The following is a 56,211-nucleotide window of genomic DNA, read 5'->3' as shown; positions in this document are numbered from 1 at the left end:
CACCGCGCGCCTGGCCTCGGCGGACGCCGGCGGGCTCACCCTGGAGACCGAGTTCACCGTGGACCGCGACCAGTTCGGCATGGGCTGGAACCAGATGGGGATGATGCGCGGCCTGACCACGGTGACGGCCGCGCTGCGCTTCACGCGCGCGGGTTCCTGAGCCGGACGGCCCGACCGGGCGGTCGGGCCGGGGCCTGCGGGCGTCAGCCGGTCAGGCCCAGCTCCGACCCCTGCACGTCCTCGGTGGAGAGCGTCTGCGGGGTGGCCGTGAAGGCGCGCAGCCGGAAGTGGGTGCTCTTGCTCGTGGGCAGCGGGTAGCCGCCGTCGGGCGCCCGCAGGACCACGGTCGCCGTGCCGTGCGCGGGGATCGTGGCGGGGCCGTGTGCCAGCGACCAGTACTTGCCCATGCCCTGGCCCGTCGTGAGCATGTAGTGCGGGGTGAGCGGGTCGCTCCCGGTGTTGGTGACCTTCACGGTCAGCGTGGACAGCGCGCCCGCCGGGGCGTGCCGGGCCTTCGTGATGTCCATGCGCAGCGGCGGCCCGCCGGTCGCCGCCACGGTCACGCTCAGCAGCGCGGGCAGCACGAGCAGCACCACGGCTCCGGTCAGCGCGGGCCTGCGGCGCCGGGCCGTCAGCCACGCCGGCCGCGGCTGCCACGCGCGCGTGAACTCCGACAGGGGCGTGGTGATCGCCGCCGCGAGCCACAGCGGCGTCATCATCAGGTAGTAGCCGTCCTGCGAGCGGGTCGCCAGGTAGAAGACGCACCAGGGCAGCACGGTCGCCGCCGGACCGAGGCGCCGGACGAACAGCACGAACAGCCCCAGCAGGGCCGCGGCGAGCAGCATGCTCGCGTGGCTGTACCAGTCGAGCCGGTCGCTGCCGTGGGTGAAGTACAGCGAGATGTCCACCAGGCCCTGGCCGTGCACCACCGCGCCCTGGGTCAGCGGCAGGACGATGCCCCGGATCCAGGGGCCGGGCTCGGTCACCACGAAGTAGGCGTTGATCACGAACCAGGTGAGCACCGCGATGCCCGTGACCCGCAGCACCACGCGCGCCGCCGCCCGCCCGTCCAGCTCGCCGCGGCGCACGGCGTAGATCCCGGCCAGCAGGAACGGCGCGAGGAACCACGGGAGTTGCTGTGCCGCGCACGCGGCCCCGAGGCACGCGGCACGCGCGATCCCGGCCGCGCCCAGCCGCCCCCCGGCACCCAGCCGGGTCCAGCCCGCCACCACCGGCATCAGCAGGACCAGGGCGACGATCGCCGGGTAGCCCTGGCGGGCGTACATCGGCAGGAAGCTGAAGCCCAGGCAGATCATCGTGGCCGCCGAGCGCCACGGCGCCGGCAGCCGCTGCCACAGCACGACCGTGCCCACGATCAGGACGACCGTCACCGCCGCGGTGGCCGGCGCGCCGTTGTGGCCGAGCCCCAGGAACGGCAGCGTGAGCAGCGGCGTCAGCGGCGGGTAGCCGTACGTGAAGTCGTAGCCGCCGGTCGTCGTCGGCGTCAGGGCGACGCCGGGGAGGTGGAACAGCCACGGCCACGGGTGGTCGTAGACCTGGTGCCCGCCGAGGATCTCCCTCGCCGCCTGGGTGGTCAGGACCGCCTCGTCGCCGCCGGCGTGGTTGAGCGCCCACGTGCACAGGGTGAGGGCGATGGCCGTGACGAGCACCACCAGGTCCAGGCGGGCCAGCGAGCGCGCCCGGCGGACCGTGAGCGCGAGGATGCCGGTCACCAGGATCGCGGCGTAACAGAGGGAGATGACCGCGGCGAGGGTCAGCCGGTGCGTCGCCGCCTGGGTCCACACCGTGCGGGCGCCGATGAACAGGCTGACGTCGGCCAGCAGCGTCAGGACGCGATGCCACTGCGCGGGCGCCTCGGGGGCGGACTCCAGGTGGGTTCCCGGAACGGCGGACACCGCCGACTGCGTCCGCCGGCCGGGTGTCACCTGCGGTGTTTCTGCCAAGTGCACGGCACGGGAAGCTACTGACGGCAAATGACCGCGACATGGCCGCTTGTGAAGAGTCCGGTGTGAGAGAGGTAAGAAGCGGACTTAACCGTACATGTGCCCTGTGTCACGCCGGAGTCGGGGCATCGGATCGGTCGCGCACCGTGTCGTTGTTGGGCCGAACGGGTGACTTGGCGTAAGAATTGGCCGGTGCAGGCATTGAGTGTGAGTCAGGTCGGGGGGAGCCGGTGAGCCGTTACGACGTCACCGATGAACAGTGGGAAGGGCTCGCCCAGGTCGTGCCGTTGCGGGGCCGGGACGCGTGGCCGTCCGCGGTGAACCACCGCGCGCTGCCGGACGCCGAGACCGAGACCCGGCGCCGGTTCGTGGTTTTGCGCGTCAACGTCTTCGCGGACGCGCGGGAGGTCGCCGAGACCCTGATGGCCGGGGTGCCGGTACTGCTCGACCTGTCCAGCGCCGAGACGGAGGTCGCCAAGCGCGTCCTCGACTTCAGTACGGGCGTGGTCTTCGGACTCGGCAGCGGGATGCACCGCGTCGACCGGAACGTGTTCCTCCTCACCCCGCCCGGGACCGAGGTCAGCGGGCTGATGGAGGGGGCGGGGATGTCGGGGGGCTGAGCCCCTGTCCGCGGGGCCGCCGGCGCACCGACGGCCCCACGGGCATCCCTCGTTCGTAGGAAGGTCCCGAGGGCAAACGGTTCGGCGGGGCGGCGGAGTTCTACCGTCCGGGCATGGCCGTGCCTTCCGTGTCCACCGAGCCCGCGGCGGCCGCCGCGCCCGGCGGGACCGTACCTGCGCAGTCCCGCGTGCCCGGGGACGCCCCGGGAACCCCCGAACTCTCCGAACTCTTCGGAGCCCTCGAACCGGCCGCACCCGCCGGTGCGGCCGGAGCCGCCCGGTGCCCCGACGTACGCGCTCGGATCACCGAGCTGCGGCTGTCGGCCTTCGCCGGGCACCGGCGGGCCTCGATTCCGCTCGGCCCGGTCACGGTGCTCGCGGGGCCCAGCGGCGCGGGCAAGACGACCGCGCTCATGGCGTACGAGGCGCTCGCCCGGCTCGCCGCAGGTGTCGCGCTCCGGGAGGCGTTCCCGGACCCGCCCGCCTGTGTGCCGCAGCGGGCGCGCCCCGACGCGGGCGGACGGCGCGGCTTCCGGATCGGGTGTACGGCCGACGGTGCCGAGGGTCCCGTCCGGCTCGACGTCGCCGTCCAGGCCGAACCCGTTCTGCGGATCGCGGGGGAGCGGCTGACCGCGGGCGGCGTCGTGCTGCTGGAGACCGCGCTGCGCGACCCGTCCCGCCGCGCCGTCCAGGCCGCCTGGCACACCGCGGGCTCCGCCCCGGTCACCCGCGCCCCGCTCCCCGACGACCGGCTCGGCACCGCCCTGCTGCCGTTGCGCGTGGCCGGCAAGACGGACGGGCAGCGGCAGGTGCTCGCCGCGGCCGAGCAGATGGTGGTCGCCCTGCGCTCCGTCTTCCCGTGCGACCCCCACCCCGCGTCCATGCGCACGCCCGTCCCCGCGGGCTCCGGACGGCTGCTGCCCGGCTGCGACAACCTCGCCGACGTGTTGTGGCGCACCCGCGCCGAGTGCGCCCGCCGGCACGCTCTGCTGGTCGAGGCGCTGCGCGCGGGCTGCGCCGGGCCCGTGACCGACCTGGTCGCCGAGCCGCTGGCGGACGGCACGGTACGGGCGCTGCTCGACCGCGGCGACGGCCTGCGCACCGAGCTGGCCCGGCTCGGGGACGGCGAACTCCGTTATCTGGCACTGGCGCTGGTGCTGCTGACCGGGCCCGGTGTCCTCGCCGTGGACACCCCCGGCGAGGTGCCGGACGCGCTGTGCAGCCTGACCGTCCTGGCCGACGGCCTCGACCGCGGCCTCGACCCCGCCCAGCGCCGCGCACTGCTGTGGCTGGCGGCCCGGATGGGCGAGCGCGGGCACATCCGGTGGCTGGGCGCGGTGAGCGACGGCTCCTGGGCCACCGGGGTCCGGGGTGTCACGGTGGTACACCTGGACCGTGACGGAACCTCTTGACCTGGCCCGACTCCAGCGCCGGCTCGCCGAGTTCGCGGCCGCGCGGAACTGGCAGCCCTACCACACGCCCAAGAACCTCGCCGCCGCTCTGTCGGTGGAGGCCTCCGAACTGGTGGAGATCTTCCAGTGGTTGACCCCGGAGGAGTCCGCGCGGGTGATGGCCGACGCCGGCACCGCGCACCGCGTCGAGGACGAGGTCGCCGATGTCCTCGCCTACCTCCTCCAGTTCTGCGGCACCCTCGGCATCGACCCGCTGGCCGCGCTGGCCGCCAAGATCGACCGAAATGAGCGTCGTTTTCCGGTCGCGGGGGACAGGGACGGGGACGAACCGGGTCAACTGCCGGACTCCTGAACTCCATTATTACGTTCCGTAGCGAAATCGCCTGTCGAATCCGAATTGTTGTCCACAAATTTCCGCCCACCTCTGGCTTTTCGACTCAGGCGCCCTCACTCTGGGTAGTGGACTAGGTAGCGAGAAGAGAGTTCCGGCGGACGTGCGAGAAGGCATGTGGAGGGACGGGGGCGACCTATGGATGCGATACGGCTCATCCTCGCGAGCAGGCGAGCCCTGGCGAACGGCGCGAACGCAGGCGAAATCCTGGCGGAGGTCTGGCAGGCGCAGGCCCTGGCCCAGGCGATCGGCAGTCGGCTCGCGGTCTCCGGCCCGCCGGAGCTGCGCGGCGAGGCACTGGGCCTGACGGAGCTGGCGGGCCGGGGCTGCGGCGTCCTGGACCCGCCCGAACTGGACCCCGGCGATCTGCGCGCCGCCCAGCTCACCGAGTTGGAGGACGCCCGCGAGACGCTGCTCTGCCTCGGGGGTCTGCTCGGCGAGGTCGGCATCGCCCTGGTCGGCATGGCGAGCGCCGCCGCCGACGAGACGACGTACTGGCAGTGCATGGAGGCCATCGACGCGGCCGACGAGTCCCGCGACCGCGTCCGCGAGATGCTGCGCAAACTGGCAGCGCGCGAGGAGGTCTTACCGGAGCGCGAATTCGGCTGACCCACCCGGAGCCGCCCTCGATGACGCCGCCGCTCATGCCGACCGGGCGTCGTCCCCGTCGACCGGTGCCGCTCGTTCGGCCTGTGTCCCGCGCGTCGGCTCGACGTCGTCATGCCGACCGATGCTGCTCACATCGGCTCGACGTGGCTCGGCCGACGGGTGCCGCTCACTTCGGCCCGGAGCCGCGCACCTCGGACGATGCCGCTCCCGCCAACCGGGCTCCCGCCAACCGGAGCCGCTCCCCGAGCCGGTGCCGCTCAACTGCCGCTGCTCCCCGCAGCCGGTGTCGCTCAAGCGCCGCCGTTCGCCTCGGCCCGTTCTCGCTCGTCCCCGCCGGAGACGTCCCCGGTGACGACGCCTCTCGTCAGCCGGCGTCGCTTCGGTCAACCGGCGTCGCGCCGGTCAGTCGGCACTGCCCCGGTCGGTCGGTGCCGCCTTCGTCCGCTTGAGCCGGAGCCGTTCCCGTGGCGTGCAGATCGGCCAGTTCCGACAGATCCGCGTTCAGCGCCGCCATCAGCTCTTCCATCTGCTCCAGCAGCCCCTTCGGCTGCCCGGCGGAGCCCAGCTCTTCGGACATCACGGCCTCCTCGGCCCCCGGCCCGGCGGGGCCGGCGCGGGTGCCGGACGGTCCGGCACCGTCGTCCCAACGATCATCACCGGGGCCGGTCACTGGCCCGCACGGCGCCCCTGGCACCCCGCCCCCGATTTTCACCCGACCGGGGATCAGCGCACCCGGCGGTACCGGCGAGGTTGACGCGGGCCGCGGCGTGCAGGATAGGTGTATGGACCTTCGAATCTTCACCGAGCCCCAGCAGGGGGCCACCTACGACACCTTGCTCACCGTGGCGAAGGCCGCCGAGGACCTCGGCTTCGACGCCTTCTTCCGTTCCGACCACTACCTCAGCATGGGCGGCACGGACGGCCTGCCCGGCCCCACGGACGCCTGGATCACCCTGGCCGGCCTCGCCCGCGAGACCAAGCGCATCCGCCTCGGCACGCTGATGACCGCCGGCACCTTCCGGCTGCCCGGTGTGCTCGCCATCCAGGTCGCCCAGGTCGACCAGATGTCCGGCGGCCGCGTGGAGCTGGGCCTCGGCGCCGGCTGGTTCGAGGAGGAGCACAAGGCGTACGGCATCCCCTTCCCGAAGGAGAAGTTCGCCCGGCTGGAGGAGCAGCTCGCGATCGTCACCGGGCTGTGGGCGACCGAGCCCGGCAAGACCTTCGACTTCCACGGCACCCACTACGACCTCACCGAGTCGCCCGCGCTGCCCAAGCCCGCCCAGGGCAAGGTTCCCGTGCTCATCGGCGGCCACGGCGCGACCCGTACGCCGCGGCTGGCCGCGAAGTACGCCGACGAGTTCAACATCCCGTTCGCCTCGGTCGAGGACAGCGAGCGGCAGTTCGGCCGGGTCCGGGCCGCCGCCGAGGAGGCCGGCCGCGGCGCGGACGACCTGACGTACTCCAACGCGCTCGTGGTCTGTGTCGGCCGGGACGACCAGGAGGTCGCCCGGCGCGCCGCGGCGATCGGCCGTGAGGTGGACGAGCTGAAGGCCAACGGCCTGGCCGGCTCCCCGGCCGAGGTCGTCGACAAGATCGGCCGGTACGCCGCGATCGGCTCCCGTCGCGTCTACCTCCAGGTGCTCGACCTCGACGACCTGGACCACCTGGAGCTGATCTCCGCCCAGGTGCAGTCGCAGCTGTCGTAGGACGGACGGCTCACGGCCACGTCCTTCCCCGCTCGGCCGGGCGGGCCGGGAAGGACGTCGCCGTTCGGCGCGGTCGAGGAGCCCGCGGCGCCGTGGTGACCCGCCCAGACCTGAAGTGCCGCCTCCACCACGGCCGTTGGGAGCGGTGCCCGTGTGGGCGGTCACGCCTGTCATCCCCGGGGAGAGGTGCGCCCCGCCGTCCGGGTCGCCCGCCCGGGCCCGGGGGATGCCGGGGTGGTGCAGGTATGTGATGGAGTAGGGACCATGGGGTCCGGCATCTACGTCCATGCGTTCCGTGACGGCGACGTCGTGCCGATGGACGCCGCCGCCGTGCGTGAGGTGCTGGTGCCGTACGCCCCGTACGACGTGCCCGACGGCGAGCCGGTCGAGTGGGTGCGGGCCGCCGACGGCACTGACGCCGACGTGTATCTGCACCTCGGGGTGTCGTTCGACCGGCCGGGCCCCGGTGTTCTGGACATCGTCGCCGAGCTGGCCCGCCGCACCGGCGCGGCGATCGTGCTGCTCGGGGATCCGACGGTGATCGTGACCAGCGAGGACGACGTGCGGCAGCTGCCGGAGGACCTGCGGGCACGGGCGGTCGTGGTGCCGCCCGCCGCGCTGACCGGGCAGGCGATCGAACAGGTCGTCAATCCGCGCCCGGAGCCCCGCCGCCGCCCGCTGCTGCCGCCGTTCCCGTACCACCCGGATCCGGTCGCCACCGGCTCGGTGAGGGCAGCCGACGAGCTGTGCGCGTGCTGCGGACACGACCAGGGCTGGATCTACACCGGCCCGGTCCACGGCGAGGACGTGCCGGACGGACGGCTGTGCCCCTACTGCATCGCGTACGGCACGGCGGCCAGGCGCCTCGGCGTGTTCTTCAACGACGTGGACGCCGGGCGGATGCCGGACGGGACGGCCCGGCAGATCTGCGAGCGCACCCCCGGCTTCGCCACCTGGCAGGACTGGGGCTGGCCGGAGCATTGCCGCGACGGCGCGGTGTTCCTCGGCGCGGCCGGCGTGCGCGAACTGCGGCCTTATCCCGATGCGTTGGACCACCTGCGCCGGGAGTGCGCCGCGTGGGGCTGGGCGGACGGCACGGCCGAGGAGTTCCTCGCGGCGCTCGACAAGGACGGACAGCCGACCGCGTACCTCTTCCGCTGCCGCGTCTGCGGGACGCATCTCGCGCGGGCCGACTTCAGCTGAGACCCCGCGCGACGTGGGCCGGTCCGAGCCGGGACCCGGTGATTGTGAACCAGTTGTGATCTCCGCGTGCCGGAATTGTGGGCTCCGTCACGGCGTCCATGATCGCGGCCTGATCGGATGACCCCGTGCGCAAAGTCCTGCCTCTCGCTCTCGCCGCCCTCTTCGCCCTGTCGGCCTGCCAGTTCACCGACCGCCTCAGCGGCGACGACGACTCCGCGGGTGAGGCCCGCCGTCTCAACGCCGTCTCGGCGTTCCCGCTGTACGCGTACGACATCGACCCCTCCGCGGCCGACAACCAGGCCGTCGACCGGGCGCAGTGGATCCTCGCCAAGCGGTGCATGGTCCGGCTCGGCTTCTCGGGCTTCGCGGTGCTGGACACCAAGTCGGTCGAGTCGACCTACCCGGTCCGGCAGGGCACGCTCGACCTCAGCAGTTCCGTCGGCGACGACCGGCCGTACGGCGTGGACGACCCCGACCTGGCGTCCGAGCACGGCTACCACAACCAGGACCCGGCCGCCGGCACCCAGCACCTGGAGTGGCCCACCGACCAGTTCCTGGCCCTCACCGCCGAGTTCGGGACCGGCGACAGCCACTTCGCGCACGGACACCGCATACCCGAGGGCGGTTGCCTGGGGCAGGCACGACAGAAGATCACCGGCCCCACGCCCGCCACGAAGGTCGACGGCATACGGCTCACCGGCACCACCTCGATCGCCATGCGCCTGTGGATCCAGTCCGGCAAGGAGGCCCGCAAGGACCCGGCCTGGAAGAAGGCCGAGCGTGCCTGGTCGGACTGCATGAAGAAGCGCGGCTTCCACTACACCGACCCGGACGCGGCAGCCCTGGACATGGCCTGGTTCCGCACCGAGAAGCCCACCGGCAAGGAGCGCAAGACGGCCGCCGCCGACGCGACGTGCAAGCTCGACACCGGATACATCCAGTCCGTCCACGCCGTCCAGGCGCGCGCCCAGAAGAGCGCCATCAGCCGGAACAAGCAGGAGCTGGAGGACCAGCGCGCGGCGCAGCAGCGGGCCGTGCGCAACGCCCGCGCCATCGTCGCCGCGGGGTCGTGACGAGGGGAGAAGAGGAGAGCGGCCGGGAAAACGGGTGGTCACCGGGGGCGGGGCCCGGAAGAATCGCTGAGGTGTTCCTGACGATCTCGACGCGCGGCGACGCCGCCCACCCGGCCACCGACCTGGGGTACCTGCTGCACAAGCACCCCGGCAAGGCGCAGAAGTTCTCCACGTCCCATGGCACCGCCCACGTCTTCTACCCCGAGGCGGACGAGCAGCGCTGCACGGCCGCGCTGCTCCTGGAGATCGACACGGTCGCGCTGGTCCGGCGGGGCAAGGGCAAGGGCCGCGGCGGCGCTCCGGACGCGGCGCTCGCGCAGTACGTCAACGACCGCCCCTACGCGGCCTCCTCGCTGCTCGCGGTCGCGCTGAGCGGCGTCTTCTCCAGCGCCCTGCGCGGGGTGTGCGCCGCCCGCCCGGAACTGCCGGAGCGGGCGCGGCCGTTGCGTGTCGAGGTGCCCGCGCTGCCCGCGCGCGGCGGCCCCGGCCTCGTCCACCGCCTCTTCGAGCCGCTCGGCTGGACGGTCACGGCCGAACCGGTCGCGCTCGACACCGAGTTCCCCGCGTGGGGCGACTCCCGCTACGTCCGGCTCGTCCTGGAGTCCGACACCCTGACGCTCGCCGAGGCCCTGCGCCACCTGTACGTGCTGCTGCCCGTCCTCGACGACGCCAAGCACTACTGGGTCTCCTCCGACGAGGTCGACAAGCTGCTGCGCGCGGGCGAGGGCTGGCTGCCCGGGCACCCCGAGCAGAAGCTCATCACCAGCCGGTACCTCTCCCGTCGCTGGTCGCTGACCCGGCAGGCGACGGAGCGGCTGGAGCTGGTCCGGCTCGCCGAGGCCGACGACAGCGAGGTCGAGGAGATCGACAACGCGGTCGCCGAGGAGACGGAGGCCGAGGAGAGGCCGACCCCGCTGGCCGTGCTGCGCCGGGAGGCGATCCTCGCCGCGCTCCGGGCGTCCGGCGCCGCCCGGGTGCTCGATCTCGGCTGCGGACAGGGGCAGTTGGTGCAGGAACTGCTGAAGGACACGCGGTTCACGGAGATCGTGGGGCTCGACGTGTCGGCGCGGGCGCTCACCATCGCCGCGCGGCGGCTGAAGCTGGACCGCATGGGAGAGCGCCAGGCGTCCCGGGTCCGGCTCCTCCAGGGCTCGCTCGCCTACACCGACAAGCGCCTGAAGGGCTACGACGCCGCCGTGCTCAGCGAGGTGATCGAGCACCTCGACCTGCCCCGGCTGCCCGCCCTGGAGTACGCGGTGTTCGGCGCCGCCCGCCCGCGCACGGTCGTCGTGACGACCCCGAACGTCGAGTACAACGTCCGCTGGGAGACCCTGCCCGCGGGGCACGTCCGGCACGGCGACCACCGCTTCGAGTGGACCCGTGAGGAGTTCCGCGCCTGGGCCGCCCGGATCGCCGGACTCCACGGCTACGACGTCGAGTTCACCCCCATAGGCCCCGACGACCCCGAGGTCGGCCCGCCCACCCAGATGGCCCTGTTCCACCGCGACGACACCGAGAAGGAGGCGAAGGCGGCATGACCGAGACGCAGCACACGGGACGGGTCCTGCCCGTCACCGACCTCTCCCTCGTCGTCCTCGTCGGCGCCTCCGGCTCCGGCAAGTCCACCTTCGCCCGGCGGCACTTCAGGCCCACCGAGGTGATCTCCTCCGACTTCTGCCGCGGCCTCGTCAGCGACGACGAGAACGACCAGAGCGCGACCCGGGACGCCTTCGACGTCCTGCACTACATCGCCGGCAAACGCCTCGCCGCCGGCCGCCGCACGGTGGTGGACGCCACCAGCGTGCAGCAGGACAGCCGGCGCCAGCTGATCGAACTGGCGAAGAAGTACGACGTGCTGCCCATCGCCGTCGTCCTCGACGTGCCCGAGGAGGTGTGCGCCGAGCGCAACGCGGCCCGCACTGACCGCGCCGACATGCCCCGCCGGGTCATCCAGCGCCACATCCGCGAACTGCGCCGCTCCCTGCGGCACCTGGAGCGCGAGGGCTTCCGCAAGGTGCACGTGCTGCGCGGGGTCGAGGAGATCGACGGCGCCACCGTCGTCACCGAGAAGCGCTTCAACGACCTGACCCACCTCACCGGCCCCTTCGACATCATCGGCGACATCCACGGCTGCTCGGCCGAACTGGAGTTGCTGCTGGCCAAGTTGGGCTATGCGGACGGCGTGCACCCCGCGGGCCGTACCGCCGTCTTCGTCGGCGACCTGGTCGACCGCGGCCCGGACTCGCCGGGCGTGCTGCGCCGGGTGATGTCGATGGTCGGGTCCGGCAACGCGCTGTGCGTGCCGGGCAACCACGAGAACAAGTACGGCCGCTACCTCAAGGGCCGCAAGGTCCAGCACACCCACGGGCTCGCCGAGACCATCGCCCAGATGGAGGGCGAGAGCGAGGAGTTCCGGGCCGAGGTACGCCGCTTCCTGGACGGCCTCGTCAGCCACTACGTCCTCGACGGCGGCAGGCTGGTCGTCTGCCACGCCGGTCTGCCCGAGAAGTACCACGGCCGCACCTCCGGCCGGGTCCGCTCGCACGCCCTGTACGGCGACACCACCGGCGAGACCGACGAGTTCGGGCTGCCGGTGCGCTACCCGTGGGCGGAGGACTACCGGGGCCGCGCGGCCGTCGTCTACGGGCACACCCCGGTCCCGGAGGCGTCCTGGCTCAACAACACCATCTGCCTGGACACCGGCGCCGTCTTCGGCGGCAAGCTGACCGCGCTGCGCTGGCCGGAGCGCGAGCTGGTCGACGTACCGGCCGAGCGGGTCTGGTACGAGCCGGCCCGCCCCCTGCGCGCCGAGGCGCCCGGCGGGCAGGACGGCCGGCCGCTGGACCTGGCCGACGTGCACGGCCGCCGGGCCGTCGAGACCCGGCACGCGGGCATGGTCGCGGTGCGCGAGGAGAACGCGGCGGCGGCCCTGGAGGTCATGAGCCGCTTCGCGATCGACCCGCGCCTGCTGCCGTACCTCCCGCCGACCATGGCGCCGACGGCGACGTCACAGGTGGATGGCTACCTGGAGCACCCCGAGGAGGCCTTCGCACAGTACGCGCGCGACGGCGTCGGGCGGGTCGTGTGCGAGGAGAAGCACATGGGCTCGCGGGCCGTGGCCCTGGTGTGCCGCGACGCGGCGGCGGCCGCGAGGCGCTTCGGCGTGCAGGGCCCGACCGGGTCCCTCTACACCCGCACCGGGCGCCCCTTCTTCGACGACGAGACGGTGACCGAGGAGATCCTCGCCCGGCTGCGCTCGGCGGTGACGGACGCCGGACTGTGGGACGAACTGGCCACCGACTGGCTGCTGTTGGACGCCGAGCTGATGCCCTGGTCGCTGAAGGCCTCGGGTCTGCTGCGCGGCCAGTACGCGGCCGTGGGCGCCGCGTCGGGCGCGGTCTTCCCGGGTGCGCTCGGCGCGCTGGAGGCCGCCGCCGCGCGGGGCGTGGACGTCGGCGGGCTGCTGGAGCACCAGCGCGAACGGGCGGCCGACGCGGCCGCGTTCACCGCCGCCTACCGCCGCTACTGCTGGACCACGGACGGCCTGGACGGCGTCCGCCTGGCCCCGTTCCAGCTGCTCGCCGTCCAGGGCCGCAGCCTCGCCGCGCTGCCGCACGACGAGCAACTGGCCCTGCTCGACCGGCTGGTGGAGCACGACGGCACCGGGCTGCTGCGGACGACCAGAAGGCTGTACGTCGACACCGGTGACCCGCAGTCGGTGCGCGCCGGTGTCGACTGGTGGCTGGAGATGACCGGCCGCGGCGGCGAGGGCATGGTGGTCAAGCCGGTCGGCGCGGTGGTCCGGAACCCGGAGGGGCGGCTGGTGCAGCCCGGCATCAAGTGCCGGGGGCGGGAGTACCTGCGGATCGTCTACGGGCCCGAGTACACCCGGCCGGACAACCTGGCCCGGCTGCGGCAGCGGTTCCTGAACCACAAGCGGTCCCTGGCGCTGCGCGAGTACGCCCTCGGCCTGGAGGCCCTGGACCGGCTCGCGGAGGGCGAGCCGCTGTGGCGGGTGCACGAGGCCGTGTTCGGGGTGCTGGCCCTGGAGTCGGAGCCCGTCGACCCCCGTCTGTAGGGCCTGAGGGCGTACGACCTGGTCAGCCGACCAGCCGCAGCCGCCGCTCGCACACACCGAAGCGGACCGTCCGGCCCCGGGCCGGACGGTCCGCTTCGGTGCCGGTCCCACCAGCACGCAGTCCCAGGCGGTATGGGTGTCGTCGGCGACGGCCTGCACACCGGGGTTGCTGCCGGGGGCACGGCGATCCGCTCGCGCACCGCCGTGACCCCGTCGGCCGTGACCCCGTCGGCCGGGGCCGCCGACGGCGCCCCGCTCAGCGGCCGGAACCAGAAGCCGGGGCCGTCGCCGGGTTGCGCTTCTCGTCAATGAGACGAGAACAGGAAGTGGCAGAAACGGGCGACAGGGGCGTGAAGACGGTCGCGTGCGGCCAGGATGGAGGCATGACCTACCGTGTCGACTCCGAGGCCGGTCGGCTGCGCCGCGTGATCCTGCACCGGCCCGACCTGGAGCTCAAAAGGCTCACCCCCAGCAACAAGGACGCCCTCCTCTTCGACGACGTGCTGTGGGTGCGCCGGGCGCGCGCCGAGCACGACGGATTCGCCGACGTCCTGCGCGACCGCGGTGTCGCCGTGCACCTCTTCGGCGACCTGCTCACCGAGACCCTCGAACTCCCCGCGGCCCGCGACCTCGTCCTCGACCGGGTCTTCCACGAGAAGGAGTACGGCCCGCTCGCCGCCGACCATCTGCGCGCCGCCTTCGCGGCCCTGCCCGCGCGGGAACTGGCCGAGGCGCTCGTGGGCGGCATGACCAAGCGGGAGTTCCTCCAGGCGCACGCGGAGCCGACGTCCGTCCGCTTCCATGTGATGGACCTCGACGACTTCCTCCTCGGCCCCCTGCCCAACCACCTGTTCACCCGCGACACCTCCGCCTGGATCTACGACGGGGTCGCCATCAACGCCATGCGGCTGCCCGCCCGGCAGCGCGAGACCGTCCACTTCGAGGCGATCTACCGGCACCACCCGCTCTTCCGCGACGAGACGTTCCGGGTCTGGTCGCAGGGGCAGGCCGACCATCCGTCCACCATCGAGGGCGGCGACGTGCTGGTGATCGGCAACGGCGCCGTGCTGATCGGCATGAGCGAGCGCACCACCCCGCAGGCCGTGGAGATGCTGGCCTACCAGCTGTTCGCGGCCGGCTCCGCGCGCACGATCGTCGCGCTCGACATGCCCAAGCGGCGCGCCTTCATGCACCTCGACACCGTGATGACCATGGTCGACGGCGACATCTTCACCCAGTACGCGGGCCTCGGCATGCTGCGCTCGTACACCATCGAACCCGGCGTCGGCGACCGGGAGCTGAAGGTCACCGACCATCCACCGGAGCACATGCACCGCGCCATCGCCGCCGCCCTCGGCCTCGGTGAGATCCGGGTGCTGACCGCCACCCAGGACGTGCACGCCGCCGAGCGCGAGCAGTGGGACGACGGCTGCAACGTGCTCGCGGTCGAGCCCGGCGTCGTCGTCGCCTACGAGCGCAACGCGACCACCAACACCCACCTGCGCAAGCAGGGCATCGAGGTGATCGAGATCCCGGGCAGCGAGCTGGGCCGGGGCCGGGGCGGCCCGCGCTGCATGAGCTGCCCGGTGCAGCGCGACCCCGTCTGACCGCTGGGCCCGAGGGGACTGACGGGCGTGCCGGGGCGGTATCCCCGGCCGGTGTGATGAAGTGGACCCCGAGGAGGCTGTATAGAAATTCAGGGCGTCGTATAGAATTCCAAAGTCCTGTCCCTCACGTACCTCCGGAGCGCCCCCATGGCGACAGTCCCGACCGCCCTTGCCGGCCGCCACTTCCTCAAGGAGCTGGACTTCACCGAGCAGGAGTTCCGCGGCCTGGTCGAGCTGGCGGCCGAGCTGAAGGCCGCCAAGCGGGCCGGGGCCGAGCCGCAGTACCTGAAGGGCAGGAACATCGCGCTGGTCTTCGAGAAGACCTCGACGCGCACCCGCTGCGCGTTCGAGGTCGCCGCCGCCGACCAGGGCGCCCACACGACCTACCTCGACCCGGCCGGCTCCCAGATCGGGCACAAGGAGTCCGTGAAGGACACCGCGCGCGTGCTCGGCCGCATGTTCGACGCGATCGAGTACCGGGGCCACGGCCAGGGTGTCGTCGAGGAGCTGGCCGCCCATGCCGGCGTCCCCGTCTACAACGGCCTCACCGACGAGTGGCACCCCACCCAGATGCTCGCCGACGTGCTCACCATGACCGAGCACACCGACAAGCCGCTGGACCAGGTCACCTTCGCCTACCTCGGCGACGCCCGCTACAACATGGGCAACTCCTACCTCGTCACCGGCGCCCTGCTCGGCATGGACGTGCGGATCGTCGCGCCCAGGGTGCTGTGGCCGGACGAGACGATCGTCGCGGTCGCCCGGCAACTCGCCACCGCCTCCGGCGCCCGGGTCACGCTCACCGAGGACGTGCCGGAGGGCGTGCGCGGCGCCGACTTCATCGCGACCGACGTCTGGGTGTCCATGGGCGAGCCCAAGGAGGTCTGGGACGAGCGCATCGCGCTGCTCGGCCCGTACGCCGTGACCATGGACGTCCTCGCCGCCACCGGGAACCCTGACGTGAAGTTCCTGCACTGTCTGCCGGCCTTCCACGACCTCGGCACCAAGGTCGGCCTGGAGATCCACGAGCGGCACGGACTGACCGAGCTGGAGGTCACCGACGAGGTCTTCGAGTCCGAGCACTCCGTCGTCTTCGACGAGGCGGAGAACCGGATGCACACGATCAAGGCGGTCCTCGTGGCCACCCTCGCCCGATCCGCGTCACACAGCCTTGCCTGACCGGCCTCACCAGGCCTTATCCTGACCGGCGGCCCGAAAACACCCCTTTCGGTGCCGTCGGCGCGGTCCCACGGCGACCGCGCGTGCCGCCACGACGACCCCACGACGGTCGTCCGCACCACCGAGAAACGAGCACCACCCGCATGCCCGCTCCCCGCATCAAGTCCCCGCAAGCGCTGGTCGCCGAATCCGGCGCCGACCGCGAGGGACACGGCCTGAAGCGCACGATGGGCCTCTTCCAGCTCATCTGCTTCGGCGTCGGCGCCATCGTCGGCACCGGCATCTTCGTCGGCCTCTCCGACTCCGTCGCCCAGGCCGGTCCGGCCGTCGTCGTCTCCTACGTGCTCGCCGCGATCACCTGCGTCTTCACCGCCTTCTCCTTCGCGGAGCTGGGCGGCGCGATCCCGGTCTCCGGCTCCTCGTACTCCTTCGCCTACGCCGGTCTCGGCGAGTCCACCGCCTTCCTGGTCGGCTGGTGCCTGCTGCTGGAGTACGGCGTCTCGATCTCGGCCGTGGCCGTCGGCTGGAGTCAGTACGTCAACGAACTGCTGCACAGCCTCACCGGAGTCCAGCTCCCCGCCGCGCTGTCGGCCGGCCCCGGCGACGGCGGGATCGTCAACCTGCCCGCCGTGATCGTCATCGCCATGGCCTCGGTGCTGCTGGTGCGCGGCGTGCGCGAGAGCGCCCGGGCGACGGCGGCCATGGCCGCCGTCAAGCTCGTCATCCTGCTGGCCTTCTGCGTCATCGGCTACAGCGCCTTCAAGCACGGCAACCTCACCCCGTTCTCGCCGGCCGGCCTCGGCGGCATCGGCGCGGGCACCACCGCCGCGTTCTTCTCGTACATCGGCTTCGACGCGATCACCACCGCCGGCGAGGAGGCCAAGAACCCGCGCCGGGACATCCCCGTGGCGATCATGGTCTGCATGGGCATCGTGACCGTGCTGTACTGCGCGGTCGCGCTCGCCGCGATCGGCGCCGTCGGCGGCAGGCAGGTCGCCGGCCGCCCCGCGGCCCTGTCCTACGTCGTCAACGAGGTCACGGGCTCGACCGTCGGCGGCGGCGTGATCGCCTTCGGCGCGGTCGTCGCCATCGCCTCCGTCGTCCTCGCGGTGATGTACGGCCAGACCCGCATCCTGATGTCGATGTCCCGGGACGGCCTGATCCCGCGCGTCTTCGAGAAGGTGAACCCGAAGACCGCCACCCCGGTCGCCGGCACCCTGATCGTCGCCGTGGTCTTCGCGCTCCCGGCGGCCTTCGCCTCGCTGGACGCGGTGATGAACCTGTGCACCATCGGCACGCTCGCGATCATGGCCGTCGTCAACATCGCGGTGCTGGCCCTGCGCCGCCGCGAACCGGGCCTCACCCGCAGCTTCCGCGTCCCGCTCTACCCGGTGGGCCCGCTGCTCGGCATCGGCTTCTGCCTGTACCTGATGTACGAGACCGGCTGGCGGACCTGGATCCAGTTCGCCGTGTTCCTCGCGGTCGGCCTCGCGATCTACGCCGCCTACGGCCGCCGGCACTCCACCCTGGCCACCGCGGCCCCCGAGGTCACAGCGAGCGCCGCCGCTGAGCGGGAACCACAGGCAGTGTGAACCACACCGCCTTGCCCGACGGGGTGGGGCGGTGCCCGCAGGACGAGCTGAGGGCACGGATGAGCAGCAGCCCGCGCCCGTCCTCCTGCCAGGGGTCCGGCACCTCGATCACCGGCCGGGTCAGATGGCCGGGGGGCGCCGGGTCCGCGTCGTGCACCTCGACCTGGCAGCCGGTCGGCAGCAGCCGCACCACCAGCTCTATCGGGCCGCGCCCGGCGGTGTGCTCCACCGCGTTGGCCACCAGCTCGGCGGTGAGCAGCTCCGCGGTGTCGCTGTCGGCCGTGTGCTCCACCTCGGCGAGAGCCGTGCGCACCAGGGCCCGCGCCACAGGCACCGCCGCGGCGGTGTGCGGCAGCGCGATGCGCCAGGAGGCCGATTCGGTGGGGCGTTCGTGCAAGGCGAGTCCGTTCATGGAGCAGGCTGTCCTGCTTTCGACTGTAGGAATGGTACGGGCCCCGGCCACGGGGACGGCCTGGGGGCTTCGCCCGGGACCCCGGCCCTGTCGGCCCGGACCCCGGTACCAGGCGGCTTACCCAGGCGAACGCCCCGCGTCCCCCACCCGTCCCCGCTGTTACGGCCCTGTCGCCGATCGGTGACACAGGCATGTCGCGTCCTCGTGACGACAGTCAGAAACAGGTGATAACTTCGAGGGATACAGCGCCACGTACGGACCCCAGCCAAGGAGGCCGCACGTCATGAGTCCCTTCACCGGCTCCGCCGCCCGCACCTCCGACTGGGAGCACCTGCGGGTCTCTCTCGCCGACGGGGTGGCCACCGTCACCCTCGCCCGCCCCGACAGACTCAACGCCCTCACCTTCGGCGGATACGCCGACCTGCGCGATCTGCTCGCCGAGCTCTCCCGGGAGCGTGCCGTGCGCGCCCTGGTGCTGGCCGGCGAGGGCCGCGGCTTCTGCTCCGGCGGCGACGTGGACGAGATCATCGGCGCCACGCTCGCCATGGACACCGCCCAGCTGCTCGACTTCAACCGGATGACCGGCCAGGTCGTGCGGGCGATCCGTGAATGCCCGTTCCCGGTGATCGCCGCCGTGCACGGGGTGGCGGCGGGCGCGGGCGCGGTCCTCGCCCTGGCCGCCGACTTCCGCGTCGCGGACCCCTCGGCCCGCTTCGCCTTCCTCTTCACCCGCGTCGGCCTGTCCGGCGGCGACATGGGCGCGGCCTATCTGCTGCCCCGGGTCGTCGGCCTCGGCCACGCCACCCGCCTGCTCATGCTGGGCGAGCCGGTCCGCGCCCCCGAGGCGGAGCGCATCGGCCTGATCAGCGAGCTGACGGACGAGGGCCACGCCGACGAGGCGGCTCAGGCCCTCGCCCGCCGCCTCGCCGACGGCCCGGCCCTGGCCCACGCCCAGACGAAGGCCCTGCTGACAGCCGAGCTGGACATGCCGCTGGCCGCCGCGGTCGAACTGGACGCCCAGGCCCAGGCTCTGCTGATGAACGGCGAGGACTACGCCGAGTTCCACGCGGCGTTCACCGAGAAGCGCCCGCCGAAGTGGCAGGGGAGGTGACACCGGCATGAAGGTCGCCGTCATCGGGGGCGGTCCCGGCGGTCTGTACGCCGCCGCCCTGCTCAAGCGCCTCGACCCGGCCCGCGAGATCACCCTGTGGGAGCGCAACGCCCCCGACGACACCTTCGGCTTCGGCGTCGTCCTCTCCGACGAGACCCTCGGCGGCATCGAACATGCCGACCCCGTGGTCTACGAGGCCCTGCGCCGGGACTTCGTCCGCTGGGACGACATCGACATCGTGCACCGGGGCACGACCCACCGCTCCGGCGGCCACGGCTTCGCCGCACTGGGCAGGCGGCGCCTCCTGGAGATCCTGCACGAGCGCTGCCACGCCCTCGGCGTGGACATCCGCTTCCGCACCGAGGCCCCGCGCCCGGACACGCTGTCGGCCGAGTACGACCTCGTCATCGCCGCCGACGGGGTGCACAGCACCACCCGCGAGGCGTACGCCCACGCCTTCGGCCCCCGGGTGAGCGCACACCGCTGCCGTTACATCTGGCTCGCCGCCGACTTCCCCTTCGACGCCTTCCGCTTCGAGATCGCCGAGACCGAGCACGGCCCGGTGCAACTGCACGGCTACCCGTACGCGGCCGACGCCTCCACCGTGATCGTGGAGATGCGCGAGGAGGTGTGGCGGGCGGCCGGATTCGAGGAGCCGGAGCCGGCGGAGTCCGTCGAGCGGTGCGCCAAGATCTTCTCGGCGGCCCTGCGCGGCCGCCCCCTGCGCTCCAACAAGTCGGCCTGGACGACGTTCCGGACGGTGGTCAACGACCGGTGGTCCCACACCAACGTGGTCCTTCTCGGCGACGCCGCCCACACCGCCCACTTCTCCATCGGCTCCGGCACCAAGCTCGCCGTGGAGGACGCGCTCGCCCTCGCCGCCTGCCTGGAGGAACAGCCGGACGTGGCACGGGCGTTGACCGCGTACGAAGCGGAGCGCCGGCCCGTCGTCGCCTCCACCCAGCGGGCCGCCCGGGCGAGCCTGGAGTGGTTCGAGGACCTGGCCCGCTACCGCGCCCAGCCGCCGCGCCAGTTCGCCTTCAACCTGCTCACCCGCAGCCGCCGGGTCACCCACGACAACCTCCGGCTGCGCGACGCGCACTTCACCGGGGCCGTCGAGCGCGAGTTCGGCTGCCCGCCCGGCACGCCCCCGATGTTCACCCCGTTCCGGCTGCGCGGACTGACCCTGCGCAACCGGGTCGTGGTGTCGCCGATGGACATGTACTCCGCCGTCGACGGCGTCCCCGGCGACTTCCACCTCGTCCACCTCGGCGCCCGCGCCCTCGGCGGGGCCGGGCTGGTGATGACCGAGATGGTGTGCGTGAGCGAGCAGGGCCGGATCACCCCGGGCTGCGCCGGGCTGTACACGGGCCGGCAGACCGAGGCGTGGCGGCGCGTCACCGACTTCGTGCACCAGCAGGCGCCGGGCACGGCGATCGGGGTGCAGCTCGGGCACGCCGGCCGCAAGGGCTCCACCCGGCCGATGTGGGAGGGCATGGACGAGCCGCTGCCCACGGGCAACTGGCCGCTCGTCGCCGCCTCCCCGCTGCCGTACAAGCCGGGCAGCCAGCTGCCGCGGCAGCTGTCGCGGGCCCAACTGACCGATGTGCGCGAGCAGTTCACGGCCGCCGCCTGGCGGGCCGCACGGGCCGGGTTCGATCTGCTCGAACTGCACTGCGCCCACGGCTACCTGCTCTCCGGCTTCCTGTCCCCGCTCACCAACCGCCGCACCGACGGCTACGGCGGCTCGCTGGAGAAGCGGCTGCGGTTCCCGCTGGAGGTCTTCGACGCCGTCCGCGCGGTGTGGCCGGCCGAGCGGCCGATGACCGTCCGCATCTCCGCCACCGACTGGGCCGAGGGCGGGACGAGCGCCGAGGACGCCGTCGCGATCGCCCGGGCCTTCCGCGCGCACGGCGCCGACGCGATCGACGTCTCCACCGGGCAGGTGGTGGCCGAGGAGCGCCCGGAGTTCGGGCGGTCGTACCAGACGCCGTTCGCCGACCGGATCCGCCACGAGGCGGGGATCCCGGTGATCGCGGTCGGCGCGATCTCCTCGTGGGACGACGTGAACTCCCTGATCCTCGCCGGACGCACCGACCTGTGCGCCCTCGCCCGCCCGCATCTGTACGACCCGCACTGGACCCTGCACGCGGCGGCCGAGCAGGGCTACGACGGCCCCGGCGTCGGCTGGCCCGCCCCCTACCGCGCGGGCAGCCGCCGCCCGCAGACCGGCCGCACGGACGCCCCGAAGCCCCGGCTCACCCTCGGCCGCTGAGCTGTCGGTGCGGCCCGCTGCCGCGTCCGACGCCTCACACCCCGGCGAACTCCGCGCCCGCGTCCCGCAGTCGTGCGTGCAGTGCGCGGAAGACCTCCGCCGAGCGCAGGCCCGGCCACCCCGCGGGCAGCAGGTCGGTGGGCAGGCCGGGGTCGGTGTAGGGCAGGTGGCGCCAGGAGTCGAGGGCGAGGAGGTAGTCGCGGTAGGCCTCCTCGGGCGGGGTGCCCGGGCGGTGTTCCCAGGCGCGCAGCACCGGGGCGTGGGTGTCCAGGAAGAGCTCGTGCTCCTTGGCGATCGCGGCCAGGTCCCACCAGCGGGCGACCGCCTCGGCCGTCGGGGCGAAGCCCAGGTGCGCACCGCGGAAGAAGTCGACGTACGGGTCCAAGTGGAGGCGGCGCAGGGTGTGTTCCGCCTCCTCGTGCAGCCGCGCCGGGGCGATCCACACCCCGGGGGCCGCCGTGCCGAAGCCGAGGCCGGCCAGCCGGGAGCGCAGCACGTGCCGCTTCTGCCGCTCCGACTCGGGCACGGAGAAGACCGCCAGCACCCAGCCCTCGTCCCCGGGCGGCGCCGCCGCGTAGATACGGCGGTCGCCGTCGTCCAGCAACTGGCGTGCCTCGGGGGAGAGTTCGTAGCCCGCGGCGCCGGCGGCCGTGCGGGCCGGCACCAGCAGGCCGCGCCGTTTGAGCCGGGACACCGAGGACCGCACGGAGGGCGCGTCCACGCCGACCGCGGCCAGGAGCCGGATCAGCTCCGCGACGGGCACGGGGCCGGGCATGAAGCGGCCGTACGCGCCGTAGAGCGTGACGATGAGGGACCGGGGGGCGTGCTGCTCGGACACGTTGATCATTTTAGGTCTTCGGCATCACTGCTGGTCACCATCGGTGCGCAGACGGAACCGCTGCAGCTTGCCGGTGGCGGTGCGCGGCAGCGCGTCCAGGAAGACGAACACGCGCGGGCATTTGTAGGGCGCCAGCTCCCCCAGCAGGAAGCGGCGCAGGGCCTCGGGGTCGCGCGGCGCCCCGGCGCGCAGCACCGTGTACGCGACGGCGACCTGTCCGCGCGCCGCGTCGGGGCGGCCGACGACGGCCGTCTCCACCACGTCCGGATGGCGCAGCAGCGCGTCCTCCACCTCCGGCCCGGCGATGTTGTACCCGGCCGAGATGATCATGTCGTCGGCGCGGGCCACATAGCGGAAGTAGCCGTCGGGCTCGCGGACATAGGTGTCGCCGGTGACGTTCCAGCCGCCGCGGACGTATCCGCGCTGACGCGGGTCGGCCAGATAGCGGCAGCCGACCGGGCCGCGCACGGCCAGCAGCCCGGGCTCGCCGTCGGGCACCGGGCGGCCGTCCGCGTCCTGCACCCGGGCCTGCCAGCCCGGCACCGGCACCCCCGTGGTCCCGGGTCTGATGTGCTCGTCGGCGGCGGAGACGAAGATGTGCAGCAGCTCGGTCGCGCCGATGCCGTTGATGACCCGCACGCCGGTGCGCTCGTGCCAGGCCCGCCAGGTGGCCGCGGGCAGGTTCTCGCCGGCCGAGACGCAGCGCCGCAGCGAGGAGACGTCGTGCCCGTCCAGCTCGTCCAGCATGGCGCGGTAGGCGGTCGGGGCGGTGAACAGCACCGAGACGCGGTGCCCGGCGATCGCCGGGAGCAGGTGTTTCGGGCCGGCCTGCTCCAGCAGCAGGCTGCTGGCACCGGCCCGCATCGGGAAGATCACCAGCCCGCCGAGGCCGAAGGTGAAGCCGAGCGGGGGAGAGCCGGCGAAGACGTCGTCCGCCCGGGGGCGCAGCACGTGCCGGGAGAAGGTGTCCGCTATGGCGAGCACGTCCCGGTGGAAGTGCATGCACCCTTTCGGGCGACCCGTGGTGCCGGAGGTGAACGCGATCAGGGCGATGTCGTCGGCGGCGGTGTCGACCGCCGGGAACGGGGTGTCGGGCGCCGGGCGGCACAGCAGGTCGTCCGGGCCGTCCCCGCCGTAGGTCAGGATCCGCAGGTCCGGTGTCCCGGCCTTCACCAGGTCGGCCACCGCGCGTATGTCGCACAGCGCGTGCCGCACCCGGGCGATCTCGCACATCGTCGCCAGCTCGTGCGGGCGCTGCTGGGCCAGCACGGTGACCGCTATCGCTCCCGCCTTCAGCACGGCCAGCCAGCAGGCGGCGAGCCAGGGTGTGGTAGGGCCGCGCAGCAGCACCCGGTTGCCGGGGACCACACCGAGGTCGCCGGTGAGCACGTGCGCGATCCGGTCGACGCGGGCGCGCAGTTCGCCGTACGTCCAGCTGGGGCCTTCCGGGGTGTGGAAGACCGGGCGGTCCGCGTCGGCGTGGTCCAGCAGCTGCGCCGCGCAGTTCAGCCGGTCGGGGTAGCACAGCTCCGGCAGGTCGAACCGCAGCTCGGGCCACTCGTGCGGCGGGGGCAGATGGTCGCGCGCGAAGGTGTCGACGTGGGCCGTGACGTGCATGGCGGTTCGCCCCCTTGCCGTGACGGACGGAACTCTGCGGCGGGCTCGTGCCTGGAGCGTATCGTCTTGGTGACGGCAGTCAAGCTAGCGCGATAACGTCAGAGGGAAGACGGCAACGAGGAAGGGCGGGGCGCCCCGTGGCCCGCCCCGGAGGGAGGACCGGCCGTGCCCGCATTCTCACTCGAACCGGAGCAGACCGCCTGGTGCGCCGAACTGCGCGCGCTCGCTGCCGCACGGCTGCGCCCGCTCGCCGACCAGGGGGAGCCGGGCCACGTCAACCGGCCGCTCCTGACCGAACTCGGACGACTCGGCCTGCTGGAGCGGCTGTTCACCTCCGGCGCGCTCGACCTGTGCCTGATGCGGGAGTCCCTCGCGCAGGCCTGCACCGAGGCCGAGACCGCCCTCGCCCTCCAGGGCCTCGGCGCCCATCCGGTGCACGCCCACGGCAGCCCGGCCCAGCGCAAGCACTGGCTGCCGAAGGTCGCCGACGGCAGCGCGGTCGCGGCCTTCGCGCTGAGCGAGCCCGGCGCCGGCTCGGACGCGGCCGCGCTCTCCCTCGCCGCCGAGCCGGACGGCACCGGCACCGGCGGCTGGCGGCTCACCGGCGAGAAGTGCTGGATCTCCAACGCCCCCGAGGCCGACTTCTACACCGTCTTCGCCCGCACCACACCCGGCGCCGGAGCCCGCGGCGTGACCGCCTTCCTCGTCCCCGCCGACCGCCCCGGACTCACCGGCACCGCCCTGGAGATGCTCTCCCCGCACCCCATCGGCGCCCTTCGCTTCGACGCCGTCCCGGTCACCGCCGCCGACGTGCTCGGCGAGACCGACCGCGGCTTCGCCGTCGCCATGGGCACCCTGAACCTCTTCCGGCCCAGCGTCGGCGCGTTCGCGGTCGGCATGGCCCAGGCCGCACTGGACGCCACCGTCGACCACACGCGGCGGCGGGAGGCGTTCCGGGGCACGCTGAAGGACCTCCAGGCCGTCGCCCACCAGGTCGCCGAGATGGCGCTGCGCACCGAGGCGGCCCGGCTGATGGTCTACGCGGCGGCGACCGCGTACGACCAGGGCGCCCCCGGCGTCCCCGGGCGGGCCGCGATGGCCAAGCTGCTCGCCACCGAGACCGCGCAGTACGTCGTCGACACCGCCGTCCAGCTGCACGGCGCCCGCGCCCTGCGCCGCGGCCACCTCCTCGAACACCTCTACCGCGAGGTGCGCGCACCCCGCGTCTACGAGGGCGCGAGCGAGGTCCAACGAGGCATCATCGCCAAGGAGTTGTACGCCACCGCTGACCATCAGGAGGCCCGGTGAGCACCGAGCGCGTCAACCCGCCCACCCTCACGCGAATCAACCCGCCCACCCTCACGCGTATCAACCCGCCCACCCTCTCCCCGCCCTCAGGCTTCTCGCACGCCGTCGTCGCCGCCGGCTCCCGTGTGGTGTTCCTCGCGGGCCAGACCGCCCTCGACACCGACGGCAAGGTCACCGGCGCGACGCTCCCCGAGCAGTTCGAGAAGGCGCTCGGCAACCTCCTCACCGCCCTGCGCGCGTCCGGCGGCACCCCCGCCGACCTCGCCCGGGTCACGGTCTACGCCACGGACGTCGCCGCCTACCGCGCCCACGCGGGCCGGCTGGGCCGGATCTGGCGGGACCTCGCGGGCCGGGACTATCCCGCGATGGCTGTCGTGGAGGTCGTACGGCTGTGGGACGAGCAGGCGATGGTCGAGCTGGACGGGTTCGCCGTACTGCCCTGACCGGTGTCCGTCCAGGCCGTTCAGACCGCCGCCGGGGGCCGCTCCGCCGGAAGCCGGCACGGCGGGACGACGCTGCCGTCCGCGTGCAGCTCGCCGCTGTCGTCGAAGACGATCGAGCCGTCGCACAGCAGCGTCCAGCCCTGTTCGGGGTGGGCGGCGACCGGGTGCCGCGGGGCCGTGGCGGACGCGGGGCACGAGGACCGGCAGGAGCACATGGCGCACCTCCACAACGGGACGTGAGCGGGGCCGGCGGGTCCGGCCGTCGCCCGTCACCTCAGACCATGCGACCGCCGTGAACGCGCCGGAACCGCTCGCCGTGAAGCGTGACAACACCCGGACAACTCCCGGACGGTTCCATGACGCGCCACCGTTGGAGTGACGGTCACGCCCTGCGGCACGGACGCCCGGTATCCAGTGGAACTCTCGACCCCATCACCCCAGGGAACCGGGAGGTACCCCCATGCCCGTTCGCCCCGCTCTCGCCTCGGCCCTCGGCGCCGCGGCCCTGCTCTGCGCCGCCGTCGGCCCGGCCGGCGCCGCGCCCGCTGCGCCTACGGAGACCGTCACCGTCGACGCCACCGGCAAGCTCGCCTCCGACGGCACCGTCACGCTCTCCGGCACCTACCGGTGCACCGCCGGCACCGGACCGGTGTTCGTCAGCTCCTCGATCAGCCAGGGCGACTCCCGCGTCCGGTACGGCATCGGCGGCAGCGGCGCGCGGTGCGACGGCGCCGAGCACCACTGGAAGAACTCCGGCAAGCCCGGCGAAGAGACCCTCAAGACCGGCAAGGCCCACGTCCAGGCCACCCTCATGGAACTGCGGCCCACGGACACCGGCCTCATCGGCGACCTCCCGCTGCCCGCCTTCCACGCGACGGCCGACCAGGACATCACGCTCGCCAAGCAGTGAGCCCCGGCCGTGAGCCGGACGGCCCGGGCGCGCAGCGGCCCGGACCGCCCGGCGGCCCCGCCGGGCTCAGGAGCGCTGCCAGCTGTGCGGGGCGTGGTAGGCGTGCGGGCGCCAGGAGGTGCCGCCGGGGGTGGCGGGGGCGGTGCCGGGCGCGGTCAGGGCGCTGCGGCTGAGCAGCAGCACCGCGAGCGCGGCCAGCTCCTCCGGTGAGGCCTGACCCCGCTCGACGCGGATCGGGGGGACCGGGGACGCGGGGGACAGGGGAGCGGATCCGGACATGGGAACCTCCGTCACTGTGGGGGATTGCCGTGTTTGCGGGCGGGGCGCTCGGCGTGCTTGGTGCGCAGCATCGACAGCGCCCCGATGAGGACCGCGCGGGTGTCGGCCGGGTCGATCACGTCGTCCACGAGGCCGCGTTCGGCCGCGTAGTACGGGTGCATCAGCTCGTTCCTGTACTCCTTGACCAGCTCCGCGCGCCGGGCCTCGGGATCGTCGGCCTCGGCGATCTGCCGGCGGAAGATGACGTTCGCGGCGCCCTCGGCGCCCATCACGGCGATCTCGTTGGTCGGCCAGGCGTACGTCAGGTCCGCGCCGATCGACTGGGAGTCCATGACGATGTACGCGCCGCCGTAGGCCTTGCGCAGGATGAGGCTGATGCGCGGCACGGTCGCGTCGCAGTAGGCGTACAGCAGCTTCGCGCCGTGCCGGATGATGCCGCCGTGCTCCTGGCCGACGCCCGGCAGGAAGCCCGGCACGTCCAGCAGGGTCACGATCGGGATGCTGAAGGCGTCGCACATCTGGACGAAGCGGGCGGCCTTTTCACTCGCCTCGATGTCCAGCACGCCGGCCAGGGTCTGCGGCTGGTTGGCGACGATCCCGACCACCTGCCCGTCGAGACGGGCCAGCGCACAGATGACGTTGCGCGCCCAGCGCTGGTGCACCTCCAGGAAGTCGCCGTCGTCGACGATCTCCTCGATCACCTTCGCCATGTCGTACGGCCGGTTCCCGTCCACCGGCACCAGGTCCGCGAGCGCGGCGCAGCGCCGGTCCGCGGGGTCGTCGCAGGGCACCGGGGGCGGGTTCTCGCGGTTGTTGCGGGGGAGGAGGGAGAGCAGATAGCGGACCTCCTCCAGACAGGTCTCCTCGTCGTCGTAGGCGAAGTGGCACACGCCGCTGGTCTCGGCGTGCACGTCGGCGCCGCCGAGCCCGTTCTGGCTGATCTCCTCGCCGGTCACGGCCTTGACCACGTCCGGGCCCGTGATGAACATCTGCGAGGTCTCACGGACCATGAACACGAAGTCGGTGAGGGCCGGCGAGTACGCCGCGCCGCCCGCGCACGGGCCGAGCATCACACTGATCTGCGGGATCACGCCCGAGGCCGCGGCGTTGCGGCGGAAGATGCCGCCGTATCCGGCGAGCGCGGTCACGCCCTCCTGGATCCGGGCGCCCGCCCCGTCGTTCAGGGAGACCAGCGGCGCGCCGGCCGCCAGGGCCATGTCCATGATCTTGTGGATCTTGGCCGCGTGGGCCTCGCCCAGGGCACCGCCGAAGATCCGGAAGTCATGGGCGTAGACGAAGACCGTACGGCCCTCGACCGTGCCCCAGCCGGTGACGACTCCGTCGGTGTACGGCTTCTTCGCCTCCAGTCCGAAGCCGGTCGCCCGGTGCCTGCGCAGCGGCTCGACCTCGTGGAACGAGCCCGCGTCGAGCAGCAGGCCGATCCGCTCGCGCACGGTGAGCTTGCCCTTGGCCCTCTGGGCGGCCGTCGCCCTCTCGCTGGGGCCGGCGAGCACGCTGTCGCGTATGCCGGCCAGTTCCTCGACGCGGGACCTCATGTCTCCCCCTGCATACGTGAAGTGACGGAACCCCACTGGTCCGCCCAGCCTGGCAAGGCGGGCTGACCGGGGGCTGACGAACCGCTTACGCGGGACAACACCGCTGTTCCTCAGGCCAGTTGGAGGTGGGCGTCCCCGCTCAGGGCGGGGTCGTGGGCGAGGATCGCGCTCTCGACGCGGCGCAGCGCGGGGGAGGGCTGGATGCCGAGCTCGTCGTCGAGGCGGCGGCGCATGCGGCGGAAGGCGTCGAGGGCGTCGGCCTGCCGGCCCGCGCCGTACAGGGCGATCATCAACTGCTCGCAGAAGCGCTCGCGCAGCGGGTGGTTGGTGTGCGCCTCGGCCAGCTCCGCGAGGACGGCCGCGTGCCGTCCCAGCCGTAACTCGGCGTCGAAGCGCAGCTCCATCGCGCGCATCCGGTACTCCTCCAGGCGGGCGCCCGCCAGCTGGCACAGCGTGCCGCCGGGGAAACCGCCGAAGACCGCCCCGCGCCACAGCGCCAGCGCGTCCTCCAGCAGCCGGGCGGTGCGGCCGGCGTCCGCCGCGCCGGCGCCCTCCGCCTGCCGTACGGCCCGGACGAACTCGGCCGCGTCCAGCTCGCCCTCGCCGAGGCCCAGCCGGTAGCCGGCCGGATGGATCGTCACCCGCGAGGCCGCGCGGTCCGGCTCCAGCGTGCGGAGCCTGCGGCGCAGCCGGCTGATGTGCGCCTGGAGGGCGTTGGCCTGGTTGTCGGGGGCGGCCTCACCCCACATCTCCTCGGCCAGGCTCTCCCCGGACACCGGCCGGCCCTCGCTGACCAGCAGCGTCTGCACCAGGATGCGCTGGAGATCGCCCGGGACGTCCGCCGGGCCCGCGTCGGTGCGTATCTCCAGTGGTCCGAGAACGGAGAACCTCAGCATGTCTTTCCCCCTTGATGACAATTCCTCGGCGACGGTGTTTCCGATGTGGTGCTGCGGTGGCAGAGAAGGGTGACCGCATACGCCTCGCCCCGGCGGGCCTCGATTTCCTTCAGCGGCCCGCCGGGGCGGATTGTCCGCCGGGACGGGGGCGGCCGGCGGTTCCTGGGATCCGGAATGGTGAATTCTCATTCACCCGCGTTCGGACATCGCGATCCGGCGGTGGTGCGTACCACGGTGGGGAGGGCGGGATCCCGGCTCCGGTGCTCCGTGCCGTTCACGTCCACCACAGTGACACCGTGCGCTGACGGAATGCTGACACGCTTCTGACGCAGGGCAATGAATTTCCAACGGCCCTTTTCCCGGACGGTCCGGCGGTGCTGTACTCCCTGCAACACTCCCATGCCGCGAAAACGCTCCCGAAAGGGGTACGCGAATGACCGCCACCACCACCGAGGCCGCCACCGGAAGCAGCACCGACAGCCGGATTCTGGAGGCGATACGATCCCACACCGCGAGTGAGAATCCGAGTTCTTTCCTGGCGCTCAACAGCGGAAACAGCGTCTTCACCGCCCCGGGCGCGGACGGGGTCGTCGTGTACCGCCGCACCGGCCGCTGGGCCGTGCAGTTCGGCGGCCCCTTCGCCGCCGAGGAGGACTACGACACCCTCCTCGACGCCTTCCGGCAGCGCGTCCGGGACGAGGGGCTCGGCCTCGTCGGCGTCCAGCTCCAGCGCGCCGACGCCGAGCGTTACGCCCGGCGCGGCTTCACCGTCAACCAGGTCGGCGCCTCCTGGGCGGCGAGCCTCGCCGAATTCACCCTGCGCGGCACCAAGTTCATGCAGCTGCGCAACAAGATCTCCCGCGCCCACCGCAACGGCCTGACCATCCAGGAGGCCGACGCCGCCGACGTGCGCGAGGCCATCGCCGCCATCGACGCGGCCTGGCTCGGCTCCAAGGGCGGCGCCCAGCAACTGGAGTTCCTGGTCGGCCAGATCGGCGGCCCGGCCCAGGCCCACCGCCGGCTCTTCGTCGGCACCATCGACGGCGCCCCGGTCGCCTACATCTCGTACTCCCCGGTGTACGGCAGCCGGGCCGGCTGGATGCACGACCTCAGCCGCCGCATCCCCGAGGGCTCCCCGGGCCTGATGGAGGCCATCAACGCGCACGCCATCGAGGTGTTCCGGGCCGAGGGCGTCGAGTGGCTGCACTTCGGGTTCACCCCCTTCACCGGGCTGGACGCGAGCCACGAACTCGATGGCCACAGCCCGGCGTTCCAGTGGCTGATGCACGCCCTGTGGGCCGAGGGTGCCGCGCTGTACCCGGCGCAGACCCAGCTGTCGTACAAGCAGAAGTGGGCGCCCGACCTGAGCATCCCCGAGTACGTCGCCATCGTCGGCCCGCAGGCCTCGCTGCCCGGCTTCGCCCACGTCTTCCGTGCATGCAACGCCTTCTGACGCATCGTCAGAGATCACCGCATCGTCAAAGACCACCGACAAGGAGAAAGCCGTGAGCCGGTCCACCGAGGAACTCCAGCACGCCATGGTCGAGCAGCTGATGGCCGTCATCGGGGCACCCGACGACCAGCAGGTCGCCGAGGCCGCCGACGCCGTCGTGCGCGCCCTGGACGAGCGGCTGCGCGCCGAGGCGGCCGCCTGAGCGCGGCAGGCACCGCACGTCCGATCAGAGGGACATCAGTGTCACATCAGCGCTCCACGGAACGCTGGACACACGTTCGCCCGGCGGTCCGGGCCCGGGAGCACCGCACTGTGCTCCCGTCGCCCCGGTCCGCCGGGTGAGCCCCGCCCGCGACGGTGACCGCGCGCGGGAGCTGAAGTCGACTCGCGGCGCCCGCAGCTCCGCCCGGCCGCGGCGCCGCCGCCCGATCCGGGCACTTCTCCCAAGGAGAGCAACGCATGCAGCGTCCGCACATACAGACGGCCGGGGCCCCCGCCTCCGCGGCCACAGCCCGCCCCGGCGCCTCGGCGACCTTCGCCGAACTGCTCAAACGGGTCAAGGCCGAGGGACTGCTCGACCTCGACCCGCGCTACTACGTGGGCAAGCTCGCCCTCAACACCCTCCTGCTGCTGATCGGGTTCGCCGCCTTCTTCGCACTGGGCGACTCCTGGTGGCAGCTCGCCACGGCCCTGTGGATGGGCCTGTGCGGCGGCCAGTCGGCGTTCATGTGGCACGACGCCGGCCACAAGGCGATGTTCCGCAGCAAGAAGGCCGCCTCCGCGGTCGGCTACGTGCACGCCAACCTGGTCAACGGGGTCAGCTACGGCTGGTGGGTCAACCACCACAACCGGCACCACTCCAACCCCAACCACCTGGACATGGACCCGGACATCGGCCGGCGCACCGCCATCTTCGACATCAAGCAGTACCCCTCCCGCAAGGGCACCCAGAAGCTCGTCGTGCGCTACCAGAGCGTGCTGTTCTTCGTGCTGCTCGTGCTCGAAGGCTTCAAGATGCTGAAGACGGCCGTCCTGTCCATCGCCCAGGGCAAGACCAAGCGGCCCGCGCTGGAGACCTTCCTGATCCTGCTGCGCACCGCCGTCTACCTCGGCCTCGTCCTCACCGTCCTGTCCCCGGCGCTCGCGGTCGCGTTCGTCGTCGTCCAGCACGCCGCCCTCGGCGTCTACTTCGGGATGATCTTCGCCCCCAACCACAAGGGCATGCAGATCCGCGACGGCGAGGAGGAGACCCTGGACTGGCTGGAGCGCCAGGTCCTCACCTCCCGCAACATCCGGCCCAGCCTGCTCGTCGACTTCCTCTACGGCGGCCTCAACTACCAGGTCGAGCACCACCTGTTCCCGGCCATGCCGCAGAAGAGCCTGCCGCGCGCCCGCGAACTCACCATGCAGTACTGCGCCGAGCGCGGGGTGCCATACCACGAGGTCGGGTTCTGGGCCTCGTACCGCGAGGTCGCCTCCTATCTGCACGAGGTCAGCGCGCCCGTGCGACGCGGCGACGTCGCGGAGCAGATCCGCCGCCAGGCAGCGGCGGCCGAGGCCGCCCGGGTCGCCTGAGCCCCGGCCCGCGCCCGCCGAGCCGTCCCGACGTCCGCCCGCCCCAAGGAGCACGATCCATGTCCCAGACCACCGCGGCGGCGGGCGGTGTCACCGCTCCCGCCCCGATCGGCGCCCGGCTGGACCGGCTGCCGATCCTCCCGCTGCACCGCAGACTCACGGCCGTCATCGGTGTCGGCCTGTTCTTCGACACCTTCGAGAACAATCTCTCCGGCACCCTCGGCAAGGTCCTGCAGAGCGACTTCGGCTTCGGCGCGACCTCGCTCAAGCTCGTGCTGGCCTCCGGATTCCTCGGCCAGTTCCTCGGTTCCCTGACGCTCGGCCGGATCGCCGACCGATTCGGCCGGCGCCGGGCCTTCCTCGTCAACCTCGCCCTCTACTCGGCGTTCTCGCTGCTCGGCGCGCTCGCCCCGAACGCCGCGTGGCTGATCGGCACCCGCTTCCTCGCCGGCCTCGGCATCGGCGCCGAACAGGCCCTGTCCGACTGCTACCTGGCCGACGTCCTGCCCGCCGGCCGGCGCGGCCGGTTCATCTCCGGCGCCTACACGCTCGCCTTCTGCGGCGTCCCCGCGGTGGGCTTCGCCGCGCTGTGGCTGGTCCCGCGCACCCCGCTCGGCGTGGCGGGCTGGCGCTGGCTGTTCGTGCTCGGCGCGCTCGGCTCCGCCGTGGTGTGGCTGCTGCGGCGGGGGCTGATCGAGTCGCCGCGGTGGCTCGCGGTGAACGGCCGCGCCGCCGAGGCGGAGCGGCTGGTGTCGCGCATGGAGGCGGAGGCGGCCGGCCGCGGCCTGCTCCTCACCCCACCCGAGACGCGGCCCGGGCCCCCCGCGCACGCGGCCGCTTTCCGGGACGTCCTGCGGCCGGGTCTGCGACGGCGCACCCTCGTCCTCTGGCTCTTCTCCGTGCTCTCGGTCGTCGGGTACTACGGCTTCGGGACGCTCGCGCCGCAGATCGTCGCCGCCAAGGGGTACGGCATCGTCGCCGGGCTCGGGTTCACGGCGTTGTCCTTCCTCGGGTACCCCGTGGGCTCGGCGCTCGCCCTGCCCGTCGTGGACCGGGTCGAGCGGCGCACCCTGATCGCCCTGTCGTCGGCCGCGATGGTGGTGGCCGGACTCGGCTTCGCCTGTGCGGGCTCGGCCGCCCTGGTGGTGGTCTGCGGATTCGCCTACACCCTGTTCAGCAACGTCTTCTCCAGCGTCTCGCACGTCTATCTGTCCGAGCAGTACCCGACCTCGATCCGGGCCACCGCCGCCGGCGCCGCCTACTCGCTGTCCAAACTCAGCGCCGGCGCCCTGCCGTTCGCCCTGCTGCCGGTCCTCGACGCCCACGGCCCCGGCGCGCTGTTCGGCGTCATCGCCGCCGCCATGGCCGTCCTCGCCCTCACCGTGCTGACCCTCGGCGAACGCACCACCGGCACCCCCGTCGACTGAACCGACCTTTCTGGACAAGGAGTTGAGCATGGCCTACGTCATCGGACTGCCCTGCGTCGACGTCAAGGACCGCTCCTGCATCGACGAATGCCCCGTCGACTGCATCTACGAAGGCCGCCGCGCCCTCTACATCCACCCGGACGAATGCGTGGACTGCGGGGCCTGCGAACCGGTCTGCCCCGTCGACGCCATCTACTTCGAGGACGACGTGCCCGCGGAGTGGGGCGGCGACCACGCGGCCTCCAACGCCGCCTTCTTCGCGGGTCTCGGCTCGCCCGGCGGCGGCAGCGCGATCGGCCCCCAGGACCACGACTCGCCGCTGGTCGCGGAGCTGCCCGAGGGGGTGTCGGTGGCGTGAGCGGACTGCTCGCCGGCAAGCGCGTCCTGGTGACCGGCATGGTCACGGACGCCTCCATCGCCTTCCATGTGGCCCGCATCGCCCAGGAGGAGGGCGCCGAGGTGCTGCTCACCGGCTTCGGCCGGCTCTCCCTGATCGAGCGGTTCGCGGACAAGCTGCCGAGACCCGCCCCGGTCATCGAGCTGGACGTCACCGACCAGGACCACCTCGACACCCTCGCCGAGCGGATCGGCGCGCACACCGACCGCCTCGACGGCGTCGTCCACTCCATCGCCTACGGGCCCCCGGGCGCCTTCTCCTTCCTGGACGGCACCTGGGCCGACGTCGCGACGGCCGTGCAGGTCTCGGCGTACTCCCTGAAGTCCCTCACCACCGCCTGTCTGCCCCTGCTGGAGCGGCGCGGCGGTGCGGTCGTCGGCCTCACCTTCGACGCGGGCGTGGCCTGGCCGCACTACGACTGGATGGGCGTGGCGAAGGCCGCCCTGGAGTCCACCAGCCGCTATCTCGCCCGTGACCTCGGCGGCCGCGGCATCCGCTGCAACCTGGTCGCGGCCGGCCCCCTGCGCTCCATGGCCGCCAGGTCCATCCCCGGCTTCGCCGAGCTGGCCGACGTCTGGACCACCGGCCGCGCCCCGGCCGGCTGGGACCTCACCGACCCCGGCCCGGCCGCCCGCGGGGTCGTCGCCCTGCTGTCGGACTTCTTCCCGCGCACCACCGGCGAGATCGTCCACGTCGACGGCGGAGTGCACATGACGGGCGCGTGAGCACCGCACGCCGAAGGGGGCGGGAGTCGCTTTCGACTCCCGCCCCCTCTGCTTCTCGATGTGCGCTACTCGGTCGTCCCGCCCGGCAGGATGCGCCGGAACCCGGTGTACGCCACCAGCGCCTCCGGCAGCACCACCGAGCCGTCCTCCCGCTGCCCCTGCTCCAGCAGCGCGGCCACCGTGCGGCCGATCGGCAGGGCCGAACCGTTCAGGGTGGCCGCTGGCGACTTGCGGCCGTCGGCCCGCTTGACGCGGATGTCGGCCCGGCGGGCCTGGAAGGTGCCGCAGTCGGAGACGGAGGAGATCTCCCGGTAGGCGCCGCCGCCCGGCAGCCACACCTCGATGTCGTACGTCATCCGCGCCGAGAAGCCCATGTCACCCGCGGGCAACAGCACGGTGCGGAAGGACAGTTCGAGTCGGCGCAGGCACTCCTCGGCCTGCGCGACCATCAGCTCCAGCTGCTCCTGCGCCTGCTCCGGCGCGCAGATCCGGACCAGTTCCACCTTCTCGAACTGGTGCAGCCTGAGCACACCCCGGGTGTCCCGGCCGTACGCCCCCGCCTCCGCGCGGAAGCAGGGGGTGCGGGCGGTGAAGGCGTACGGCAGGCCGCGGGCGTCCAGCAGCTCGCCGGCCACCAGGTTGGTCAGCGGCACCTCCGCCGTCGGGATCAGGAACAGCTCCCGCTCGCCGACCTGGGTGCGGAACAAGTCCTCCTCGAACTTGGGCAGTTGGCCGGTGCCGGTCATGGCGTCGCGCCCGACCAGGAACGGCACGGACTGCTCGGTGTAGCCGTGCTCACGGGTGTGCAGGTCCAGGAAGAAGTCGCCGAGGGCCCGCTCCAGCCGCGCCCCCGCGCCCCGGGCCACACTGAACCGGGCGCCGGAGAGCTTCGCGGCCGCGGGCGAGTCGAGGATGCCGAGCGCCTCGCCGATCTCGGCGTGATGGCGGGCCCCCGCCACCGGACGCGGTGCGGGCCCGCCGCGCCGTATCTCCACGGCCTGCTTCTCGGAGTCGCCGTCCGGCACCGAGTCCAGCGGCAGGTTGGGGATGGACAGCAGCAGCTCGCACAGCGCGCCCGCGGCCCTGCGGGCGGCGGTCTCCGCCTGCTGCACCTCGGCCCGCAGCGCCCGCGCCGCCTCCTTCTCGGCCTCGGTGGGCGGGCCGGAGCGGCGGGCCTTGGCCGTGCGGTTCAGCTCGGTGCGCAGCCGGTTGACCTCGGCCTGGGTCGCGGTGCGGGCGCGCAGGGCGTCGCTCAGGGCGGCCACGTCGAGGTCGTAGCGGCGGCGGGCCAGGCGCCGTACGGCGTCGGGGCCCGCCTCGATCAGCTCGTGCGCGTCATGCATGACGGTCTCCTGTCAGGGCGGGGGAGGGTGCGGAGGCGGGGGAGTCGAGGTGCCGGGTGCCGAGCCGGCGGTAGCGCAGCGGGTGCGCGGCGCGCAGCCGGGCGGCGTACGCCAGCCCGCCGAGCGCGACCAGCGGCAGCAGCCAGGGCAGGGCGGCGATCACCCGGGACGGTGACCCGGTGAGCATGTCGAAGTTGCCGACGACCAGCCACACCGAGGCGGCGAGCCCGGCGAAGCCGAGCAGCGGGGCGAGCGCCGTCCGCCACCAGTGCCCCTCCCCCTCGCCGCGCACCCGCAGGCCCAGCACGGACAGCGCGGCCAGCGCCTGGAGGGCGACGATGCCGAGGGTGCCGAGACCGAGCATGCTGGTCGTCAGGTCGGCGTACGGGTCGAGCCCGGCGACGGCGAAGGCGCCCACGACCACCGCGGTCAGCGCGCTCTGCGCGAGGCTCGCCCGGTGCGGGGAGCGGTGCCTTCGATGCTCGGCGGCGAGGGCGCCGGGCAGCAGCCCGTCCTCGGCGAGGACCTGGGTGTACCGGTTGGCGGCGCTGTGCAGGGCCAGCGTCGCCGCGAACAGGCTGGTGCACAGCAGCACCTGGAGCCCGGTGCTGCCGGCCTTGCCGAGGAAGTCGTCACCGAGGGAGAAGAACAGGTCGCCCATCTCCTTGCCCGCGACCTCCCGCACCCGCCCGGTGCCGACCGCGCCCACCGCCAGCCAGCTGGTCAGCGCGTAGAAGCCGGCGATCAGCACGACGGCCGCGTAGGTGGCCCGGGGCACGCTGCGCCGCGGGTCCTTCGCCTCCTTGCCGTACAGGGCCGCCGACTCGAAGCCGATGAAGGAGACGAACGCGAACATCAGCGAGACCCCGGCCCCGTGCCCGGCCGCGACATGCGGCGAGAACGAGGCGGCGGGCAGGGCGTGCAGCCCGTGCCGGGCGAGGATCGCGATGTCCAGCGCGGCCAGCACACCGATCTCGCCCAGCATCAGCAGGGCCAGCACCCGGGCGCTGAGTGCGATCTCCCGGTACCCGAGTACCGCGGTCAGCGCCAGCCCGACGGCCGCGCACCACTCCCAGGAGACCGTCAACCCGTGGGCGGCGAGGACCAGTTGGGTGAAGTAGCCGAGCGCTCCGGCGAGCCCGACGGTGGCGCAGTTGTACGACAGCAGCGCCACGTACCCGGCCGCGACGGCGGGCGGGCGCCCGAGTCCGTCGGCGACCGAGGCGTAGAAGCCGCCGGAGCCGCCGGTGCGCCGGGCGCTGACCGCGTACCCCACCGAGAAGCACAGCAGGGTGACCCCGGCGAACAGGAACGCCGCCGGCACGCCCGGCCCGTCGCCGAAGGCGAACGCGAGCGGCACGGTACCGACCATCGCGGACAGCGGGGCGGCGGCCGCGACGATGAGGAAGAGGATGTGCCCGGTGCCGAGCCGTCCGGGCGGGGCGGGGGAGCCGTTGGTGGACATGGTGGTGGACATGGGGTCTCCAGAGCAGGACGGGGGAGAACGGGAGAACGCGGAGAACGGGGAACAGCCGCCCGCGGAAGCTTCGCTACGGACGGCTGTCGTGGGGCGGGCTCAGGCAGGGGCGATCGCCAGTGCCGTGTTCTGCCCGCCGAAACCCAGAGAGGTGCTCAGCGCCAGGTCGATCGGCATCTCGGTCAGGGTCTGGGCCAGCTTGATCTCGATCCGGGGATCGGGCATGACCAAGTTGGCGACGGGCGGAATGAGTTCGTGCTCCACGCTGAGCACGGCGAACGCGGCCTCGACCGCCCCCGCGGCGCCCAGCAGGTGCCCGGTCACCCCCTTCGTGGAGGTGACCAGCGGATCCCCGCGCAGGGTCCGCTGGATCATGCGGGCCTCGGACAGGTCGTTGAGCGGCGTCGACGTGCCGTGGGCGTTCACGTGCTGCACGTCGTCCGGGTCGGCGCCCGCGTCCGCGAGTGCCGCCCGCACCGCCGCCTCGATGCCGGCGCCGTCGGGATGCGGCGACGTCATGTGGTGCGCGTCCGCCGTCGCGCCGTAGCCGATGATCCGGCCGTGCACATGGGCGCCACGGGCACGGGCGTCGGCCACCCGCTCCATCACGAGGATCCCGGCGCCCTCGCCCGCGACGAACCCGTCCCGGTCGGAGTCGAACGGCCGGGACGCGGACGCGGGGTCGTCGTGCCGCTTCGACAGCGCGCCCATCTGGGCGAAACCGGCCATGACCAGCGGGGTGACCATGGCCTCGCTGCCCCCGGCGAGCACGATGTCGCAGCGGCCGAGCGCCAGCAGGTCCCGCGCCGTGCCGATGGCCGTCGCGCCGGACGCGCACGCGGTGGCCACCACCAGGTTCGGACCCGTGGCCCCGAACTCGATGGCCGTCTGACCGGCCAGCATGTTCGGCAGCTGCATGGGCAGCAGCAGCGGCGACACCCGGTCGGCGCCCTGCTCGCGCAGCACCTGGTGCTGGTCCTCGACCGTGCCCGGACCGCCGTCGGCGCAGCCCAGCACCACACCCACCCGCGCGCCGTCCCAGGTCTGCGGGTCCAGCCCCGCGTCGGCCACCGCCTCGTGCGCGGCGACCAGCGCGAACTGCACGAACCGGTCGAGTCGGTGCGCGCGCCGCGCGCTCAGCAGGATCTCGGGGTCGAAGCCGGGCACCCGGCAGGAGATCTGTACGGGATTGTCCGCCAGTACCGGATCCAGGGCGGCGGCCGGCCTGCCGTCGCAGACCGCCGCCCAGCTCGGCCCGACCCCGATCCCGCCCGGGGTGACCAGGCCGAGCCCGGTGACGGCGATGTCCATACCGGCCATCAGACCTTCGCGCTCCGCTCCTCCATCAGCCGGACCATGTCCGCTACGGTCTCGGCCTCCAGGAGGTCGTCGTCGCTGATGTCCAGGTCCAGCTCGGACTTCAGCAGCAGCGACAGCTCCACCACGGCCAGCGAGTCCAGCTCGATGTCCTCCCGGGTGGCCTCCGGGGTGATGGCCTCGGGCGACACCTTCAGTTTGTTGGACAGGATGTCCTTGAGCTGCTCCAGCATGACGGTCATGACTGTTCCTTTCGAAAGGTAGGAAAGGTGGGGCTGACAGGTGGTCAGATGGTTTGCAGCTCCGGCCAGTCGACGGTCGCCGCCCCCCAGGACAGGCCGCCCCCGAACGCGGTGAGCAGCACCCGGTGGCCGGCCCGGAGCGTGCCGTCCGCGGTGGCCTCGGCGAGCAGCAGCGGCAGGGACGCGGCGCCGGTGTTGCCGACCCGGGCGATGTTGCTCAGCCGCCGCTCCTGAGGGATGCCGAGCCGGTCCGAGACGGCGTCCAGGATCCGGGCGTTGGCCTGGTGGGCCGCGAACCGGTCGACGTCGTCGAGGGACCAGCCGGCCCGCTCGGCGGCCTCGGCGGATGCGGCGGTCATCCGCTCCACCGCGTGCCGGTAGGTGTCCCGGCCGAGCATCTGGAAGTAGTGGTCCTCCGGGGCCACGGGCCGGTCGCTCGACCGCTGCCGCGAGCCGCCCGCCGGTACCGCGATCAGATGGCTCAGCTCGCCGTCGCTGCCGAGCACCAGCGGGCCGATCGCCCCGCGCTCGGTGGCCGAGCCGGCCCGCAGCACCACCGCGCCCGCGCCGTCCGCGAAGATGACCGCGGTCGTGCGGTCGGCCGGGTTGATGATCGTCGTGAAGGCGTCGGCCGCGATCAGCAGCACGCTGTCCGCGATCCCGGCCGCGATCAGCCCGGCGGCCGAGGCGAGGCCGTACAGGAAGCCGGAGCAGACGGCCGCCACGTCGAACGCCGGCACCTGGCCGAGGCCGAGGCGCGCGGCCACCTGCGGCGCGGTCCCCGGGCAGGGCTGGTCCGGGGTGGTGGTGGCCAGCACCACCGCCCCGACCCGCTCGTCCCCGGCCGACTTCAGCGCCCGCAGGCCCGCCTCCACCGCCAGATCGCCGGTGGAGGTGCCCGGCGAGACGACGTACCGCTCGGCGATCCCGGTGCGGGAGCGGATCCAGGCGTCGGAGGTGTCCAGCCGGGCCGTCAGGTCGTCGTTGGTCACCAGGTTGGGCGGGACGTACGACCCGATGCCCGCGACGACCGCGGCCCGCCCGGCGCTCATGCGCCGCTCTCCGGGCTCCCGGCGTTCTCCGAGGCGAGGACCTCGACGGGCAGGCCCATGTAGGCCATGCGGACCTCGGCCATCTCGTCGGTCCACCGCTCGGCCATGTCGTAGCGCTGCACGGCGGTGGTGTCGAGCAGCCGCACGCCCGGCCAGATCTCGTAGTCGCCGATCAGGTCCGCGTGCTCGTGCATGCCCTGCTGGAACAGCTCCTCGCGGTGGATGACGAACTCCCGGTCCGGGATCTCGTCCCACAGCTTCACGCCCGAGCGCAGGATCTCCAGCAACCGCGGCCGGTACTCGGGGTGTTGGGCGACGTGGTCGCGCAGGATGGTGCTGGCCACGGTCAGATGCCGGATCTCGTCGATGGCGGTGCCGCGCGAGATCTCGCCGGTCGCGGGGGACAGCGGGGTCCACTTGCGCTCGCTCAGCTCGGCGGCCGGGGCGAGCACGCCCTCGATGATGATGGCGAACACGCCCACCCCGCCGGGGAAGTCGGCCCGGTCGCGGACGATGTCCAGGGTGAAGTCCACCACCGGGTCCAGGACCCGCTTGCGGTAGTCCCGGGCCATCTCCTCGATGTCCTTCAGCAGGGTCTTCTGCGGGATGCCCAGTTCCACCAGGTGCTGCCGGAAGACGCGCGCGTGGCGGGCCTCGTCGAGCAACTGGGTGGCGTAGAACTCCATTTCGGGGATGCCGGGCGCGATGGAGACGTAGTGGCCGAGCAGCCGGGTGGCCAGCTCCTCCGCCAGGGCCCGGAAGCCGAACTCCAGCACCAGGGCCTCGCGCAGCGGGCCGGGCGCCTTCAGGAAGTCGGGCGTGAGCGCGTTCGCGTGGTGGCCACTCGCCCCGCGGTCGCGCAGGGTGCCCTGGGCGACGGAGGTGATCCAGTAGGCGAGGTCGCACTCCTCGGGGCCGAGGGTGAGTTCCTTCGCGCCGTCCAGCAGACCGGGCGCCTTGTCCCAGTCGGCCTCGGGAGCTACGGGTGCGGTCATGGGGCGACGGCCTCCTTCGCCGGACGCAGGGAGCCGGCGTACAGCCCGCCGGCGTAGGAGAACAGGGGGAGCGCGTCGTCCGCCGTGGCGCGTACGACGTGGCCGAGCAGCAGCTCGCCGTCGCCCGCCGGGTGGGCGGAGTGGAAACGGCACACGTAGTGCGCGAGCGCGCCCGCGATCAGCGGCGCGTGCGCGTACCGGTCCGCCGTCCAGGCCAGGCCGGCGAAGGCGGCGTCGCCGTCGGGCCGCGCGCTGTCCGCGAACCGCCGTGCCACGTCGGCCTGTTCGGCGCCGAGCACGTTGACCGCGAACCGGCCCTCGGCGGCGGCCAGCCGGGCGAAGGACGAGCCCGCGCGCAGCACGACCCCGAGGAGCAGGGGCGCGCGCGAGACGAGGGTGACCGTGCTGGCCGTCGTGCCGTGCATCCGGTCCTCGGGGCCGGTGGTGAGCACCGACACCGGGGAGGCCAGGTGGTAAAGGGCCTGGCGGCGCTCGGCCGGATCCTGCCGGACCGGACGCCGTACGTCCGTGACGGTCGTCATCGCACGGCCTCCGTCTCGCGTACGACCGGACGCGCCGGGACGTGTCCGACCGGCACCGGGTCCATGGCGTGCCCGACCGGCTTCGGGTGCGGCAGGCCCAGCTCGTCCAGGAGCTTCAAGTAGCCCTCCTGGCGCACCGGTTCGAAGGGCAGCGCGAAGGACTTCATGAAGTTGCCGAACAGACCGCGGTCGCCGAACAGATGGAACGGCAGCACCAGCAGCGCCCACTCCGGCTTCACCAGCCAGCACCACAGCGCGGCGACCGCGCCCTGTGTGACGAGGCTGTGCATGACGTTGTAGAGGACGTAGTAGGCCTTGGGGATCGGCCGCCCGCCGCTCCTGCGGAAGGCGATGGCGCCCGGGATGTAGCCGATCAGGTCGATGTAGAGGAACAGTCCGAGCGCCGGCAGCCAGCGGATGTCGCCGAAGTGGTAGACGATCAGGCCGGTGGTGACGGCGAGGCCCACCAGGTACTCGGCGCGGTGCAGCGAGTACGTGCGCGGGGTCTCGAAGGGGTTCGCCTGGTCCATGGTCAGCTCCTCGCCGGGTGCTAGGCGCCGACCGCGGCGGGCGTGGTCAGTTCGACGTCGCCCCGGATGCGCACGCCCGGGAACAGCCCGGTCAGCGCCCAGGCGACGGTCTCCTTGATGACCCGCTCGGCGATCGGGTCGAGGATGCCCTCCAGGCTCGGGATGCCGAAGTCGAAGTCGGCGTCGAAACGGACGGTGACGTCCTCCTCGGACTGCCGCACGGACCAGACCCCGGAGAAGGAGTCGAAGTCGCCGTCGCACTGCTCGAAGCGGATCTCGCCGGCCGCCGGGTCGATCGTGTCGTCCTCGGTCCAGCGCAGCAGGCCGCTGCGGAAGTGCAGCTCCCAGCTGGAGGAGGCCCGCGGATCGGGGTAGGAGGCGTGCACGGTGGTCGCGTTGACGTGGGGCGCGAGGTCGGGGTACCTCTCCCAGCGCCGTACGGCGTGCAGGACCGTTTCGGCCTGCTCCGCGGGTATCAGGGCATCGAGTTCGACGTGCCGCACGATCAGTTACCGCCTTCCGGCATTGTGGCCGCGCCCTTGATCAGGTCGCGGGTGGCCAGGTCGAAGGAGTTGACGAGGAAGTCCACGTCGGTGTCGTCCAGCACGGCGGGCGGCGTGAACCGCACCACCGAGCTGCCGTTCATGGAGTGGTTGGCGACCACGCCGTGGTTGAACAGCTCGATCAGCAGCTCGCCGGCGAGGCCCGCCTCGACCAGCTCCACACCGATGAGCAGGCCCCGGCCGCGCACGTCCACGACCAGCTCGGGGATGTTGCGCCGGGCGACCTCCGCGATCCGCGGCAGCAGCCGGGAGCCGAGGTCCATGGCCCGGGTGACCAGGCGCTCCTCCTTCATGGCCCGGATCGCGCCCTGCACCGCGGCCATCAGCACCGGCTGCCCGGAGAAGGTGGCGGTGTGGACGTAGGGGTCCTTGTCGAAGGGGCGGAACGCCTTGCGGGTGGCGACGGCCGCCGAGACCGGCATGACCCCGCCGCCGAGCGCCTTGCCGGTGAGCAGGACGTCCGGGACGACGCCGTCGATGTCGGCGCCCCACCACTCGCCGAGCCGCCCGAACCCGGACTGCACCTCGTCGAGGATGAGGAACCCGTCGTACTCGCGGACCAGTTGCTCGACCCGCTTGAGATAGCCCTTCGGCGGGACGATGACCCCGCCCTCGCCCTGGACCGGCTCCAGGATCACGCACACCTCGCCCGGGTGGGCCCTCAGCTCGGCCTCCAGGGCGTCGGCGTCGCCGTACGGCAGGTGCTGGAAGTCGGGCACGAGCGGGCGGAACGGCGCCTGGTAGACGTCCTTCGCGGTCGCCGACAGGGCGCCCAGCGTCTTGCCGTGGTAGCCGCCGCGCATCGAGACGGTGCGCTTGCGGCCGCCCGCACGGGCCAGCTTCAGCCCGGTCTCCACGGCCTCCGCCCCGGACAGCGCGAAGTGCACGCGGTCCAGGCCCTCCGGCAGCACGGAGACCAGCGCCTCGGCGGCGCGCGCCACCGTCGGCTCCAGCAGGATGCGGGTCGCGGTGGGGTGGGTGCGCAGCTGGCGCTCCACCTCCTCCATGACGATCGGGTGCCGGGCGCCCATGATGAACACTCCGTAGCCACCCGCGTTCAGGAACCGCTCACCGTCACTGGTGGTGAGCCAGGCGCCCTCGGACGCCGTCTCCATATGGCTCCCGAACAACTCGGCGAGCGTGGCCCGGCCCTTGCTGAGGTGGGCCCGGTAGAGGTTGAGGATCTCCGCCTCCGAATCGGCTGCGGTCGCCGCCGGAGACTCCTGCATGACGGTCACGTGTCTCTCCAAAGATCGGTGTACGCGGCCAGGACCGGATCGGTGTTCAGGCCAGAACCAACGGCCCCCCGCCGAAATACGCGAGCAGCGGCTCGGCCGCGCCGATACGCGACGGCGGGTGAAAGGCCAGCGCCCTCGTCGCGGCAGCGCCCTGCGCCGACGCCGGGTTGTTGATGAACTCCAGCCCGCCCAGCAGCTCCAGCGCCCGCCCGACGATGGCCGGCAGCGCGCTCTGCACGGCGTACCGGGCGACCAGCACCCGCGCCACCGACTCCTCGTCGCCGGGCTCCGCACCGGTGCCGGTGGCCACGCCCTCCAGCAGGGCCAGCGCGGCCTCCATGTCGACGGCGAGCGCGGCCCGCTCCTCGGCGGGGCCACGCTTGCGGTCCAGCACCTGTTCCACCAGCGCGGCCGCACCGCCCGCGTACCCGGCGGAGATCAGCATCTCGAACCACACGAACCCGGCCGACTGGAGGTCGTCCAGCCGGGTCGGGTCGTCGGCGCCCGCCCGCACGACCATGTCGGCGGGGACGAACACGTCCTCCAGCCGGACCTCTTCGCTCTCCGCACCGGCCAGCAGGTCGTTGCCCCAGAACGGGTGCACGGACATGCCGGGCGCGCGGGCCGGGACGATCGCGAGCGCCAGCTCGGGATCGCCGCCGTCCTCGCCGTGGATGGCGATGGACGCGGTGAGCAGGCTCATCGAACGGGACAGGCTGCACGGCTTCTTCGCCCCGGACAGCAGGAACCCGCCCTCCACGGGGCGCGCGGTCACCGCCGGCTTGAGGATGTTCTGCGCGGTACGGCCCTCCGACCAGCCGGAGGCCATCACCTGCTGCTCGGGCACGATCCGGTGCAGCAGCTCGGTCTGCGCGGGCGTGAGCCGCCCGTCCTTGACGGCGAGGGAGTACAGCATGGCGGCCGTGAAGTGGTGCATGGAGACGGCCGCGACCAGCGACGGCGACAGCGCGCCGAGGGCCAGCTGGACCCGCAGCGCATCGAGCGGGGACGCGCCGTGGCCGCCGTAGGACTCGGGGATGAGCAGACCGACCCCGCCGTGGATGCGGAACAGGTCGATCACCGGGCTGCCGGGCCGCTCCCGCTCGGCGTACGGGATCTGGTCCAGCTCCTTGAGCAGTCCGGGGTGGAACCGCTCGCAGACGGACCGGGCGGCATCGAGGGAACGCACGGGGAACCTCCGGGAATACGTCGAGGGCGGGCGGGGCGGGCGGATCAGGCGCCGAACACCGCGTCGTACGGGCTGACGTCGCGGGCGATGCTGACTCCCTGCACGTGGGAGGTCTTGAGCATCGGGTAGTTGGCCTCGCCGAACGCGCCGCCGGTGCGGCCGGTGCCGCCGTGGCTCGGCAGGTAGGGCAGGAAGCCGATGTGCGAGTCGTTGACCTTCAGCAGACCGCCGTTGACGGTGCGGCGCACGAAGGTCTCGACGACGTGGTCCGAGCGGGACCACAGGGAGTTGCGCAGCCCGTAGTCGTTGCTGTTGACGAACTGGAGGAAGGCCTCCAACAGGGCGTCGTCGTTGTCGCGTTCGGCGACCACGATCGGAACCAGCGGGAAGAACGTCTCCTCGCGGACCACGTCGTAGGTGCGGGCCCGGTCCAGGCCGTCCACGCGCACCACCGTCGGCTGGAGGAAGACGCCCGTCTCGGAGACCGTGCCGTCGACCTCGGTGCGGTGCCCGCCGGTGATCAGCTCGGCGCCGTTGTCGAGGGCCTGGCGCAGCAGCCGGAAGAACCGCTCGCTGCGCCGCACCGGCGACAGCAGCACGTCCTCCTCCTCGGGCAGGCCCGGCCGGATGCCCTTGACCTGCTCGCGCACCTCGGCGATCAGCGCGTCGGCGATCTCGGGGTGGACGAGGACGTAGTTGGGGACCATGCAGATCTGCCCGGAGCCGTAGAACGCCTCCGTGATCGCCTCGGCCGCCCACGTCACGTCGGCGTCCTTCCACACCACGATGCCGTCGTTGCCGGCGAGTTCGAGGATCGGCTTCTTGCCGTGCGCCACACAGGCCTGCTCGAAGCGCAGGCCCTCCTGGCTGCCGCCGATGTAGAAGATGTCGTTGATCAGCGGGTCGGCGATCCAGCGGTCCATGGTCTGCTTCGGGTTGGAGCACACCGCGTTCAGCACCCCGGCCGGCGCGTCGATCTCCTCCAGCAGCGGGGCGACGACGTCCCGCAGCAGCCACATGGTGGACAGCGCGATGCTGCGCGGCGCCCGGACCACCACGGCGTTGCCCGCCATGAGGGCGAGCACGCACAGCGCGGCGCTCGGCAGCGGGGCGTTCTGCGGCGGGTTGAAGGCGACCACACCGTCCGGCTGGCGGTGCAGGATCAGCCTGCGGCCGTTGTACTCCTTCTCCACCCGCATCTGCTTCAGGTACCAGCGCAGGGAGCCGGGGGCGTAGATCTGCAACAGGCAGCTCAGCTCCCAGCGGGCGAGCTTCACGGGGTGGGACTCGGCGACCAGCATGCGCAGGAACTCGTCCTGGTGCTTGATCAGTTCCTCGCGGAAGCGAGTGCCCAGCCGCATCCGCCGCTCCAGCGGCACGGCCGCCCAGTCGGGGGCGGCAGCGGCGGCGGCCTGGGTGGCCAGGTCGATGGCGGAGTCGTCCGCGATCGCGCAGCGCCCGACCACGTAGGGGTGCTGCGCGGCCTCGGACTCCGGGTCCTGTTCGAGCGAGCGCTTCAGGCTCACGCTGGTGAACACGTCTTCCAGCAGGGAGCGTCCGCTGACGGTGTAGACCCAGCCGTCCCCGGCGACGTCCTTGCCCGCGATGTAGAGGTCGTAGCTCTTCAATCCGGAAGGTGCCTCAGCACTCTCCTCCTGCGCGGCTTCGCGAAGCATCTTCAGCCTTTCGGATATGGCGAGTGGATTTCTTGAAGCAAGGCCGAGCCTGACAGCGGAATCTGACCCGGCGCTGACGCCCGGCTGACCGGTCCGATCCGGCCAACCGGCCTGCCCGAAGCCGTCAGTGGGGTGTCAGCCGGCGCTGCTTGCCTAGGCGCATGCCACCTGTCGACAGCACGAGCCGGCGCCTGCGCGACCTTCCGCGCAGTGAACTCGCCGACGAAATCGAGTCGATCTGCCTCGCGAAATTCCGGGCCGTCCTTCTCATGGAGGAATCCGAGGACCTGCCCGTCGACATCAGCTATTTCGATCTCGGCCTCACCTCGCTGCGGCTGACCGAGATACGGCAGAGCCTGGAGCAGCTCCTGGACCTGTCGATCAACGTCAGCGTGCTCTTCAACGAGCCGACGATCGCCCATCTCGTGGACCACCTGACCCAGGCCATCCAGGAAGCTTGAGGAGTCGCTCCATGCCGCGTACGGAGACAGAGCAGGCGCCCGAGCCGGTCGCGATCGTCGGAATCGGTCTGCGGTTCCCCGGCGGCAGCGGCTCGCCCGACGAGTTCGACGCCTTCCTGCGGGACGGCGGGAGCGGGATCCGCCCGATCCCCCGGGACCGCTGGGACGTCGACGCGTTCACCCCGCAGGGCCCCGACGACAAGGGCAAGATCATCGCCTCGGCCGGCGGGTTCCTCGACCGGATCGACCTGTTCGACGCCGGCTTCTTCAACATCTCCCCGAAGGAAGCCCGCTACATGGACCCCCAGCAGCGGCTGCTGCTGGAGACCGCCTGGCAGGCGCTGGAGCACGCCGGCATCGACCCGGCCCCGCTGCGCCGCGGCAACGGGGGCGTCTACATCGGCGCCAGCTCCATCGACTACGCCCTGGAGCTGGACTCCCTGCCGTACGAGGAGCTGGACGGCCATCTGGCCTCCGGTATCACCATGTTCCCGCTGTCCGGGCGGCTGTCGTACTTCCTCGGCTGGCGCGGCCCGAGCATGAGCGTCGACACCGCCTGCTCCTCCTCGCTGGTCGCCCTGCACCTCGCCGTGACGGCCCTGCGCGCCGGCGAGACCGACATCGCGCTGTGCGGCGGCGTCAACGCCCTGCACCACCCGCGCATCCCGGTGATGTTCTCCAACGCCCAGATGCTCGCCCCCGACGGCCGCTGCAAGACGTTCGACGAGTCCGCCGACGGCTACGCGCGCGCCGAGGGCTGCGGCATCGTCGTCCTCAAGCGGCTGTCCGACGCCGAGCGCGACGGCGACCGGATCCTCGCCCTGGTGCGCGGCACGGCGGTCGGCCAGGACGGCGACAGCGCCGGACTGACCGTGCCCAACGGGCCCGCCCAGGAGAAGGTCATCCGCAGCGCGCTCGACGCGGCCCGGCTGACACCCGGGGACATCAGTTACGTCGAGGCGCACGGCACCGGCACCCCGCTCGGCGACCCCATCGAGTTCGGCGCCATCGGGGACGTCTTCGTCGACTCCCACACCAAGGACCGCCCGGTGCTGGTCGGTTCGGCGAAGACCAACCTCGGTCACATGGAGCCCGCCTCCGGCATCGTCGGCGTCATCAAGACCGTGCTCCAGCTGCGCGCCGGCACGGTCTACCCGCACCTCAACCTGACGACGCCCTCCGGCCGCATCCCCTGGGACCTGTACCCGCTGCGCGTGCCCACCGCCTGCGAGCCCTGGGAGGCCGAGGTGCGGCGGGCGGTCGTCAACAGCTTCGGGTTCGCAGGGACGATCGGCGCCGTGGTGCTGGAGCAGGCACCCGAGCCGGCGCCGGCCGGCCCGGCGCCGGGCACCGAACCGGCCGGCGCGGCACCGCTGTTCACCCTGTCGGCCAAGAACGCGGCCGCTCTGCGCGAACTGGCCGCGCGATACCGGGAGTTGCTGGACCGGCGGCCCGAGCTGTCCGTCTCCGCGCTCTGCCACAGCGCCAACACCACGCGCACCCACCACCCGTACCGGATCGCCGCGCCCGTCGCCGACCGGGCGGCGCTGGACAAGCTCCTGGTCCACGCCGCCGAGGCCGAGCACGCGGGGCCCTCGGGCATCCGCAAGACCGCGTTCCTGTTCACCGGCCAGGGCTCCCAGTACGCCGGCATGGGCGCCGCCCTCTACGCGGCCCTGCCCGTCTTCCGCGCCCACGTGGACGAGTGCGACGAGCTGTTCGCCGCCCCGCTCGGCCGCTCCGTGCGCGCGCTGCTGCTCGGCATCGCCGACGACCCCGAGGCGATCGACCGCACCGAGTACACCCAGCCCGCCCTGTTCACGCTGGAGTACGCCCTCGCCCAGCAGTGGCTGGCCTGGGGCGCCCGCCCCAACGTGCTCATCGGGCACAGCATCGGCGAGGTGGTGGCCGCCGCCGTGGCCGGGCTGTTCAGCCTGCCCGACGCGGTCACCCTGGTCGCCGCCCGCGCCCGGCTGATGCAGGCCGTGCGCACCGAGGGCGGCATGGCCGCCGTCGCCGCCCCGGTCGACGAGGTCGCCCCGCTGCTGGAGGGCCACGACGACCTGGCGCTGGCCGGGATCAACGCCCCCGACCAGACGGTGATCTCGGGGGCGACGGCCGCGCTGGCGGAGGTCGCCGGGATCCTGGAGGGCAAGGGCGTCCGCGTCGAGCGGCTGAAGGTCTCGCACGCCTTCCACTCGCCGCTGATGGCCGAGGTCTACGACGACTTCCGCGCCGCCCTCGACGGCATCACCTTCCACGAGCCGCAGATCAGCATCGTCTCCAACGTCACCGGACGCCTCGCCCGCTTCCGCGAGATCGGCACCCCCGACTACTGGGTGCGGCACATCGGCGAGCCCGTCCGCTTCCTCGACGGCATCCGGGCCGTCGCCAAGCGCGGCCGGCACGCCATGGTCGAGATCGGCCCGCAGGCCGGACTGACCGCGCTCGCCCGGCGCGGGGTGAGCGTCGAGGACCACCTGTGGCTGGCCAGCCTGCGCCGCCGGGACACCACGACCGCGACCACCCTCACCGCGCTCGCCGACTACTACGCGGCCGGCCTGAACGTCTCCTGGACCGGCTACCACGCCGGGCACCCGGCGCCCGCCCGCGTGGACCTGCCCACCTACGCCTTCCAGCGCAAGCGCTACTGGCTGCCCTCCGTCACCCCGCGCCGCACCGCCACCGGCGGCCCCGCCCGCCACCCGCTGCTCGGCACCGAGGAGCGATTCGCCAGCGGGGTACGGGAGTTCAACGCCGAGTTCACCGCCGAGGAGCTGGGCGCGCTCGCCGACCTCGCCGACGGCGGCCGTACCGTCCTGCCCGCCGGCGCCTACGTCGACCTGCTGCTCGCCGTGCAGGACGCCGTCCAGGGCCACGCCCGCTCCGCCGTGCGCGAGCTGAAACTGCTCGCCCCGCTGGAGCTGCCCGCCGAGACCCTGACCGCGCTCACCACCCGCTGGCGCCCCCGGCACGGCGGCGGCGCCGAGGTCGAGGTGTTCACGACCGTCGGCGGCGAGGAGAACCTGCACGCCACCGCCGTCGTCGCCGCCGACCCCGAACCCCTCGTCCCCGTCTCGGAGCTGGCCGAACTGGCCGCCACCCTCGACCCGGCCGTCCAGCACATCGACGACGAGGACATCTACACCGACCTCGCCTCCGTCGGCCGCCCCCAGGGCCCCCGCATGCGGCTGCTCCTGCACGCCGCCCGGCACGGCGACGGACTGGTCACCGGCGAGCTGACCGGCCGTGACGCCACCGCCGTCGAGCACGTGCCCGCCGAGCTGCTGGAGGCGGCCGTGCAGGCGCTGGTCGTCCTCGACCCCGAGGGGCCGGTGTTCGCGCCGCGCGAGATCGCCGTGGTACGGCACTTCCGCAAGCCGCGCGGCGAGAACCTGAGCGTCCTCGCCCGGGTGCGCGGCGAACAGGACCGGCGCCTCGCGGACGTGCTGCTGCTGGAGAACGGCGACCCGGTCGCCGAGCTGCTCGGTGTGCGCATGGCCCGCCCCGAGGGACGCGGCGGCCGCCGTCAGTTCCTGCACCGCCCCGACTGGGTGCGCCGCGCCCTGCCCGCGGCGGAGCACGCCCCGGCCCGGCACGTCGTCCTGCTCGACCCCTCCGCCGCACGCGCCGCCGAACTGGCCGCCGAACCCGGTCTGAAGGTCACCTGGCTGACCGACCTCACCGACCTCAAGGCGGCCCTGGACGACCCGACCGTCACCGACGTCTGCCGGCTGTGGCGGCAGCGCCCGCAGCCCATGTCCGCCGGCCGGCTGCGCGCCGAGTGCGAGGACAACTACCGCGAACTCCTCGCCCTGACCGGCGCGTTGGAGGCCGCCTCCCGGCCGCCCCGGCTCTGGCTCGTCACCGAGGGCGCCCAGTGGCTGCCCGGCGACCCGGCCGGCGACGGCGGGCACCTCGGCGCCGCCACCCTGTGGGGCTTCGGCCGGGTGCTGCTCACCGAGTACCCGCAGTACCGGGCCACCCTGGTCGACCTCGCCCCGGGCAGCGGCCTCGCCCCGCTCGCCGAGGAGTGGCGGGCCGAGCCGCCCGGCGAGTTCCAGGTCGCCCACCGCCCCGGCCGCCGTTACGTCCGCCGGCTGCTCGCCGGTGACTCCACCCTCACCTGGAGCGGGGGCTTCGAACTGCGCGCCGCCGACTCCGGCGACCTGTCCGACCTGGCCCTCGCCCCGGTCACCGACCGGGCGCCTGGGGACGGTGAGGTGCAGGTCCGGGTGCGGCTGGTCGGCCTGACCGCCGAGGACGCCCGCGCCGCCCTCGACACCGGCCGGGCCGAGCGCGCCGAGGAGACCCCGGGCGAGGAGGAACCCCCGCCGCTGCTCGGCCAGTTGGCCCACGGCACGGTCCTCTCCGCCGCCGACGGCACCGGGTTCGCGCCGGGCGACGAGGTCCTCGTCCGGTACGACGGCACCTTCCGCTCCACGCTCACCGTGCCGGCCCCCGCCGTCGTGCACGCCACAGGCGCCGACGCCACCGCGCCCCGCTTCCGCCTCGACGAGACCGGCGAGGCCCTGCGCACCGCCCTGTCCGACCCGGCCGGCCGCACCTGGGTGGCCCTGCCCGAGGACCCGGCGCAGGAACGGCAGTCCGACCGGACCGCCGAGGACGGACCGAGCGGACTGCGCCCGGACCGCACCTACCTCGTCACCGGCGGCCTCGGCGGCCTCGGCCTGGTCACCGCCCGCAAACTGGCCGCGCTCGGCGCCCGGCACCTGACCCTGGTCAGCCGGGGCGGCCGGGCCACCGAGGAGGCCGGCGAACTCCTCGCCGACCTCGCCGCCGACGCCGAGATCGACGTCGTACGCGCCGACGTCTCCCGCCCCGAGGACGTGCGCCGGCTCGTCCGCCACCTCGCGGCCGGACCGTACCCGCTCGGCGGGATCGTGCACGCCGCCGGCTCCTACGACAAGAAGCTCATCTCCGAGCTGACCTGGGAGTCGATCGACGCCCAGCTCGCCGCGAAGGCCTACGGCGGCTGGCTGCTGCACGAGGCCGCCGAGGAGTCCTTCCCGGACCTGGAGTTCTTCGTCACCTACTCCTCCATCGCCTCCGTCCTCGGCGGCGCCACCCAGGGCCACTACGCCGCCGCCAGCGCCGCCCTCGACGCGCTCGCCGAGTGGCGCGCCCGGCGCGGGGTGCCGGGGCTGTCGGTCAACTGGGGCGCCTGGGCCCGGGTCGGCATGTCGGCCCGGCTGGAGGAGCACCTCAGCGAGGAGATCGAACGCAGCGGCGTCCGCTTCTTCTCCCCGACCCGCGCCCTGGACACCCTCGCCCGGCTGTGGGGGCGCCCGCGCACCCAGCGGATCGTCGGCGAGTTCGACTGGGACCGCTACGTCTCCGGCAGCGTCACCGGCGACCTGTTCTACGACCGGCTCGCCCGGCGCACCACCGACGACGACGGCACCGGCCTCGACCTGCGGGCCCTCACCGCACTGCCCGAGGCCGAGCGTATCGCCGCCGTGACCGGCGCCGTCCGCGAGCGGGTCGCCGCCGTGCTGCACCTGGAGGAGGCCGACGAACTGGACGTGACCTGCGAATTCGTCTCGCTGGGCCTGGACTCCCTGATGGCCCAGCAGGTCAAGGCCGCGCTGGAACAGGCGTTCCGGCTGCCCCTGCCGGCCTCCCTCACCCACGACCACCCCACGGTCCGCGCGCTCGCCCGGTTCCTCGACGGGCAGCTCGCCCCGGCAGCGTGAACACCAAGGGACGGGACACCACCACCATGACCGACATACCCAGGGAGCGCTGGACGCTCCACCACTCCTCCCGGGCCCACGCCGGAAGCCGACCGGAGCACCCCGCGATCGTCTGCGAGGGCCGGGTCACCACCTACGACAAGTTCCACCGCGACAGCAACCGCGCCGCCCACGCCCTGCGCACCAGCGGGATCCGGCGCGGCGACCGGGTCGCCTACCTGGGCCGCGAGTCCGCGAACTACTACCTCGTGATGATCGCCTGCGCCAAGGCGGGCGCCGTCCTGGTCCCGGTCAACTGGCGGCTCACCCCGCACGAGGTCGACCACATCCTGCGCGACTCGCGGGCCGCGCTGATCTTCGTGGACGACGAGTTCTGGGACACCGTCGCAGAAGTCCGCCACCAACTGCGCGGACTGCGCAAGGTGATCCGCGTCGACGGCACCGACCCCTACGGCGAACCCGCGCGCGGCGCCGGCCTGTCGGCCTGGGCGGCCGACCAGCCCGAGACCGACCTCACGCCCGGCACCGGCCCGGACGACGCCGTCGTCCAGATCTACACGAGCGGCACCACCGGCCTGCCCAAGGGCGCCGTCCTCGCCCACCGCAGCTTCTTCACCCTGCCGCACGCGAGCCGCGCTGCGGGCGTCGACTGGATCGACTGGCTGCCCGAGGACGTCGCCCTGATCTCGCTGCCGGGCTTCGGGGTCGCCGGCATCGGCTGGTTCCTGCACACCTTCAACGCCGGCGGCACCAGCGTGATCATGCCGCAGTTCGACCCGCAGGAAGCGGTCCGCCTCATCCGCGAGCACCGCGTGACGACCACCTTCGCCGCGCCCGCGATGCTCCAGGCGATGGCGGCCGAACGGGCGGCCGGACCCGAGGCGTTCACCTCACTGCGCAAGATCGCCTACGGCGCCGCGCCGATGTCCGAGACCCTGCTCAAACAGTGCCTGGCCACCTACGACTGCGAGTTCGCCCAGATCTACGCCAGCACCGAGACCGGCAGCGTGGCCGTGTGCCTGCCGCCGGCGGCCCACCACCCGGGCAGCACCAGACTCACCTCGGTGGGCCTGCCCTGCCCCGGCACCGAGATCAAGGTCGTCGGCCCCGACGGCGACACCCTGCCGCCCGGCGCCATCGGCCAGATCTGCGTGCGCACACCCTCCCGGATGCTCGGCTACTGGAACCTGCCCGAGGCCACCGCACGCACCCTGGTGGGGGAGTGGCTGCACATGGGCGACGCCGGCTACCTCGACGAGGACGGCCACCTCCACCTGTGCGACCGCATCAACGACACGATCATCGTCGCCGGACAGAACATCTACCCGGCCGAGGTCGAGAAGGCCCTCGCCGCGCACCCGGCGGTCGCCGAGGCGGCCGTGGTCGGCCTGCCCGACGACCGCTGGGGCGAGAGCGTCCACGCGGCCGTCGTCCTGCGGCCCGGCACGAGCGCCACCCCTCGCGAACTCCTGCTGTCCCTGCGGGGCCGCATCGCCGACTACAAGATCCCGGGCACCTACCACGTCGTGGACGCCCTGCCGCGCAACCCGTCGGGCAAGATCCTGCGCCGCGCGGTGCGCGACCGGCTGACGGCACCGGCCCGGCACCCCCTGGGGAGCACACTGTGACCGCACTGAGCATCGGCATCCTCCTGCCCACCCGGGAGCAGGCCATCAACGGCACCTACGCCGCGGCCCCCCTGCTCGACTTCGCCAGGACCGCGGAAGCGCTCGGCTTCGACTCCCTGTGGGCCGGGGACTCCCTGACCGCCCGCCCCCGGCTGGACCCCCTCGTCGTCCTCTCGGCCGCGGCCGCCGCCACCCGGCACATCACCGTCGGCACGGCCGCCCTCACCCCCGCCCTGCGCCACCCCCTCATCGGCGCCAACCTGGTCGCGAGCCTGAGCCACGTCGCCGCGAACAGGCTGATCCTGGGCCTCGGTTCGGGCTTCCCGATGGCCGAGACCGAGGAGGAGTTCGCCTCCGTCGGCGCCTCCTTCCAGGGCCGGGTCGGGCGCCTCGACGAGATCACCGCGCTGTGGCGCGCGGCCTGGCGGTCCGGCGAGGAGGGCGAACCCAGCGAGTTCCAGGGCAGGTTCTGGCAGGCCGAGCACCTGGACCGGCTGCCCGCACCGGCCGTCCCCGGCGGGCTGCCGCTCTGGCTGGCCGGCAGCGACACCCCCAAGGTCCTCGCCCGCGCCGCCGCCCGCTACGACGGCTGGCTGCCGTTCCTGCCCGACGTCGACGCCTACGCCCGCGCCCGCCACCGGCTCGCGGAGATCGCCGCGGAGGCCGGCCGCACCGTCACGCCCGCGCTGTACGCCACGGTCACCGTGAACAGCGACGAGCGCACCGCCCGGGCCGAACTGGAGCACTACATCAGCCACTACTACGGCCGCTCCCTGGAGCAGATGCGCACCATCCAGGCCTATGCCTGGGGCAGCGCCGAGAAGTGCGCCGAGTGGCTCGGCGGTTACGTCCGGGCCGGCGCCCGGCACCTGGTCGTACGGATCGGATCCCTCGACCCGGAGCCGCAGTTGAAGGAGATCGCCGAGGTGCTGCTGCCCGCAGTGCGCGCCCTCGGCCCGTCCACCACCGTTGGGAGTACGCAGCCGTGACCACCGCCACCGCCGCCCCGGGCAGTCAGATGTCCAGCGAGGGCCACTGGTTCCACCCCGTGGAGCCCTCGCCCGACGCCTCGATCCGGCTGTTCCTGCTGCCCCACGCGGGCAGCGGCGCCATCATCTACCGCGACTGGGAACGCCTGCTCCCGCCGGACATCGCCGCACAGGCCGTCACCCTGCCCGGCCGGCACAACCGCCGCGAGGAGGAGACGTACGAGGACTTCTGGCCGCTGCTGGACGCCCTGCACGAGGCGGTGCTGAACGACCTGGACGAGCGGCCGTTCGCCTTCTTCGGGCACTGCCTCGGCGCCCAGCTGGCGTTCCGGCTGGCGATCCGCATGGAGGAGGAGGGCGGCCCGGCCCCCGTCATGGTCGGCATGTCCGGCTGGTCGCCCGTCGGCTTCTTCAAGCCGACCGAGGAGCAGAGCCGGATGCCGGAGCCCGAACTCATCGAATGGATCAAGAAGTTGGGCTCCTTCCCGGCCGAGGTCTACGACAACCCCGAGATGCTCGCCCTGGTCGTGCCCGCGCTGCGCGCCGACCTCAGGGTCGCCGGGGACTACGACGACGACGGCGCCGGCGTCAGCTGC

The 56,211-nt window shown here is 73.0% G+C and carries 50 protein-coding genes (2 of these 50 only partly in view); 29 read left to right on the top strand and 21 right to left on the bottom strand.

Annotated elements, in window-relative coordinates; translation table 11 throughout:
* Positions 1 to 160: the end of a YceI family protein gene (locus ACFC8N_RS06060; protein WP_356021568.1), read on the top strand. 356 nt of this gene lie to the left of the window's left edge; 160 of the gene's 516 nt are visible here — the last part of the coding sequence; the start codon falls outside the window, past its left edge; the stop codon is at positions 158 to 160.
* Between the two features lie 43 nt (positions 161 to 203).
* Here the strand turns inward: ACFC8N_RS06060 and ACFC8N_RS06055 are convergent, their stop codons facing one another.
* Positions 204 to 1,916 carry a hypothetical protein gene (locus ACFC8N_RS06055; protein WP_376286849.1) on the bottom strand — a complete coding sequence of 571 codons (1,713 nt, stop codon included), beginning with the start codon at positions 1,914 to 1,916 and terminating at the stop codon, positions 204 to 206.
* Between the two features lie 278 nt (positions 1,917 to 2,194).
* Here ACFC8N_RS06055 and ACFC8N_RS06050 point away from each other — a divergent pair, with 278 nt between their 5' ends.
* The 4 genes from ACFC8N_RS06050 (at position 2,195) to ACFC8N_RS06035 (ending at position 4,996) form a co-directional block, all read left to right on the top strand.
* Complete coding sequence (locus ACFC8N_RS06050) at positions 2,195 to 2,584, top strand: cell division protein SepF (RefSeq protein ID WP_356021570.1); 390 nt, start codon at positions 2,195 to 2,197, stop codon at positions 2,582 to 2,584.
* Positions 2,585 to 2,697: 113 nt separating this feature from the next.
* A complete protein-coding gene (locus tag ACFC8N_RS06045; RefSeq protein WP_376286846.1) occupies positions 2,698 to 3,996 on the top strand; it encodes an AAA family ATPase in 1,299 nt (432 codons plus the stop codon).
* Positions 3,980 to 4,348 (top strand): nucleotide pyrophosphohydrolase, encoded by a 369-nt coding sequence (locus ACFC8N_RS06040; protein WP_376286843.1) that lies wholly within the window; start codon positions 3,980 to 3,982, stop codon positions 4,346 to 4,348. Before ACFC8N_RS06045 ends, ACFC8N_RS06040 begins: the two co-directional genes overlap by 17 nt.
* Positions 4,349 to 4,525: 177 nt before the next feature.
* A complete protein-coding gene (locus tag ACFC8N_RS06035) occupies positions 4,526 to 4,996 on the top strand; it encodes a DUF6099 family protein (RefSeq protein WP_356021576.1) in 471 nt (156 codons plus the stop codon).
* Between the two features lie 364 nt (positions 4,997 to 5,360).
* Here ACFC8N_RS06035 and ACFC8N_RS06030 read toward each other — a convergent pair whose 3' ends face one another.
* Positions 5,361 to 5,573 carry a hypothetical protein gene (locus ACFC8N_RS06030; RefSeq protein WP_376287129.1) on the bottom strand — a complete coding sequence of 71 codons (213 nt, stop codon included), beginning with the start codon at positions 5,571 to 5,573 and terminating at the stop codon, positions 5,361 to 5,363.
* Between the two features lie 205 nt (positions 5,574 to 5,778).
* Here ACFC8N_RS06030 and ACFC8N_RS06025 point away from each other — a divergent pair, with 205 nt between their 5' ends.
* From ACFC8N_RS06025 to ACFC8N_RS05990, 8 genes are all read left to right on the top strand, one after another.
* Positions 5,779 to 6,702, top strand: coding sequence for an LLM class F420-dependent oxidoreductase (locus ACFC8N_RS06025; RefSeq protein WP_362821633.1), 924 nt, complete (start codon positions 5,779 to 5,781; stop codon positions 6,700 to 6,702).
* A 264-nt stretch (positions 6,703 to 6,966) separates the two neighbouring features.
* Positions 6,967 to 7,905: a CbrC family protein gene (locus ACFC8N_RS06020; RefSeq protein WP_376286840.1), complete on the top strand. Its 939-nt coding sequence runs from the start codon at positions 6,967 to 6,969 to the stop codon at positions 7,903 to 7,905.
* 125 nt (positions 7,906 to 8,030) lie between these two features.
* Positions 8,031 to 8,978, top strand: a complete 948-nt coding sequence (locus tag ACFC8N_RS06015) for a hypothetical protein (protein ID WP_376286837.1) — start codon at positions 8,031 to 8,033, stop codon at positions 8,976 to 8,978.
* Between the two features lie 71 nt (positions 8,979 to 9,049).
* Positions 9,050 to 10,516, top strand: coding sequence for a 3' terminal RNA ribose 2'-O-methyltransferase Hen1 (locus tag ACFC8N_RS06010; protein WP_376286834.1), 1,467 nt, complete (start codon positions 9,050 to 9,052; stop codon positions 10,514 to 10,516).
* Positions 10,513 to 13,056 carry a polynucleotide kinase-phosphatase gene (locus ACFC8N_RS06005; RefSeq protein WP_376286831.1) on the top strand — a complete coding sequence of 848 codons (2,544 nt, stop codon included), beginning with the start codon at positions 10,513 to 10,515 and terminating at the stop codon, positions 13,054 to 13,056. Before ACFC8N_RS06010 ends, ACFC8N_RS06005 begins: the two co-directional genes overlap by 4 nt.
* Positions 13,057 to 13,439: 383 nt before the next feature.
* Positions 13,440 to 14,663 carry an arginine deiminase gene (locus ACFC8N_RS06000; protein ID WP_356021590.1) on the top strand — a complete coding sequence of 408 codons (1,224 nt, stop codon included), beginning with the start codon at positions 13,440 to 13,442 and terminating at the stop codon, positions 14,661 to 14,663.
* A gap of 147 nt (positions 14,664 to 14,810) precedes the next feature.
* A complete protein-coding gene (gene argF / locus ACFC8N_RS05995; RefSeq protein ID WP_376286828.1) occupies positions 14,811 to 15,842 on the top strand; it encodes an ornithine carbamoyltransferase in 1,032 nt (343 codons plus the stop codon).
* A gap of 143 nt (positions 15,843 to 15,985) precedes the next feature.
* A complete protein-coding gene (locus ACFC8N_RS05990; RefSeq protein ID WP_376286825.1) occupies positions 15,986 to 17,434 on the top strand; it encodes an amino acid permease in 1,449 nt (482 codons plus the stop codon).
* Here the strand turns inward: ACFC8N_RS05990 and ACFC8N_RS05985 are convergent.
* A complete protein-coding gene (locus tag ACFC8N_RS05985) occupies positions 17,391 to 17,846 on the bottom strand; it encodes an ATP-binding protein (RefSeq protein ID WP_356021595.1) in 456 nt (151 codons plus the stop codon). The genes ACFC8N_RS05990 and ACFC8N_RS05985 overlap by 44 nt on opposite strands.
* Positions 17,847 to 18,129: 283 nt before the next feature.
* Here ACFC8N_RS05985 and ACFC8N_RS05980 point away from each other — a divergent pair, with 283 nt between their 5' ends.
* Together ACFC8N_RS05980 and ACFC8N_RS05975 are read left to right on the top strand one after the other, a co-directional pair.
* Positions 18,130 to 18,957, top strand: coding sequence for an enoyl-CoA hydratase family protein (locus ACFC8N_RS05980; RefSeq protein ID WP_356021597.1), 828 nt, complete (start codon positions 18,130 to 18,132; stop codon positions 18,955 to 18,957).
* A gap of 7 nt (positions 18,958 to 18,964) precedes the next feature.
* The gene (locus tag ACFC8N_RS05975) at positions 18,965 to 21,232 is read left to right on the top strand and encodes a bifunctional salicylyl-CoA 5-hydroxylase/oxidoreductase (protein ID WP_376286821.1); all 2,268 of its coding nucleotides are present in this window, start codon (positions 18,965 to 18,967) and stop codon (positions 21,230 to 21,232) included.
* Between the two features lie 34 nt (positions 21,233 to 21,266).
* Here ACFC8N_RS05975 and ACFC8N_RS05970 read toward each other — a convergent pair whose 3' ends face one another.
* Both ACFC8N_RS05970 and ACFC8N_RS05965 read right to left on the bottom strand, forming a co-directional pair.
* Positions 21,267 to 22,079 carry a PaaX family transcriptional regulator C-terminal domain-containing protein gene (locus tag ACFC8N_RS05970; RefSeq protein ID WP_356021600.1) on the bottom strand — a complete coding sequence of 271 codons (813 nt, stop codon included), beginning with the start codon at positions 22,077 to 22,079 and terminating at the stop codon, positions 21,267 to 21,269.
* A gap of 15 nt (positions 22,080 to 22,094) precedes the next feature.
* Positions 22,095 to 23,687, bottom strand: coding sequence for an AMP-binding protein (locus ACFC8N_RS05965; protein WP_376286817.1), 1,593 nt, complete (start codon positions 23,685 to 23,687; stop codon positions 22,095 to 22,097).
* A 165-nt stretch (positions 23,688 to 23,852) separates the two neighbouring features.
* Here ACFC8N_RS05965 and ACFC8N_RS05960 point away from each other — a divergent pair, with 165 nt between their 5' ends.
* Positions 23,853 to 24,995, top strand: coding sequence for an acyl-CoA dehydrogenase family protein (locus tag ACFC8N_RS05960; protein WP_376286814.1), 1,143 nt, complete (start codon positions 23,853 to 23,855; stop codon positions 24,993 to 24,995).
* A 35-nt stretch (positions 24,996 to 25,030) separates the two neighbouring features.
* Complete coding sequence (locus ACFC8N_RS05955) at positions 25,031 to 25,438, top strand: RidA family protein (protein WP_362821644.1); 408 nt, start codon at positions 25,031 to 25,033, stop codon at positions 25,436 to 25,438.
* 20 nt (positions 25,439 to 25,458) lie between these two features.
* Here the strand turns inward: ACFC8N_RS05955 and ACFC8N_RS05950 are convergent, their stop codons facing one another.
* A complete protein-coding gene (locus ACFC8N_RS05950) occupies positions 25,459 to 25,653 on the bottom strand; it encodes a DUF5999 family protein (protein WP_356021606.1) in 195 nt (64 codons plus the stop codon).
* A 245-nt stretch (positions 25,654 to 25,898) separates the two neighbouring features.
* On the opposite strand from ACFC8N_RS05950, the gene ACFC8N_RS05945 reads away from it, so the two are divergent.
* Positions 25,899 to 26,348: a DUF6299 family protein gene (locus ACFC8N_RS05945; protein WP_376286811.1), complete on the top strand. Its 450-nt coding sequence runs from the start codon at positions 25,899 to 25,901 to the stop codon at positions 26,346 to 26,348.
* A 66-nt stretch (positions 26,349 to 26,414) separates the two neighbouring features.
* On the opposite strand, the gene ACFC8N_RS05940 is transcribed toward ACFC8N_RS05945, so the two are convergent.
* The 3 genes from ACFC8N_RS05940 to ACFC8N_RS05930 all read right to left on the bottom strand — a co-directional run bounded on the left by ACFC8N_RS05940 (position 26,415) and on the right by ACFC8N_RS05930 (position 29,079).
* Entirely contained in the window at positions 26,415 to 26,627 is a 213-nt protein-coding gene (locus tag ACFC8N_RS05940) for an acyl-CoA carboxylase epsilon subunit (protein WP_356021610.1), read from the bottom strand.
* Between the two features lie 11 nt (positions 26,628 to 26,638).
* On the bottom strand, positions 26,639 to 28,183 hold the full coding sequence (locus ACFC8N_RS05935) for an acyl-CoA carboxylase subunit beta (RefSeq protein WP_376286808.1): 1,545 nt from the start codon (positions 28,181 to 28,183) through the stop codon (positions 26,639 to 26,641).
* Between the two features lie 110 nt (positions 28,184 to 28,293).
* A complete protein-coding gene (locus ACFC8N_RS05930; RefSeq protein WP_356021614.1) occupies positions 28,294 to 29,079 on the bottom strand; it encodes an AfsR/SARP family transcriptional regulator in 786 nt (261 codons plus the stop codon).
* 433 nt (positions 29,080 to 29,512) lie between these two features.
* Here ACFC8N_RS05930 and ACFC8N_RS05925 point away from each other — a divergent pair, with 433 nt between their 5' ends.
* The 6 genes from ACFC8N_RS05925 (at position 29,513) to fabI (ending at position 34,656) form a co-directional block, all read left to right on the top strand.
* Positions 29,513 to 30,532, top strand: coding sequence for a DUF2156 domain-containing protein (locus tag ACFC8N_RS05925; protein ID WP_376286805.1), 1,020 nt, complete (start codon positions 29,513 to 29,515; stop codon positions 30,530 to 30,532).
* Positions 30,533 to 30,584: 52 nt separating this feature from the next.
* The gene (locus ACFC8N_RS05920) at positions 30,585 to 30,734 is read left to right on the top strand and encodes a hypothetical protein (RefSeq protein ID WP_356021618.1); all 150 of its coding nucleotides are present in this window, start codon (positions 30,585 to 30,587) and stop codon (positions 30,732 to 30,734) included.
* 257 nt (positions 30,735 to 30,991) lie between these two features.
* Positions 30,992 to 32,107, top strand: coding sequence for an acyl-CoA desaturase (locus tag ACFC8N_RS05915; RefSeq protein ID WP_356021619.1), 1,116 nt, complete (start codon positions 30,992 to 30,994; stop codon positions 32,105 to 32,107).
* A 59-nt stretch (positions 32,108 to 32,166) separates the two neighbouring features.
* Positions 32,167 to 33,534, top strand: a complete 1,368-nt coding sequence (locus tag ACFC8N_RS05910) for an MFS transporter (protein WP_356021621.1) — start codon at positions 32,167 to 32,169, stop codon at positions 33,532 to 33,534.
* A 28-nt stretch (positions 33,535 to 33,562) separates the two neighbouring features.
* On the top strand, positions 33,563 to 33,892 hold the full coding sequence (gene fdxA, locus ACFC8N_RS05905; RefSeq protein ID WP_356021623.1) for a ferredoxin: 330 nt from the start codon (positions 33,563 to 33,565) through the stop codon (positions 33,890 to 33,892).
* Positions 33,889 to 34,656: an enoyl-ACP reductase FabI gene (gene fabI, locus ACFC8N_RS05900; RefSeq protein WP_362821622.1), complete on the top strand. Its 768-nt coding sequence runs from the start codon at positions 33,889 to 33,891 to the stop codon at positions 34,654 to 34,656. Before fdxA ends, fabI begins: the two co-directional genes overlap by 4 nt.
* Positions 34,657 to 34,721: 65 nt before the next feature.
* On the opposite strand, the gene serS is transcribed toward fabI, so the two are convergent.
* From serS to ACFC8N_RS05840, 12 genes are all read right to left on the bottom strand, one after another.
* Positions 34,722 to 35,999, bottom strand: coding sequence for a serine--tRNA ligase (serS, locus tag ACFC8N_RS05895; RefSeq protein WP_356021627.1), 1,278 nt, complete (start codon positions 35,997 to 35,999; stop codon positions 34,722 to 34,724).
* Complete coding sequence (locus ACFC8N_RS05890; RefSeq protein WP_376286800.1) at positions 35,992 to 37,476, bottom strand: APC family permease; 1,485 nt, start codon at positions 37,474 to 37,476, stop codon at positions 35,992 to 35,994. The genes serS and ACFC8N_RS05890 overlap by 8 nt, the downstream gene beginning before the upstream one ends.
* Positions 37,477 to 37,575: 99 nt before the next feature.
* Complete coding sequence (locus tag ACFC8N_RS05885) at positions 37,576 to 38,796, bottom strand: beta-ketoacyl synthase (protein ID WP_071374140.1); 1,221 nt, start codon at positions 38,794 to 38,796, stop codon at positions 37,576 to 37,578.
* Positions 38,796 to 39,035, bottom strand: a complete 240-nt coding sequence (locus ACFC8N_RS05880) for a phosphopantetheine-binding protein (RefSeq protein WP_376286796.1) — start codon at positions 39,033 to 39,035, stop codon at positions 38,796 to 38,798. The genes ACFC8N_RS05885 and ACFC8N_RS05880 overlap by 1 nt, the downstream gene beginning before the upstream one ends.
* A gap of 44 nt (positions 39,036 to 39,079) precedes the next feature.
* On the bottom strand, positions 39,080 to 40,087 hold the full coding sequence (locus ACFC8N_RS05875) for a beta-ketoacyl-ACP synthase III (RefSeq protein WP_356021631.1): 1,008 nt from the start codon (positions 40,085 to 40,087) through the stop codon (positions 39,080 to 39,082).
* Positions 40,084 to 41,082, bottom strand: a complete 999-nt coding sequence (locus ACFC8N_RS05870; protein WP_376286793.1) for a VlmB-like protein — start codon at positions 41,080 to 41,082, stop codon at positions 40,084 to 40,086. Before ACFC8N_RS05870 ends, ACFC8N_RS05875 begins: the two co-directional genes overlap by 4 nt.
* Positions 41,079 to 41,624, bottom strand: a complete 546-nt coding sequence (locus ACFC8N_RS05865; protein WP_356021635.1) for a flavin reductase family protein — start codon at positions 41,622 to 41,624, stop codon at positions 41,079 to 41,081. The genes ACFC8N_RS05870 and ACFC8N_RS05865 overlap by 4 nt, the downstream gene beginning before the upstream one ends.
* Positions 41,621 to 42,154: a hypothetical protein gene (locus ACFC8N_RS05860; protein ID WP_356021637.1), complete on the bottom strand. Its 534-nt coding sequence runs from the start codon at positions 42,152 to 42,154 to the stop codon at positions 41,621 to 41,623. The genes ACFC8N_RS05865 and ACFC8N_RS05860 overlap by 4 nt, the downstream gene beginning before the upstream one ends.
* A 20-nt stretch (positions 42,155 to 42,174) precedes the next feature.
* Entirely contained in the window at positions 42,175 to 42,657 is a 483-nt protein-coding gene (locus ACFC8N_RS05855; protein WP_376286789.1) for a type II toxin-antitoxin system RatA family toxin, read from the bottom strand.
* 2 nt (positions 42,658 to 42,659) lie between these two features.
* Positions 42,660 to 43,955: an aspartate aminotransferase family protein gene (locus tag ACFC8N_RS05850; RefSeq protein WP_356021641.1), complete on the bottom strand. Its 1,296-nt coding sequence runs from the start codon at positions 43,953 to 43,955 to the stop codon at positions 42,660 to 42,662.
* A gap of 46 nt (positions 43,956 to 44,001) precedes the next feature.
* Positions 44,002 to 45,144, bottom strand: coding sequence for an acyl-CoA dehydrogenase family protein (locus ACFC8N_RS05845; protein ID WP_356021643.1), 1,143 nt, complete (start codon positions 45,142 to 45,144; stop codon positions 44,002 to 44,004).
* Positions 45,145 to 45,188: 44 nt separating this feature from the next.
* On the bottom strand, positions 45,189 to 46,820 hold the full coding sequence (locus ACFC8N_RS05840) for an aldehyde dehydrogenase (protein WP_356021645.1): 1,632 nt from the start codon (positions 46,818 to 46,820) through the stop codon (positions 45,189 to 45,191).
* A gap of 161 nt (positions 46,821 to 46,981) precedes the next feature.
* Here ACFC8N_RS05840 and ACFC8N_RS05835 point away from each other — a divergent pair, with 161 nt between their 5' ends.
* The 5 genes in view from ACFC8N_RS05835 to ACFC8N_RS05815 are tightly spaced (at most 29 nt apart) and all read left to right on the top strand, a layout consistent with a single transcriptional unit that may run on beyond the window.
* Positions 46,982 to 47,281, top strand: a complete 300-nt coding sequence (locus ACFC8N_RS05835) for an acyl carrier protein (RefSeq protein ID WP_071380245.1) — start codon at positions 46,982 to 46,984, stop codon at positions 47,279 to 47,281.
* Between the two features lie 11 nt (positions 47,282 to 47,292).
* On the top strand, positions 47,293 to 52,998 hold the full coding sequence (locus ACFC8N_RS05830) for an SDR family oxidoreductase (protein ID WP_376286784.1): 5,706 nt from the start codon (positions 47,293 to 47,295) through the stop codon (positions 52,996 to 52,998).
* A gap of 26 nt (positions 52,999 to 53,024) precedes the next feature.
* On the top strand, positions 53,025 to 54,626 hold the full coding sequence (locus ACFC8N_RS05825; RefSeq protein ID WP_376286781.1) for a long-chain-fatty-acid--CoA ligase: 1,602 nt from the start codon (positions 53,025 to 53,027) through the stop codon (positions 54,624 to 54,626).
* The gene (locus tag ACFC8N_RS05820; RefSeq protein WP_376286779.1) at positions 54,623 to 55,615 is read left to right on the top strand and encodes an LLM class flavin-dependent oxidoreductase; all 993 of its coding nucleotides are present in this window, start codon (positions 54,623 to 54,625) and stop codon (positions 55,613 to 55,615) included. Before ACFC8N_RS05825 ends, ACFC8N_RS05820 begins: the two co-directional genes overlap by 4 nt.
* Before the next feature lie 29 nt (positions 55,616 to 55,644).
* Positions 55,645 to 56,211 carry the 5' portion of a thioesterase domain-containing protein gene (locus ACFC8N_RS05815; RefSeq protein ID WP_356021956.1) on the top strand. The gene runs 201 nt beyond the window's last position, so only the first 567 of its 768 coding nucleotides appear in the window; it begins with the start codon at positions 55,645 to 55,647; its stop codon lies off the right edge, out of view.

The sequence above is a fragment of the Streptomyces sp. NPDC055966 genome (genome assembly GCF_042269865.1).
GTDB lineage: Bacteria > Actinomycetota > Actinomycetes > Streptomycetales > Streptomycetaceae > Streptomyces.
Note: the sequence above shows the minus strand (reverse complement) of the source record. Positions and strands in the feature narration are given on the sequence as shown.

Excerpts from the sequence above, each read along its gene's own strand:
- ACFC8N_RS05875 (WP_356021631.1), bottom strand. The coding sequence starts at position 40,087 with ATGAGCGCCGGGCGGGCCGCGGTCGTCGCGGGCATCGGGTCGTACGTC.
- ACFC8N_RS05985 (WP_356021595.1), bottom strand. The coding sequence starts at position 17,846 with ATGAACGGACTCGCCTTGCACGAACGCCCCACCGAATCGGCCTCCTGG.
- ACFC8N_RS05835 (WP_071380245.1), top strand. The coding sequence starts at position 46,982 with ATGCCACCTGTCGACAGCACGAGCCGGCGCCTGCGCGACCTTCCGCGC.
- ACFC8N_RS06020 (WP_376286840.1), top strand. The coding sequence starts at position 6,967 with ATGGGGTCCGGCATCTACGTCCATGCGTTCCGTGACGGCGACGTCGTG.
- argF (WP_376286828.1), top strand. The coding sequence starts at position 14,811 with ATGGCGACAGTCCCGACCGCCCTTGCCGGCCGCCACTTCCTCAAGGAG.
- ACFC8N_RS05910 (WP_356021621.1), top strand. The coding sequence starts at position 32,167 with ATGTCCCAGACCACCGCGGCGGCGGGCGGTGTCACCGCTCCCGCCCCG.
- ACFC8N_RS05950 (WP_356021606.1), bottom strand. The coding sequence starts at position 25,653 with ATGTGCTCCTGCCGGTCCTCGTGCCCCGCGTCCGCCACGGCCCCGCGG.
- ACFC8N_RS05945 (WP_376286811.1), top strand. The coding sequence starts at position 25,899 with ATGCCCGTTCGCCCCGCTCTCGCCTCGGCCCTCGGCGCCGCGGCCCTG.
- ACFC8N_RS05870 (WP_376286793.1), bottom strand. The coding sequence starts at position 41,082 with ATGACCGCACCCGTAGCTCCCGAGGCCGACTGGGACAAGGCGCCCGGT.
- ACFC8N_RS05970 (WP_356021600.1), bottom strand. The coding sequence starts at position 22,079 with ATGATCAACGTGTCCGAGCAGCACGCCCCCCGGTCCCTCATCGTCACG.
- ACFC8N_RS05935 (WP_376286808.1), bottom strand. The coding sequence starts at position 28,183 with ATGAGGTCCCGCGTCGAGGAACTGGCCGGCATACGCGACAGCGTGCTC.
- ACFC8N_RS05980 (WP_356021597.1), top strand. The coding sequence starts at position 18,130 with ATGAGTCCCTTCACCGGCTCCGCCGCCCGCACCTCCGACTGGGAGCAC.
- ACFC8N_RS05825 (WP_376286781.1), top strand. The coding sequence starts at position 53,025 with ATGACCGACATACCCAGGGAGCGCTGGACGCTCCACCACTCCTCCCGG.
- ACFC8N_RS05940 (WP_356021610.1), bottom strand. The coding sequence starts at position 26,627 with ATGTCCGGATCCGCTCCCCTGTCCCCCGCGTCCCCGGTCCCCCCGATC.
- ACFC8N_RS05930 (WP_356021614.1), bottom strand. The coding sequence starts at position 29,079 with ATGCTGAGGTTCTCCGTTCTCGGACCACTGGAGATACGCACCGACGCG.
- ACFC8N_RS06000 (WP_356021590.1), top strand. The coding sequence starts at position 13,440 with ATGACCTACCGTGTCGACTCCGAGGCCGGTCGGCTGCGCCGCGTGATC.
- ACFC8N_RS06045 (WP_376286846.1), top strand. The coding sequence starts at position 2,698 with ATGGCCGTGCCTTCCGTGTCCACCGAGCCCGCGGCGGCCGCCGCGCCC.
- ACFC8N_RS05865 (WP_356021635.1), bottom strand. The coding sequence starts at position 41,624 with ATGACGACCGTCACGGACGTACGGCGTCCGGTCCGGCAGGATCCGGCC.
- ACFC8N_RS05840 (WP_356021645.1), bottom strand. The coding sequence starts at position 46,820 with ATGCTTCGCGAAGCCGCGCAGGAGGAGAGTGCTGAGGCACCTTCCGGA.
- ACFC8N_RS06030 (WP_376287129.1), bottom strand. The coding sequence starts at position 5,573 with ATGTCCGAAGAGCTGGGCTCCGCCGGGCAGCCGAAGGGGCTGCTGGAG.
- ACFC8N_RS05830 (WP_376286784.1), top strand. The coding sequence starts at position 47,293 with ATGCCGCGTACGGAGACAGAGCAGGCGCCCGAGCCGGTCGCGATCGTC.
- serS (WP_356021627.1), bottom strand. The coding sequence starts at position 35,999 with ATGCATGACGCGCACGAGCTGATCGAGGCGGGCCCCGACGCCGTACGG.
- ACFC8N_RS05965 (WP_376286817.1), bottom strand. The coding sequence starts at position 23,687 with ATGCACGTCACGGCCCACGTCGACACCTTCGCGCGCGACCATCTGCCC.
- ACFC8N_RS06035 (WP_356021576.1), top strand. The coding sequence starts at position 4,526 with ATGGATGCGATACGGCTCATCCTCGCGAGCAGGCGAGCCCTGGCGAAC.
- ACFC8N_RS05885 (WP_071374140.1), bottom strand. The coding sequence starts at position 38,796 with ATGGCCGGTATGGACATCGCCGTCACCGGGCTCGGCCTGGTCACCCCG.
- ACFC8N_RS05860 (WP_356021637.1), bottom strand. The coding sequence starts at position 42,154 with ATGGACCAGGCGAACCCCTTCGAGACCCCGCGCACGTACTCGCTGCAC.
- ACFC8N_RS05880 (WP_376286796.1), bottom strand. The coding sequence starts at position 39,035 with ATGACCGTCATGCTGGAGCAGCTCAAGGACATCCTGTCCAACAAACTG.
- ACFC8N_RS05925 (WP_376286805.1), top strand. The coding sequence starts at position 29,513 with ATGACCGCCACCACCACCGAGGCCGCCACCGGAAGCAGCACCGACAGC.
- ACFC8N_RS06005 (WP_376286831.1), top strand. The coding sequence starts at position 10,513 with ATGACCGAGACGCAGCACACGGGACGGGTCCTGCCCGTCACCGACCTC.
- ACFC8N_RS05990 (WP_376286825.1), top strand. The coding sequence starts at position 15,986 with ATGCCCGCTCCCCGCATCAAGTCCCCGCAAGCGCTGGTCGCCGAATCC.
- ACFC8N_RS06025 (WP_362821633.1), top strand. The coding sequence starts at position 5,779 with ATGGACCTTCGAATCTTCACCGAGCCCCAGCAGGGGGCCACCTACGAC.
- fdxA (WP_356021623.1), top strand. The coding sequence starts at position 33,563 with ATGGCCTACGTCATCGGACTGCCCTGCGTCGACGTCAAGGACCGCTCC.
- ACFC8N_RS05890 (WP_376286800.1), bottom strand. The coding sequence starts at position 37,476 with ATGTCCACCACCATGTCCACCAACGGCTCCCCCGCCCCGCCCGGACGG.
- ACFC8N_RS05975 (WP_376286821.1), top strand. The coding sequence starts at position 18,965 with ATGAAGGTCGCCGTCATCGGGGGCGGTCCCGGCGGTCTGTACGCCGCC.
- ACFC8N_RS05915 (WP_356021619.1), top strand. The coding sequence starts at position 30,992 with ATGCAGCGTCCGCACATACAGACGGCCGGGGCCCCCGCCTCCGCGGCC.